General features: G+C 44.1%; 38 protein-coding genes and 2 pseudogenes. 20 read left to right on the top strand and 20 right to left on the bottom strand.

What is annotated here, in order from left to right:
* On the top strand, nt 1-1,503 hold a 1,503-nt coding region (locus AC55NX_RS16915; protein ID WP_496996802.1), incomplete at its 5' end, for a GmrSD restriction endonuclease domain-containing protein.
* A gap of 104 nt (nt 1,504-1,607) precedes the next feature.
* Here the strand turns inward: AC55NX_RS16915 and AC55NX_RS16910 are convergent.
* The 4 genes and pseudogenes from AC55NX_RS16910 to AC55NX_RS16895 all read right to left on the bottom strand — a co-directional run.
* A pseudogene (locus AC55NX_RS16910) lies at nt 1,608-1,795 on the bottom strand (IS3 family transposase); the annotation flags it as partial.
* Between the two features lie 117 nt (nt 1,796-1,912).
* A complete protein-coding gene (locus AC55NX_RS16905) occupies nt 1,913-2,656 on the bottom strand; it encodes a helix-turn-helix domain-containing protein (protein WP_496996801.1) in 744 nt (247 codons plus the stop codon).
* A 135-nt stretch (nt 2,657-2,791) separates the two neighbouring features.
* Nucleotides 2,792-3,253 (bottom strand): carboxymuconolactone decarboxylase family protein, encoded by a 462-nt coding sequence (locus tag AC55NX_RS16900; protein WP_496996800.1) that lies wholly within the window; start codon nt 3,251-3,253, stop codon nt 2,792-2,794.
* 131 nt (nt 3,254-3,384) lie between these two features.
* Nucleotides 3,385-4,197 carry an AraC family transcriptional regulator gene (locus AC55NX_RS16895; protein WP_496996799.1) on the bottom strand — a complete coding sequence of 271 codons (813 nt, stop codon included), beginning with the start codon at nt 4,195-4,197 and terminating at the stop codon, nt 3,385-3,387.
* A gap of 202 nt (nt 4,198-4,399) precedes the next feature.
* Here AC55NX_RS16895 and AC55NX_RS16890 point away from each other — a divergent pair, with 202 nt between their 5' ends.
* The 15 genes and pseudogenes from AC55NX_RS16890 to arsC all read left to right on the top strand — a co-directional run bounded on the left by AC55NX_RS16890 (nt 4,400) and on the right by arsC (nt 17,539).
* Nucleotides 4,400-5,800, top strand: a complete 1,401-nt coding sequence (locus AC55NX_RS16890; protein WP_496996798.1) for an MFS transporter — start codon at nt 4,400-4,402, stop codon at nt 5,798-5,800.
* A 12-nt stretch (nt 5,801-5,812) separates the two neighbouring features.
* Nucleotides 5,813-7,777 (top strand): glycoside hydrolase family 127 protein, encoded by a 1,965-nt coding sequence (locus AC55NX_RS16885; protein ID WP_496996797.1) that lies wholly within the window; start codon nt 5,813-5,815, stop codon nt 7,775-7,777.
* A gap of 74 nt (nt 7,778-7,851) precedes the next feature.
* A pseudogene (locus AC55NX_RS16880) lies at nt 7,852-7,998 on the top strand (IS256 family transposase); the annotation flags it as partial.
* Between the two features lie 390 nt (nt 7,999-8,388).
* On the top strand, nt 8,389-9,009 hold the full coding sequence (locus AC55NX_RS16875; RefSeq protein ID WP_182287359.1) for a DUF2799 domain-containing protein: 621 nt from the start codon (nt 8,389-8,391) through the stop codon (nt 9,007-9,009).
* Nucleotides 9,010-9,397: 388 nt separating this feature from the next.
* A complete protein-coding gene (locus AC55NX_RS16870) occupies nt 9,398-9,595 on the top strand; it encodes a hypothetical protein (RefSeq protein ID WP_496996796.1) in 198 nt (65 codons plus the stop codon).
* 386 nt (nt 9,596-9,981) lie between these two features.
* The gene (locus AC55NX_RS16865) at nt 9,982-10,866 is read left to right on the top strand and encodes a putative adhesin (protein ID WP_496996795.1); all 885 of its coding nucleotides are present in this window, start codon (nt 9,982-9,984) and stop codon (nt 10,864-10,866) included.
* Nucleotides 10,867-11,467: 601 nt separating this feature from the next.
* Nucleotides 11,468-11,668 (top strand): hypothetical protein, encoded by a 201-nt coding sequence (locus AC55NX_RS16860; RefSeq protein WP_496996794.1) that lies wholly within the window; start codon nt 11,468-11,470, stop codon nt 11,666-11,668.
* A gap of 704 nt (nt 11,669-12,372) precedes the next feature.
* A complete protein-coding gene (locus AC55NX_RS16855; protein WP_496996793.1) occupies nt 12,373-12,846 on the top strand; it encodes a hypothetical protein in 474 nt (157 codons plus the stop codon).
* Nucleotides 12,847-13,184: 338 nt separating this feature from the next.
* The gene (locus tag AC55NX_RS16850) at nt 13,185-13,517 is read left to right on the top strand and encodes a metalloregulator ArsR/SmtB family transcription factor (protein WP_496996792.1); all 333 of its coding nucleotides are present in this window, start codon (nt 13,185-13,187) and stop codon (nt 13,515-13,517) included.
* 15 nt (nt 13,518-13,532) lie between these two features.
* Nucleotides 13,533-14,003, top strand: a complete 471-nt coding sequence (locus tag AC55NX_RS16845) for an arsenate reductase ArsC (protein ID WP_496996791.1) — start codon at nt 13,533-13,535, stop codon at nt 14,001-14,003.
* Nucleotides 14,004-14,005: 2 nt separating this feature from the next.
* Nucleotides 14,006-14,722, top strand: a complete 717-nt coding sequence (gene arsH, locus AC55NX_RS16840) for an arsenical resistance protein ArsH (protein WP_496996790.1) — start codon at nt 14,006-14,008, stop codon at nt 14,720-14,722.
* A 10-nt stretch (nt 14,723-14,732) separates the two neighbouring features.
* A complete protein-coding gene (arsB, locus tag AC55NX_RS16835; RefSeq protein ID WP_496996789.1) occupies nt 14,733-15,752 on the top strand; it encodes an ACR3 family arsenite efflux transporter in 1,020 nt (339 codons plus the stop codon).
* A gap of 2 nt (nt 15,753-15,754) precedes the next feature.
* On the top strand, nt 15,755-16,747 hold the full coding sequence (locus tag AC55NX_RS16830; protein WP_496996788.1) for a permease: 993 nt from the start codon (nt 15,755-15,757) through the stop codon (nt 16,745-16,747).
* Nucleotides 16,748-16,755: 8 nt separating this feature from the next.
* Nucleotides 16,756-16,992: a thioredoxin family protein gene (locus AC55NX_RS16825; RefSeq protein WP_496996787.1), complete on the top strand. Its 237-nt coding sequence runs from the start codon at nt 16,756-16,758 to the stop codon at nt 16,990-16,992.
* A gap of 118 nt (nt 16,993-17,110) precedes the next feature.
* On the top strand, nt 17,111-17,539 hold the full coding sequence (gene arsC / locus AC55NX_RS16820; protein WP_496996786.1) for an arsenate reductase (glutaredoxin): 429 nt from the start codon (nt 17,111-17,113) through the stop codon (nt 17,537-17,539).
* Nucleotides 17,540-17,745: 206 nt separating this feature from the next.
* On the opposite strand, the gene galK is transcribed toward arsC, so the two are convergent.
* From galK to AC55NX_RS16770, 10 genes are all read right to left on the bottom strand, one after another.
* Entirely contained in the window at nt 17,746-18,909 is a 1,164-nt protein-coding gene (galK, locus tag AC55NX_RS16815) for a galactokinase (protein ID WP_496996785.1), read from the bottom strand.
* Between the two features lie 156 nt (nt 18,910-19,065).
* The gene (locus tag AC55NX_RS16810; RefSeq protein WP_496996784.1) at nt 19,066-20,133 is read right to left on the bottom strand and encodes a UDP-glucose--hexose-1-phosphate uridylyltransferase; all 1,068 of its coding nucleotides are present in this window, start codon (nt 20,131-20,133) and stop codon (nt 19,066-19,068) included.
* 159 nt (nt 20,134-20,292) lie between these two features.
* Nucleotides 20,293-21,312, bottom strand: a complete 1,020-nt coding sequence (gene galE / locus AC55NX_RS16805) for a UDP-glucose 4-epimerase GalE (protein ID WP_496996783.1) — start codon at nt 21,310-21,312, stop codon at nt 20,293-20,295.
* A gap of 43 nt (nt 21,313-21,355) precedes the next feature.
* Nucleotides 21,356-23,089, bottom strand: coding sequence for a methyl-accepting chemotaxis protein (locus tag AC55NX_RS16800; RefSeq protein WP_496996782.1), 1,734 nt, complete (start codon nt 23,087-23,089; stop codon nt 21,356-21,358).
* A gap of 174 nt (nt 23,090-23,263) precedes the next feature.
* A complete protein-coding gene (locus AC55NX_RS16795; RefSeq protein WP_496996781.1) occupies nt 23,264-24,526 on the bottom strand; it encodes a maltoporin in 1,263 nt (420 codons plus the stop codon).
* 161 nt (nt 24,527-24,687) lie between these two features.
* A complete protein-coding gene (locus AC55NX_RS16790; protein WP_496996780.1) occupies nt 24,688-26,754 on the bottom strand; it encodes a beta-galactosidase in 2,067 nt (688 codons plus the stop codon).
* Nucleotides 26,754-27,986, bottom strand: a complete 1,233-nt coding sequence (locus AC55NX_RS16785) for a glycoside hydrolase family 53 protein (RefSeq protein ID WP_496996779.1) — start codon at nt 27,984-27,986, stop codon at nt 26,754-26,756. The genes AC55NX_RS16790 and AC55NX_RS16785 overlap by 1 nt, the downstream gene beginning before the upstream one ends.
* Before the next feature lie 16 nt (nt 27,987-28,002).
* Nucleotides 28,003-28,845, bottom strand: a complete 843-nt coding sequence (locus AC55NX_RS16780; RefSeq protein ID WP_496996778.1) for a sugar ABC transporter permease — start codon at nt 28,843-28,845, stop codon at nt 28,003-28,005.
* Between the two features lie 21 nt (nt 28,846-28,866).
* Entirely contained in the window at nt 28,867-30,162 is a 1,296-nt protein-coding gene (locus AC55NX_RS16775) for a carbohydrate ABC transporter permease (RefSeq protein WP_496996777.1), read from the bottom strand.
* 123 nt (nt 30,163-30,285) lie between these two features.
* Nucleotides 30,286-31,521, bottom strand: a complete 1,236-nt coding sequence (locus AC55NX_RS16770; protein ID WP_496996776.1) for an extracellular solute-binding protein — start codon at nt 31,519-31,521, stop codon at nt 30,286-30,288.
* Between the two features lie 218 nt (nt 31,522-31,739).
* On the opposite strand from AC55NX_RS16770, the gene AC55NX_RS16765 reads away from it, so the two are divergent.
* From AC55NX_RS16765 to AC55NX_RS16755, 3 genes are all read left to right on the top strand, one after another.
* Complete coding sequence (locus AC55NX_RS16765) at nt 31,740-32,843, top strand: ABC transporter ATP-binding protein (RefSeq protein ID WP_496996775.1); 1,104 nt, start codon at nt 31,740-31,742, stop codon at nt 32,841-32,843.
* Between the two features lie 78 nt (nt 32,844-32,921).
* Nucleotides 32,922-33,926 (top strand): LacI family DNA-binding transcriptional regulator, encoded by a 1,005-nt coding sequence (locus AC55NX_RS16760; protein WP_496996774.1) that lies wholly within the window; start codon nt 32,922-32,924, stop codon nt 33,924-33,926.
* Between the two features lie 253 nt (nt 33,927-34,179).
* Nucleotides 34,180-35,178 carry a glycoside hydrolase family 53 protein gene (locus AC55NX_RS16755; protein ID WP_496996773.1) on the top strand — a complete coding sequence of 333 codons (999 nt, stop codon included), beginning with the start codon at nt 34,180-34,182 and terminating at the stop codon, nt 35,176-35,178.
* Between the two features lie 66 nt (nt 35,179-35,244).
* Here AC55NX_RS16755 and AC55NX_RS16750 read toward each other — a convergent pair whose 3' ends face one another.
* From AC55NX_RS16750 to AC55NX_RS16725, 6 genes are all read right to left on the bottom strand, one after another.
* Nucleotides 35,245-36,270 (bottom strand): LacI family DNA-binding transcriptional regulator, encoded by a 1,026-nt coding sequence (locus tag AC55NX_RS16750; protein ID WP_496996772.1) that lies wholly within the window; start codon nt 36,268-36,270, stop codon nt 35,245-35,247.
* Nucleotides 36,271-36,289: 19 nt separating this feature from the next.
* Nucleotides 36,290-36,928: a dual specificity protein phosphatase family protein gene (locus AC55NX_RS16745; RefSeq protein WP_496996771.1), complete on the bottom strand. Its 639-nt coding sequence runs from the start codon at nt 36,926-36,928 to the stop codon at nt 36,290-36,292.
* 12 nt (nt 36,929-36,940) lie between these two features.
* Complete coding sequence (locus tag AC55NX_RS16740) at nt 36,941-37,750, bottom strand: inositol monophosphatase family protein (protein WP_496996770.1); 810 nt, start codon at nt 37,748-37,750, stop codon at nt 36,941-36,943.
* A 95-nt stretch (nt 37,751-37,845) separates the two neighbouring features.
* Complete coding sequence (locus AC55NX_RS16735; protein WP_496996769.1) at nt 37,846-38,949, bottom strand: ABC transporter substrate-binding protein; 1,104 nt, start codon at nt 38,947-38,949, stop codon at nt 37,846-37,848.
* A 53-nt stretch (nt 38,950-39,002) separates the two neighbouring features.
* On the bottom strand, nt 39,003-40,142 hold the full coding sequence (locus AC55NX_RS16730; RefSeq protein WP_496996768.1) for an ABC transporter ATP-binding protein: 1,140 nt from the start codon (nt 40,140-40,142) through the stop codon (nt 39,003-39,005).
* A 1-nt stretch (nt 40,143) separates the two neighbouring features.
* Nucleotides 40,144-41,973 carry an ABC transporter permease gene (locus AC55NX_RS16725; protein ID WP_496996767.1) on the bottom strand — a complete coding sequence of 610 codons (1,830 nt, stop codon included), beginning with the start codon at nt 41,971-41,973 and terminating at the stop codon, nt 40,144-40,146.
* Nucleotides 41,974-42,164: 191 nt separating this feature from the next.
* Here AC55NX_RS16725 and AC55NX_RS16720 point away from each other — a divergent pair, with 191 nt between their 5' ends.
* Entirely contained in the window at nt 42,165-43,709 is a 1,545-nt protein-coding gene (locus tag AC55NX_RS16720; RefSeq protein ID WP_496996766.1) for a histidine phosphatase family protein, read from the top strand.
* The last annotated feature ends 60 nt before the right edge of the window (nt 43,710-43,769 follow it).

Raw genomic sequence — 43,769 nt, 5'->3', positions numbered from 1 at the left:
ATCCATAAAAAGATATCGATTATTGAAGACTTAGATAATAAACTTATTTATGAGTGTATGCTTTGGGCTTTTGAAATAATGAAAAGCGAAGGAGTCGAGTATATCATTGACGATAATATATTCCCAAGCTTGATTGAACACTATAAAGACAACCTGCACCTATACTCTTTAGATGGTGCTCACTATTATGGCAGCATAGTAAAACGATTTGAAGATACTAGCTCATTTTTTGGTAAAAAATACAACTTTGACTTTGGTATATATATAAAAAAAGATGGCTTTAGCTCTGAGATTAAAGAGATGAAACAAACTGAAGAAGATGGATTAAAACGAATTAATGTTTTAGATAAACTTAGAGTATTAAAGCCGGAACCGTCATCAGAGCCAATTGAGGAAGTAGTATCTGATCTAAACACTAACAAATATATGTTAAGGCCATCTTACCAAAGACAAGAAAGAATTAGTATAGCTAAAGCATCTTCCATTATAGAGAGCATTCTTCTTGGTATTTATCTACCTCCAATATTTATCTATAAAAATAAAGACGGTGTAAAAGAAGTAATTGATGGTCAACAACGCTTACTTTCAATTCTTGCTTTCATGGGCAAACAATACTTAAATGAAAAAGGTCAAGAAGATTACTCAAAAAATAATAACTTCTCTTTGAAAGGATTAAAAATATTGACTGACCTTAATGGTTCTAAATTTAGTGCTCTACCAGAGACTTTATCTGAGAAAATATATGACTTTGATCTAAATATCATTGAAATAGATTATAAACTAAACAACGCGTTTAAACCCGTAGATTTGTTTATCAGACTAAATAACAAACCATATCCTATCAAAGAAAATTCTTTTGAGATGTGGAACTCTACTGTTAGTCTGGATGTTATTCAGAAAATAAAAGATATAACTGAAGCCAACATTGATTGGTTTTATTTGAGAGTTGTAAAAAAAGATCGAGTCAACGACCGTATGGAAAACGAAGAAATGATTACTGTTTTATCGTACCTTGATCATTTGGAATCAACTAACTCACCGATTAAAGGCGTAGAGTTTTATCTTAAGCAAGATAGATTAAATAGTCGGATAACGAACAAATCAGGAATATCAAACTTTTTAAATAGCTTAGATTCTAATCCAGCGAAGAAAAAGGAATTTGTCGACAGCATCAATAATACTAAAACTTTTATAGATAAAATAAATTTATTGCTCGGAGATTCTAACGACAAGCTTTCAGAATTAAATGACATGTTCAATGTTAAAAACATCACTGCTTTTAAACGCTCCCTTCAAGACATATATTTACTTTGGATGGTAATACATAAAATAGATATCAAAACAATAGAAAATTCCAGATTAGAAATAAAAAGTGATTGTGTTGAGTTATTAAAGAGTATGAAGAATACAGAATCCAAGGAAATAAATGAACAATATATGTTACAATTTATAAAACAAGTTGATATTGTCATCGGAAAGTACTCTAAACCAACTAATCGCTAGTTTATATTAGCTAGGCCTGTATATACACAGGCCTAGCTATCGACTTTTTATCTGCTTATAACTCTATGAATTGTGTCTCTACTCGTGTGGTATTCTCTCGGGTTCTACCCCGCTTTCACGGACGGTTTAGTAAAGACATAAACTGACGATCTTGATCCGCTAGTCTACGTCGCATTCTTGGATTATGGAACCGTTCAATATAATCAAAAATATCTGCTCTGGCTTCATCTCTCGTCCGGTATTGCCGTTCCCGTTTCATGACACCGAAGAACCCTTCACAAGCCGCGTTATCTTGGTTTAGAGCTATCTTGGAATAATCAAAAAGCGGAATTCATTCCGCTTTTTGACTTTCATGTCACGAGCTGACACTAGCCCAAATGACTTACCATCTTATCGGGTCGCCGTTCAATTAAAGCCTGTTCGGCTTTTTTCTCTTCCGCACAAACTGTTTGGGCGTCATCCGCGCAATCTGCTTACATTCCCGGGTCATATGGGCCTGATCAGCAAAGCCCTGCTCCAGCGCCAGATCCGACAAAGAGATGTCAGGTTGGGCCCGAAGCTGCTCTAAAGTCTGTTTCACCCGAGTGATACGCTGGTAATGTTTCGGGGTAATCCCCAGCCATTTCTGAAACTGACGCTCTCTCTGACGCTGACTGATCGTCGCTCGCTCTTGGCGGATAATATGACTGACATCTTGAGGATCAAATGCTGCAATCAGATCTTGGCACCAGTGGTATAACACAACCATTCTCGCTGACGGCGAATGCACGGTTTGCAGAGATGCAAATGTCGCGAACGCCAAAGAGGTGAGCGGATGATCCCCCTCGATTCGCAACGGCTGTGCTAAGCGTTGACCCAACAACTGATAACCGACAGCCGGATGAAAGCGCACCCCGGCCATAACCGTACCGGGCGGCAGACAAACCTGATGCGCCAGCGTGCTGACGGGCAGTAACAAAACCCCCGGGCTCTGCCACTCGCCGTCCATCTGCACCTCATTTTGCAAAATGAACGTCACACCGGTTCCGGCATCACTGAGTAATTCCTTACGCACCGTTTGCACCATGTCAGACGCGACGGAAACCGACCAGATTGCCTGAATATGGCCGGCTAACTTTCCCTGAGGTTTAAATATCTCAAAGTCTAAACTCAAACGAATTATCCTATTTAACCACAACTGATTTAACTACGACTCAGAGAAGAGCATCGTATCCATTGATACTCTTTCTTTTTCGTCTTCAGTTAAAGTATAAACAGTCAAGTCCCGATTAGATTAACCCGAGTTCAATTATTTGGGCTGGTATACCCCCACCTGAGGCTTAAATACCTTCACGATTCGATTCCAACTATTGATGGCGTTGATCGCAATCGTCAGGTTGACCATCGCTTTTTCACCAAAGGTGTTCAAGGTAAGCTGATAGGTATCATCATCGACCGGCAGATCGGCCGTCAGTAATTCAGCCCAGCCCAACGCAACTTGTTCTGCATCGCTGTAGAAGTACATGTCTTTCCACGCACTAAGCCCCCATATCCGTTCAGGCCTTTCACCCAGTTTAAGTGCGTCTTTACTGTGCATATCGATACAAAATGCACACTGATTGATTTGTGAAACACGCAACTTTACCAGTTCCCATATGGTCATATTCATGGTGTCAGATTGACGAAATTGCTCATGGAAATACGCTTCCTGAGCATACAAAATGTCGATTGCCTTCGGTGCAATGTCAGTGTAGCTGAGTCGTTTTTGCATGGTCTTTCTCCTTTATTTTTTACATGATAAAAAACGCACTTAGCAATAGATTGAAGATTTTCGACATTTTGCTGAAATTACCCCGAGTTTCATGTCACGAGCGGACACCAGCCCAAAAATTCTTGAAAGATCTATTCCGAATTAACGGACTTGATAGAATTCAGCTTTCGGTATTCAGAAGGCGTTGTCCCCACATATTTTGAAAATACTCGACGAAAATAGCCGACATCCTCATAGCCAACACCTCGGGCAATAAACTGAATAGGATGTGTTGCATCTGTTAACGCTTGTTTAGCTGAATTTATTTTTTGCGACTGAATGGCTTCCGTCAGAGTGATTCCAAACGATTGTCTGTAAACCCTGCCTAAGTAATCGACATTGCACTGTAAGCGTCTGGCGACCCATGACGGAGTAATCGGCTCACGATAAAACTGCTTGATAATTGTTCGGGCACGATACGCTAAACTTATCGGTCTGGACTCTGTTTCACTGGTATTGTTGGTACATACTTTATTAATAATCATCATGAGTAACAGGTTCAGAGAAAGTTTGTCTCCTCCGAGTTCCTGTTCATTCAACAATAGATTAAACAGTGATGTCATTTTCGACGCATCCTCAACACAACCCTCTTTTGGCAAATTGATGAAGCTCTGAGATGCTGAGCGTTTACTATGGCGAGATAAACGGAAATGTACCCAATAAAATTTTAAATCCTCAGGGTACTCTTCTATCCCCATATGTTCACAATGTGGATAAAGTAACAAACACTGCCCGGCTTTAAGTTGATACTGTTGTTCACCTTCTTGAATAGACAATGTGCCACTGTGAACAAACATAAGCTCAAATGAGTCAATAACCCTTCTCGGGTGCGTACCACTCCCGTTAGAGATAAATAATCCGCCATTCTCTATCTCTACCGGTACATCATGATAAATATTTGCCATCGTCAAACTACCCGAATGTCTCCTGAAAGCATCTTATTGAAGGTTCGGTGTCAACAAAAAGATCACTATCACACTTCTGTTTCAAAAGTCGGATCTGTCCTCTTTTTATACAAAAACATCACCTATTGAAGCCATCTATTCATCGCTAAGATAACTACATAACAATAAAGACAACATTTAATTCAATACGGACGAAACAAACATGAATGACACTACGACCCAAGTATTGTCCAATGAAATGGGCAACACTTCTAATAGCGAAAAAATATCCATTAGCGAAAAGTTTGGTTATGGCTTAGGTGATGCCGGAGGCACTATTATCACTGGTCTTATCGGTAACTTTTTAACCTTTTTTTATACCGACATATTTGGCTTAACACCTGCGATAGTCGGTATTTTGTTCATGACTCTACGCATTTTTGATGCAGCGACTGACCCGATCATGGGATTTGTTGCGGATAGGACGCGAAGTAAGTACGGGCGCTTCAGACCTTGGCAAATGTGGATTGCGGTGCCTATCGGGTTAGTCGGAATTCTTACCTTCACCGTTCCGGAAATGAGTTATAACCTCAAGGTTTTGTATGCATTCGTCACGTATATGCTACTGTCACTTTGCTATACCGCGATTAACGTTCCTTACTGTGCACTCATCAACACAATGACGACCGATCACAAAGAAGTGATCTCATGCCAAAGCTGGCGCTTTGTGCTAACTGGCGGTGCCGGTGTACTTGTTTCTGTCGGTCTACCATGGTTCGTCGGTATGTTTGATGCAAATCAACAAGCGATAGGTTATCAATATGGCGTAGGTATTCTATGCGTCATCGCTGTCGCCATGTTTTTGTGGTGTTTTGCAACCGTTCGTGAGCGTACTCCCATTGAAATGCTAGGTAAGATTTCATTCAAAGACCACATTAAGAGTATTAAGCAAAACGACCAGTTAATCCTGATGCTTATCATGTCATTTCTGCTCATCACTATTTTTAATACCCGCGGTGGTGCCTACATATACTTTATCAACTATGTACTGGGCGGAAATTCAGGTTATACCTCAATATTCTTTGCAATGGTAACGGCGGGTTTCGTTATTGGTCCAATTCTAGTTAACTACCTGACCAAAATTATTGACCCTAAAAACCTTTACTTTTATACCAACGTTGTACTCGGTATCTACTCATTAATGATGTACTTCATTCCTGCTAATCATGCGACTCAAACCCTATGGTTGGGTGTGATCTTCTGCTACAGCGTTTTGCTAGGCTTCACTCTACCGCTGCACTTCTCGCTAATGGCATTTGCCGACGACTATGGTCAATGGAAAACAGGCGTTCGCTCATCTGGTCTGAACTTCGCGTTCAACCTGTTCTGCATCAAGTTAGCCTGGGCATCAAGTGCTGTGATCATCAGTGCAGTGTTAGTTTGGGTCGCGTACGAACCGGGTTTAGAAAATCAAACCGAAGCATCAATGTCAGGCATCATGACTTTAGAAAGCTTTATTCCTGCAATCATCCACTTAGCTCTGGCATTCATGATTGCCAAAACAAAATTAAACCATCAGCTAATGACTCGTATTGGCTTAGATCTCAAGAAACAAATCGCTTAAGAGAGAATTTTCATGACTCAAAACAACGAATCACAATATACGCGTGTCAGCATCACGGATACATTTTGGAAAAATTATCAGACTCTGATCAACGATGTTGTTATCCCATACCAGTGGGATGCTCTTAACGACAACATCCCAGATACTGAACCAAGCCACGCGATAGAAAACTTTAAAATTGCGGCTGGAGAACTTGATGGTGAGTTCTACGGCATGGTTTTCCAGGACAGCGACGTAACAAAATGGCTAGAAGCGGTTGCTTATTCTTTGGTAAGTAAGCCAGATCCAGAATTAGAAGCGTTAGCTGATGATGTAATCCAATTAATTGGCCGTGCTCAGTGCGAAAACGGTTATATCAACACTTATTTCAGCGTTAAAGCCCCTGAAGCTAAGTGGAACAATTTGTGTGAATGCCATGAGCTGTATTGTGCAGGCCACTTGATTGAAGCAGCGGTTGCCTACTACCAAACGACAGGCAAAAAAGCGCTGTTAGATATTTCTTGTCGTTTTGCTGACCACATTGATGACGTGTTTGGCAATAAACCCGATCAACTCAAAGGTTACCCTGGTCATCCAGAAGTTGAATTAGCACTAATGCGTTTGTTTGAAGTGACTGAGAATCAACGTTACCTTGAACTGTGTAACTTCTTTGTTGAACAGCGTGGGCAAGCTCCACACTACTACGATGAAGAATACAAACTTCGCGGTGAAACTTCATACTGGCATGTTCATGGTCCGGCCTGGATGATTAAAGACAAAGCATACAGCCAGGCTCATGCACCACTGACTGAACAAAAAGTCGCAGTAGGACACGCTGTACGATTTGTCTACTTACTTGCGGGTGTAGCCCATTTAGCCCGTATAAGCGGTGACCAAGAAAAAATTGCTGTATGTAAAACACTATGGCAAGACATGGTTAATAGGCAAATGTACGTTACCGGAGGTATTGGCTCGCAAAGTGAAGGGGAATCATTCAGTTGCGAATACGATTTACCAAACGATACTGCATACACGGAAACTTGTGCATCCATCGGATTAATAATGTTTGCCAACCGAATGTTGCAACTGGAAACAGACAGTCATTATTCCGATGTCATGGAGCGAGCTCTGTACAACACAGTTCTGGCGGGTATGGCACTGGATGGAAAGCACTTCTTCTACGTAAACCCGTTAGAAGTCCATCCAAACAGTATCCCTCATAATCATATTTACGATCATGTGAAGCCCGTTCGTCAACGCTGGTTTGGTTGTGCTTGTTGTCCACCAAACATTGCGCGTATTTTAGGGTCACTGGGTAACTACATTTATACCGTAAAAGAAAATGAAGTCCTGACGAACCTGTACATTGGCTCAACGTCAACGCTGGCTACACAACATGGTAATTTTACGATTACCCAAAGTGGTGAGTACCCTTGGAAAGACACCATCACGTTAACCATTGATGAAGCACCAAGTCAGGCTCTTTCACTAGGTTTGAGGATTCCGGATTGGTGTAACCAAGCAAGTTTAACCATTAACGGTCACCAATATTCTCTCACTGAAAACGTAAAAAACGGCTATGTGATAGTGAATCAAGAGTGGAAAATGGGTGATAGACTGACACTAACGCTACCGATGGAGACCTTGGTTTTAAGAGGCCATGAGAAACTTCGGCATAGTGCCGGTAAGATTTCGATTCAACGCGGACCGCTGGTTTACTGTATTGAGCAAGCAGACAACGGTGAAGGTCTGCATAATATCCGCTTAGACAGCGATGCTGAATTCACGGTGGTTGAAGGCGAAGGGTTATTTGCCGGAAAAATGTTACTTCAGGCTCCGGCGATTAAAGCGGTCAGACCGGCTGACAACGGAGTGCTGTACCGTTACAACGCACCTAAAACTGAGTGGGTTTCACATCCGTTAACTCTCATTCCGTACTTCACTTGGGCGAACCGTGGTGAAGGTGAAATGCGAGTTTGGATTACTGAAAAAGAATAAGTGGAGAGTGTAAATAAATCTGTGTAAATGCCGTATCATTAAGCCTATATAGCTAAGGATCGGCAAATGGATAAAAACGGAAACGCTTCCCAACGGAAGACTCAGCAAGAAAAATTATCTATCTGGCGATTCAGGATGCCTCCAAAAATATAAGGAATTGGAAGCAAACCCTGAATCGTTTTATAATTGAATTTGAAGGCCGTTTATCGGATTACATGTAACCATCGGCGTTTACACAGAATCTTTTACAGTCTCGCTTTTATTTTTGCGTTGTTCAATATTCCATCAATTCAAAAAATACCAGATGTTCGATAATATATTTCATTGATTCTCTGAGCGCTAAATTTAGCTTGCTTTTCATCGCTGCCATTTTTTACGTGTCGCACAATTTCAATCCCGTTTTTAAAACAGAATGTGAAGATGCCAGTTCCATTATTGACGATTCTGAACTATCCTACCCGCCACACAATCACTTAGATTTCAATAAATTATATAATACCAACCCAAAAGCTTGTTCACAGTTATCAATGGATCGGCAGATCCATCCAATATTGACTGCGTATTGTTTGAGTGAAAACCCAATATTGAGATTAACAATAAAGGAGAAGTCGATGAAACGACTCTTGGTTGTTTTATTTATGGGCACGATTGTTTTATCCGGCTGTGCCACGCTAAGTAAAGAAGAATGTATGACGGCCGATTGGCATCAAATCGGATATGAAGACGGTGCGCAAGGATATCCGGATACTCGGATTGCTTCCCATCGTGAAGCTTGTGCTGAATACGGTATTTCTCCCGATTTTAAGGCTTATCAAGACGGCCATAAAGAAGGTGTCACGCGTTTCTGTACCGCTCGCAATGGATTTGCGCAAGGTAAGCAAGGATACGATTACACCGGTATTTGTCCGCCGTCGTTAGAAGGTGATTTCCTCAAAGGCTATCAAGCCGGTCATGAAATACATTCCGTTTCTTCAACATTAAGTGATTTACGCTATGAACAAAGTAGTAATGAGCGAGAGATTAAAGACCTGCGCTCGAAAATTACCGACAAAACCAATTTAATGCTATCGAATGAAACAACCATTGATAACCGTTACCGATTAAATCAAGAAATCAGCCAGATGCAACAAGACTTGGGCGGATTAGAACAACGCAACAAACAACTGATTGCGGATATCGCCCGGACCCAAGCAAAGTTAAGCGCGCTTGAAAAACAGTCGGTTCATTTCTAAATCGATACTTCTAAATCAATCGGTGGCTGTAGTGATCTGACAGCCACTGTCACTTCAATGCTACCCTGTTAACTCACTCGCAAAACCTCATACTTTTTTCATACTTTTATTTTCCCCAAAACAGATAACCTACTCCCTGCACTGGCAAAATCCGGTGCCGGGCGTAGGAACCCGTCATTACTTTCCGGCATTATAGGTTGCTAACTTTACGTTGGTTTCTTACTATATGCGGCCTCAGCACATCTGAATTATGGTGAGCTGGGCAAGGCAGCTTCGGCTGGCCGTGTTCCGGAGAGAACGGTATTCCTACACCTTGTTCCAGTTCACCACCCGAGCGTAGGAACTCCCGTGGTGATATGTTTTTTCACTAACTCTTCGGAAGATAACTATGTACGAAACCATCCCTTACGATCCCGAGTTTGCCCAAAAAGCCCGCGAATACTTGCGTCAGTTAGAAGAAATGTTTGAAGCCGAACGGCGGCACAACAGTCAAGAGCTGCGCAATGTATTGCTGTATCTGAATAATCTGATTACCACCCATTATGTGCGCTACCATCAAGAGATTGATGGGGAGGATCTGGTGTAACGAGGATCTTGATTGATTTGGGTAATGCCGATTTCGAGCCGCGAATGCGGCTCGTTTTATAAAATAGTTTTAGCAGCTCTTGCCTTGTCATTTCAATAATCACAATTTTTTATGATTTAATTATTTTTCAACAAAATCATAATACACTAAAGTAATTATTTATCTCATAAACACTTAACAATCGAGCTCGCAGTTAAAATAAATAATATATGGAAATATTTTACAACTTTAAATTAAACGTAAAAACCCGATTATATACCATCTGATTTTTTAATAGAAAATCCGAATATTTCATTAATTTAACCAAGTCAAATACGAACCTTACCACTACTATAAATATATCAGTCATCACGATTCATAAAATACAACATTGATGGGGTCAAAGGATGAAAACAGCTTATTGTACAAATGAAAATTGTGTTTTATTTAATAAACCACAATATGTTGAAAAACCAGGAAAATGTAGTGAATGTGAAAAATCGCAATCATTAAAGCCTAAAGGACAAGCAGGAGTCTATAATACGCAAGAGGCTAAAGGTTCAACTTCAACCAATTTTTCTACTGTTAGTGAATTTCAATTAGATAAAACGCCAAGTAATGTATTAAGAATCTATGTGGTTGGACATGGCACTTGGACATCAGGGGATGATAGCATTACAGTCCCTGATAATTATGAAGTTTATTTTCATGTTCCTGATAATCAGTTACATAGTGCTGCCGGTCAACGCCAATGGAATTTTAAACGTGGGAAAGATTCTGTTAATGCTGGTCAACTGACTAAAAATTATAGGCTATGGCCGTTATGGGGAAGTGAAGTACTAATTTTACCCGAGGAAGCATCGCGAAGACTCGACTTATCTACTCTTTCACAAGATACTTATACAATAAATTCAAAATTTCATTTAGAAGCCGGGAAATCTTATGTGTTCTATCTCTCTGGGAATGCAACTTTTGATAACTCAAAGAACGAATTATTTCCACATACAGATGTGCTTTGTAATATGAAACCGGAAGAGCATAATAAACGTTTTTATACAATATCACTATTACAAATAAAAATGTTGATTCATTCTCTAATTAATCAGCGTCCAAAAAAAGTATCGCCAATGAGAAAACAACTTCCTGAAAGTTTAAAAATAGAAATCATTTGGTGTGCATGCCGAGAGCATATATCTCAAGACAATGGTACTTTCATGAATAGCAAAAGAGATTTAGGTGCAAAAATAGAAAAAATAGAACTAGATAGAGGAACTGTACCAATATACATTTAAATAATAAGCAAACATTATATATTTCACGGTAATGTTCAAAGTCAGTGTCATTTCCTTAAGCTGAATCGAAAAGAAAATGACACCGGATCTCTGATGATCAATACGATATGGATATCCAAGCATTTGCCGATACATGACTGGCTATAACATCATGCCGCCAGAGGCTTCTATTCTCTGCCCGGTAACCCAGCCAAACCCGTCGCTGAACATCGCTGCGATGATTTTACCGATATCATCGGCCTCACCCACACGGCCTAACGCCGTAACGGAATAGAGAAAACCCTGTTAACTCACTCGCAAAACCTCATACTTTTTTCATACTTTTATTTTCCCCAAAACAGATAACCTACTCCCTGCACTGGCAAAATCCTGTGCCGGGCGTAGGAACCCGCAAATTTGTTCTTCAGGTATTATAGGTTGCTAACTTTACGTTGGTTTCTTACTATATGCGGCCTCAGCACATCTGAATTATGGTGAGCTGGGCAAGGCAGCTTCGGCTGGTCGTAATCCTGAAGAGCGGCATTCCTACACCTTGTTCCAGTTCACCACCCGAGCGTAGGAACTCCTGTGGTGAAATAACTTTCCACTCTTCAGGAGTCAAATGATGTACGAAACTATCCCTTATAATCCCGAATTTGCCCAAAAAGCCCGCGAATACTTGCGTCAGTTAGAAGAAATGTTTGAAGCCGAACAGCGGCACAACAGTCAAGAGCTGCGCAATGTATTGCTGTATCTGAACAATCTGATTACCACTCATTACGTGCGCTACCATCAAGAGATTGATGGGGAGGATCCGGTGTAACGAGGATCTTGATTGATTTAGGTAATGCCGATTTCGAGCCGCGGATGCGGCTCGTTTTATAATATAGAGATGAATCGATGCTGATTTTAGATTGTTACAACACCTGATAAAACTGGTTTAAATTGTAAAATATTCAGATTAAAAATATTTAAGTACCATTAACAATCCATTTTCCTTCAATGATCATCTATTTTTAATATAAAGATTTTATCATCCCATTTAGGTTATCAATTATTTTAATAATATATCGACAACAAAGTTATGCTTTGACCAATATTTAGACAACAACAGTTTCGATCGCTGTAAACCATATATTAAATGACACGGTTTTACCGTTTTTAAAGGCTCAGATGTGACTGATACGACGGTCAGTTTTAGCCCAATAAATTCAACCCTATTCAGGCTTAATTAATTTGTAACCATCAGATAAATCAGTATTTTTGTGAGAGCAAGAGCACTTTTGACAAAAAAATTATTGTAGAATCTCGATATCGCGCAGCGTTATAAACTCATACTTGCTCTATTTGACAGCATTTGTGGGCAAAATTTATCCACTCTAAAAGACGATTCGCGATGTTCTCTTTATATGGAAATAATAAGCAGATTCGTAAGAACGCAGCGTTATACATTCAGCAATACAACGTCAATATTTCAGTGTCTATTTATAGATAATATTTCAACCATAGTTAAGTTAAGGACGAAAAATGGGGTTTTTCGATAAAGTAAAATCAATTAAGAATTTTATCACGGGAGGAGCTGCGAAAGTTTATTTGGACTCATCCGCAATAGAGTTTGGGGAGCAGTTTGAATTGCGAATTAGAGTTCAGGTTGATGATGCTGATTTAAAAATCGATCGGGTTTATCTGGAAATCGAAGGTACCGAAGAAGTCGAAGTACCGGATACTGATGTCATTTATGAACAAGATGGCGAAGAGCACCGGCGCACAGAAATTGTGCGGGCGTTGTCAACAACAACAGACTTAGAAATCACCGTTGATGACGGGCAGGTTTTAAATGCTAATGAAAAATATGAATGGACCGTCAATGTAGAGCTGCCAAGTAACGCGCTTCCACCATATCGAGGGATGTATTGTCAGCATGTATACCGGGCGCGTGCATCGCTGGATTGTTTTGGGAACGACCCTGATTCTGGCTGGATTGAGCTAGATATCAACTAAAGCGCAGACCACTCAGCAGGACACATTTTGCTGCGTCCTGCTGGCGATAATATCCAATGTTTGGATGAATGGATGGATGAGAATATATACTCATTCATCGCTCATGATTCTCCGCTGTCATACTCATCCATGCTCATCTCCCAAAATCTCATACTTTTTCCATACTTTTCCTTCCCCACAATCAGATAACCTGACGTCTGTACTGACAAAATCAGTTGCCGGGCTTGCCATAAGGTCAGCAAACATTGTGACACTTTGTTTACGGATAGCTTATTGAGTTGACATATGAAAAATCACATATATTATATTTCATATATGTGTTTTAAGAGATGTGAAATATGACGCCATTACAGTTTTTCAAATGCTTGTCTGATGACACCAGACTCAAGTCAATTTTGATTATTCATCACCTCGAAGAAGCTTGCGTATGCGATCTCATGGCAGCACTTGAGCTTGACCAACCGAAAGTTTCACGCCATTTAGCCGAGCTACGCAAATGTAATATTTTGCGAGATGAGCGCCGTGGCAAATGGGTCTATTACCAACTCCATGAGCAACTCCCTGACTGGGCGAAAGCCGTTATCCGTCAAACGGCTGAAAGTAATCACAGCTATTTTGCTGAAGCGTTGTCAAAACTGAAAGCGGCCAAACAACAAGCGTCATGCTGTTAATCAAAAGGAATTCCCATGAAAATTCTGTATATCTGCACCCACAACCGTTGTCGAAGTATCTTATCTGAAGCCATCACCAATCATGTGGCCGGAGAACGGATTATTGCAAAAAGTGCGGGGAGCCAGCCTGCGGGGGTCGTACATCCGCTTTCTGTCCAGTACCTGAAAGAAGCTAATATTTCTGTTGAAGGTTTGCAAAGCCAGTCATGGGATGAGTTTGAAGATTTCCAACCCGATGTGGTTGTGACCGTGTGTGATTCTGCTGCCGGAGAAGCCTGCCCGGTGTGGTTTGGCAATTCTGTTAAAGTCCATTGGGGGCTGGCAGACCCTTCTAAAATCGAAGGCAGTGAAGCAGAGAAAGCCCGAGGGTTCCGCGCCTGTATTGCTGAAATCACAGCGCGGGTTAACCAATTACTCCCAATCGCAGCACAAGACCTCCCCCCTGCCGAACTCAAAGCGGAATTGGCGAAGTTAGGAGCACAGTAGGTATGAGTCAAGATATTACCCTGCCGAATATTGATGAGTCGCGGCTTGATATACCAACATTTGATAAGTGTCAGAGCACACCGGCTGACCATGCGCCGCGCATCCTTTTACTTTACGGCTCTTTACGGAAGCGTTCATTCAGCCGCTTAGTGGTTGAAGAATGTGCCCGCCTCCTCACGCGAATGGGCGCAGACGTGAAAATATTCAACCCCGAAGGCCTGCCACAGACAGATACCGAAGATGAAAGTCACCCCAAGGTGAAAGAACTCCGAGAATTAATGATGTGGTCAGAAGGACAAGTGTGGTGCTCGCCGGAACGTCACGGCGCCATGAGCAGTATATTCAAAAGCCAGATTGACTGGGTACCGCTGAGCATCGGTGCCGTGCGGCCGACGCAGGGGAAAACGTTAGCGGTGATGCAGGTATGCGGGGGTTCACAGTCATTCAATGTGGTGAATCAGTTACGGATTCTTGGCCGCTGGATGCGCATGGTCACTATCCCAAATCAATCCAGTGTGGCGAAAGCCTTTCTTGAGTTTGATGAAAACGACCGGATGAAACCTTCCTCCTATTACAATCGTATTGTTGATGTGATGGAAGAGCTGATGAAATTCACTTTATTGCTACGGAGCAATAAAGACTATTTCGTAGACAGGTATTCTGAACGAGTTGAGTCGGCTGAGCAGTTAAGCCAGCGTGTCAATCAGCGTTCTATTTAAGGGGGAAAATATGGGCTTATTTGAACGCTATTTATCAGTATGGGTGGGGATTGCCATTGTGATTGGTATTCTCCTTGGCAGTGTTGTCCCTGATGCTTTCGCTGTCATCGCCGGTCTCGAATATGCACACGTCAATCTGGTGATTGCCGTACTCATCTGGCTGATGATTTATCCAATGATGGTGCAGATTGACTTTTCTTCATTGAAAGACGTGGGTAAGAAACCCAAAGGTCTCGCCCTCACACTTGTAATTAACTGGTTAATCAAGCCGTTTACCATGGCTTTCCTTGGCTGGTTATTCTTCAAGGGGTTGTTTGCAGACTGGGTTGAACCACAAACGGCAACCGAATATATCGCCGGCATGATCTTACTCGGTGTTGCGCCTTGTACCGCAATGGTGTTTGTCTGGAGTCAACTGACCAAAGGCGATGCGAACTACACACTGGTGCAGGTTTCTATCAACGATATCGTCATGATCTTTGCCTTCGCACCGATTGCAGGAATGCTATTAGGTGTCACCGATATTACCGTGCCGTGGGATACACTATTCCTGTCTGTCATTTTGTATGTGCTGATCCCCCTGATTGCCGGTGCAGTGACCCGTCAAAAGCTGGATAAGGCAGATGACCATTCACAATTGAATCAGTTTTTAGCGACGATGAAACCTTGGTCCGTAATCGGTTTACTGGCTACCGTCGTGTTACTCTTTGGGTTTCAATCTGAGACGATTCTGGCAAAACCGCAAGCGATCGTGCTGATTGCCATTCCTCTGCTTATCCAGACTTACGGCATTTTTGCGATTGCTTACTTTATGGCAAAACAATTGAAGTTACCCCATAACGTCGCAGCTCCCGCCTGCATGATTGGGACATCGAACTTCTTTGAACTGGCTGTTGCCGTCGCGATTTCGTTGTTTGGTCTGCATTCAGGCGCAGCACTGGCCACGGTAGTTGGGGTGTTGGTGGAAGTTCCCGTCATGCTGTCGCTGGTATGGTTTGCGAACCGTACTCGTCATTGGTTCGGAGCGTAAACATGTTTGAAGTGTTCACCCAATTCGCCGACTGGCTGACTTATTCAGTGTTCTCACTATCACCTGCGTCGAAATTGGGTGACGCTGTACATTTTTTTATCGAAGATGTCAGTAAAATCTATGTTCTATTGGTTGTGATGATTTATGTCATCGCCTTACTGCGAGCATCTCTCAATGTTGAGCGTGTCAGAGATTATCTTGCAGGCAAGCACAAAGGTGTAGGATACGTATTAGGATCTGCTTTCGGTGCAATTACACCCTTTTGTTCCTGCTCTAGTATTCCCGTTTTTTTGGGCTTTACATCAGCGGGGATTCCCGTTGGTATCACAATGGCCTTTCTGCTCACTTCGCCACTCATCAATGAAGTCGCAGTTTTACTGCTGATGAGTCTGCTGGGATGGAAGTTCACGTTGGCATACGTTGCGATCGGGATGCTTGTCGGCATTTTGGGGGGCGTATTTCTGGATTTCATCAAGGCCGAACGATGGCTACAAGATTTTGCAGCAAAGGCCCTGAAAAATGCACAAAACAGCACCGTAACCGCAACATCGGCAACACCACAAAAAATGACGTTTTCAGCAAGACATCAGTTTGCCAAAGATGAAGCCGTCGAGATTTTTGGCCGGGTGTGGAAATGGGTGATTATTGGAGTTGGTTTGGGTGCCGCCTTACACGGTTTCATCCCTGACGGCTGGATAGCACAACACCTCGGCGACGGCCAATGGTGGTCCGTCCCTGCGGCTGTGCTCCTTGGCATTCCACTTTATTCTAATGCCACCGGCGTCATTCCGGTAATGGAGAGTTTAGTCGTCAATGGATTACCTATCGGAACTACGTTGGCGTTTTGCATGAGTACCGTTGCGGCCAGTTTCCCTGAATTTATTTTATTGAAACAAGTGATGCAATGGCGATTATTAGTCACCGTCTTTTTGATGTTACTAGTGTCCTTTACTTTGGTCGGATGGCTATTTAACGCTTTATCCATTTATATATGAGGTGAACGATGAAAAATATTAAAGTGCTCGGCAGTGGTTGTGCAAAATGCACAAAAACAGCAGAACAGATTGAGAAAATTGCGGCTGAACTCAATGTAGAAGCCAACGTGACAAAAGAAACCGACCCACAGACGATAATGCAGTACGGCGTCATGAGCACGCCAGCCGTTGTCATTGATGAACAGCTTGTTCATTCGGGCTCGATCCCTCAACCAGCCCAGATAAAAGCGTGGCTGAATAGTTAAGCAACTTAAGATTTGGCGTCTTAGCTCATGTGAATATTGCATTTCGATCGGCCACGGTTGTGATTGTCGAGACGCTTTTGTGATGCCGGATGTTCAATGAGAAAAATAAGGTAAAGTTATGATTGTGATACATCACAACCCTGAATGTGGTACATCGAGAAATGTTTTGCAGATCATTGAGGATGCAGGATATACGCCGGTTATCGTCGAATATTTACAAGACGGGTGGACGCGAAATCAGCTTCTGGGGCTTTTTGCAGCAGCGAACATCACACCGCGGGAAGCGCTGAGAACGAGCAAGTCCCCTGCTAAAGAGCTGGGATTACTCGATGAAAATGTCACAGATGAAACGTTCATCAATGCAATGCTTGAGCACCCGGTTTTAGTTAACCGCCCCATCGTCTGTTCGCCGAAAGGAGTCAAATTATGTCGGCCAAGTGAAGCGGTACTGGATTTACTCGACAACTGGCCGGCGGGCCCGTACTTCAAGGAAGATGGAGAGCAAATTCTGGACGAACAGGGCTGCTTGATATCTGAGCGTAAATAACATCAATACACAAACGGGATACGACATCATCAAAATTGCTTGGTATTTATACCGCCAGTACAGATACCATCAAGTTCTATCCCGTTAGTCTCCTTGGCGAATCCCGTTCATATCGCCATGTTGAGCCAGCGTTTTCACGCTGGCTTTTTCACATTTTTACATTGGCTTTGGATCAGTGTTGTTCAAGACAGTTGCCACCCCCTGTTTCACAGATAGCTTGCAACAAGACCTGCGCCCTCTTTCGCTTTACAAACGTAAATCGATTCCTTGAGGCCGGTTTCTTGTTCATATCGGGCTTCAACCGTCGCTTTGACGCTTTCAACCAATGCCGATGGTATCAGTGCAACGATACAGCCACCAAAACCACCACCGGTCATGCGCACACCGCCTGCATCGCCAATAACCTCTTTTACCATCTCGACTAAAATATCGATTTCTTTGACGGTAATTTCAAAATCATCACGCATTGAAGCATGTGATTCAGCCATTAACTGCCCCATCCGTCGCATATCATTGGCACGCAGCGCTTTTGCGGCTTCCAGCGTCCGTTCATTTTCAGTGATGACGTGACGGGCACGTTTCGCGACCACTTCATCAAGTTCTGAGCGTCGGTCATTCAGTTGCTCAATATTCACGTCGCGCAGGGCTTTGACACCCAAGATACGTGCTGCGGTTTCACATTGCTCGCGACGCGTGTTGTATTCACTGTCCACTAAGCCGCGTTTTTTGTTGGAGTTAATGATCAGCACGGCCATGTCTTCCGGCATCGATACCGCCTCTGTTTCCAGACTACGGCAGTCCAATAACATGGCGTGGTTTTCACGTCCTTGCGCGGAAATCATTTGATCCATAATGCCGCAGTTGCAACCGACAAATTCGTTCTCCGCTTGCTGACCATTTAATGCAATTTCAGCTTGACTGATGTCCAGATTGAATAGCGCTTTAAACGTTTGTCCGATGACTACTTCAAGTGCTGCGGACGAACTTAAACCCGCGCCTTGCGGGACATTACCGCTGACAGCCATATCCACACCACCGAGCGGATAACCGCGGGCAAGCAAGCACTTCACCACGCCCCGAATATAGTTCGCCCACATTTTGTCTGGTTGGAAAGTGATTTCCCGACTGATATCGAACTCATCCACTGCATTGTCATAATCAACGGAGACGACACGAACCCGGTTATCATTGCGCTTTGCCGCGGCAACCACGGTTTGGTAGTTAATCGCACACGGCAAGACAAAACCGTCATTGTAGTCCGTGTGTTCACCAATCAAATTCACACGGCCGGGGGCTTGGATAATGTGGCTTGGTGCATAGCCCAACACGTGTTCAAAATACTTTTTCACATTTTGGATACAATCAGACATAGGGATGCTCTCTTAAAAATAAAAATCAGTGTCGGGATAACGCGTTGCAGCTCACTTTTTAGCAGTACAGTCGCACTATCCCGTTCTTGTTGATCAAGCGGTTATCAACTGAATATGTTATCGACCGAATACATGTTCTCAGCCGAATGTGAAGGCTCACTGCTCTTCTTTGTAGTGCACATCACTCAGATTACGCAGACGCTGCGCCGCTTGTTCTGCGGTGAGATCGCGTTGTGTCTCTGCCAACATTTCGTAACCCACCATGAATTTACGAACCGTCGCACTACGTAGCAGCGGCGGATAGAACACCGCATGTAATTGCCAATGTTCGATACTCTCTTCCTCTGCATCCGCTTCGGTAAAGAACGGCGCATAGTGCCACCCCATGCTGTATGGGAAAGAGCATTGAAATAGGTTGTCGTAACGGCAGGTCAGTTTTTTAATTGCGACGGCGAGATCGTCTCGTTGCGCCTCACTCAGTTCACTCATACGGCAAATATGTGTTTTAGGTAACAGCATGGTTTCAAACGGCCATGCTGCCCAATAAGGCACCAGCGCAAGCCAGTGTTCAGTTTCAACGACAATGCGCGAGCCGTCTTTGAGTTCAGCTTGCACATAATCCACCAACAACTGCCTGCCATGCGCTTGGTAATACGCTTTTTGGTGATGATCTTTGCGTTCGATTTCGTTCGGTAAGAAGCTGTTCGCCCATATTTGCCCATGCGGATGCGGTTGAGAGCAGCCCATACTTTCGCCCTTGTTCTCAAACACTTGCACCCAAACGTAATCTTTACCCAGCGCTTCGATCTGATCATTCCATGTATCAATCACACTGCGGATTTGCTCCACCGCCAGCTCCGGCAAGGTTTTGCTGTGGTCTGGTGAAAAGCAGATCACACGACTCAAACCGCGTACCCCCTGGGTTTTAAACAGTGGATGGTCTGACGCCGGCGCATCGGGTGAATCGACCATGAGTGCGGCAAAATCATTATTGAACACGTATGTGCCTTGGTAATCCGGGTTGACATCGCCAGAGACACGCTTGTTTGTCGGGCAAAGGAAACACGTCTCATCGTAGCTTGATAATTGCTCAATCGCAGGTTGCTCATCTGCGCCACTCCAGGGACGTTTGGCGCGATGGGGTGAAACTAAAATCCATTGACCCGTGAGTGGGTTGTAACGACGGTGTGGGTGATCCACAGGGTTAAATTCGACGTTCGGCATCTTATTTACTCAACTGTTAAAATTTTTTTCTTTGCATTCCCCAATTCAATTGGGAGGCAACCGGACAACAAGGTCATAAGGCAACACGCTTTCCCGTTGCCATGTGCATCAATATTTGATGTCGTTGGCATGAGAAAACGCGGAACACTGCGGCTTCAATTACACCGTGGAATAGCCTTGTGGGTTATTGATTTGCCAGTTCCAGGTATCGGCCGCCATCTCTTCCACGCTGCGTGTTGCTTTCCAACCAAGGTCACGTTCCGCTTTTTCGGTGCTTGCCCAGCATTCGGCGATATCGCCCGGACGACGCGGACATAGCTCGTAAAGCACCGGATGACCGCAAGCCCTACTGAAGGCTTCCACCATTTCAAGCACACTCGATCCTTTGCCTGTCCCGAGGTTATAAATGTGTAATCCTGACTGTTCACCCACGGCTTTGAGCGCTGCAATATGACCGTCGGCTAAATCCATGACATGAATATAGTCACGCACGCCTGTTCCGTCCGGGGTTGGATAATCGTGACCGAATACCGACAGTTTCTCTCGGCGACCAACCGCAACTTGAGCAATAAATGGCATCAGGTTATTGGGGACGCCTTGTGGATCTTCACCCATCATGCCAGAGGGGTGAGCACCGACCGGATTAAAGTAACGCAGCAAAGTGATACTCCAACTCCCTTCGGCAACGAATAAGTCGCTCAGACACTGCTCCACCATGTATTTACTGCGCCCGTAAGGATTCGTGGTAGCACCGGTTGGCGATTCTTCAGTCATCGGCACCATGTCAGGATCGCCATACACAGTTGCAGAAGAACTGAACACCAGACTTTTCACACCCGCTTTACGCATACAACGCGCCAGCACCAGTGAACCATTGACGTTGTTGTCATAATATTCCAACGGTTTCGCAACGGACTCACCGACCGCCTTGAGGCCGGCAAAATGAATCACGGCTTGAATATCGTGGTTGGCGAAGACCGAATCTAAAAAGGCTTCATCGCGAACGTCACCCTGATAAAACAATGGTTGTTTGCCCGTGAGCGCTTCAATTCTGCTTAACACCGCTCTTTTGGCGTTACACAAATTATCGACGATGATTGGTGTCATCCCCGCTTCAATGAGTCGGACACACGTGTGACTACCGATATATCCCATTCCGCCTGTAACCAGAACGTTCATTGTTGATTCTCCATAACTAATTTCAGATTATTTCGTTTTGTATTTAAACTTTGAAAATCGCCACGTCTGTCGTTAATGCTGAGGAAACTCGGCTAATATCACCATGAACACTCGCGATAGCATTTGCACTACGGGTAATTTCATCGCTCAAAGCATTGGACCGTTCAATCTCTGAGTTCAGCTTTTTCATCATTGCGCACTGAGTATCTGACGCTTTAGAAACACATGAATTAATGGTATTTATTTCACCGACAGCCTTCTCAACCAATTGAATTTGTTCAATAACTTCCAATGTACTATTTCGGCTTAACTCACTGCTCTTCCGAACCTGAGACATTTGTCCGACAATTTGATCCGACGAGTTGGAAAACTGAATAAGAAACTGGTCAATTTCAATGGTGCTGCTTCGAGTTTTCGACGCGAGTGCCCGAACTTCTTCAGCAACAACAGCAAACCCCTTGCCTGACTCACCGGCTCGCGCAGCCTCAATAGAAGCATTCAGCGCTAACAAATCCGTTTGATCGGCAATTTTCTGAATTGAACTAAGAATGCTACTGATCCCCTGCGAGACTGTCCCCATAACGCCGATTGATGAAGATATTTTCGCTGTATTCTCATCTAGGGTGATCACGGTATTTTCAGCAACAACGCCTTTATCTGCCGCTTTACTGACCTGATGACTAACCTCTTCAGCAAGTGCCATTGCCTGATGGGTCTGCTGTTGGATATCCAGTGATGACTGTCGAATATCATTGATAGCCTGCGACAAATTTTCACTTTGCTTGTTATAACTAGCGACAGTAGAAACATTTCGTCCAATTTGCACATCAAGCTCTTCTCTGGCTTCATTCAACGCCCGGTTCGAACCAGAAATGTTTTTAAACAAAGCCTGTAAATTGTCTATAAAGCTATTCACTGACTTAGAGATATCACCTATTTCATCTTGGCGATTAAGATTAATTCTTTGGGTTAAATCAGCATCACTACCAGACAAACTTTCTACTAATCTCTTTAATTTTGATAACGGATTTAATTGAACATTAAGGATAATCAAACTAATCACCAACATGATAAATGCACAAAGTGACATATACTTGGTAATATCCTGATTTATATTATCTATAATTTTATTGATATAACCATGGTCAATATACGAGCGTAAATACCAGTTGGAACCAACAACAGTAATCGTATCCACTTGCTTTAACGCTAAATTCAACTTTCCGGTTGAATAAATAGAATTTTCCTGCTCATCCAACAGTTCAAAATAAACACCAGGTACACTATACCGTTCAATCAATTCACCAATTAGCCCTAGATTGATGGTAAAAAAATCTACTACGCCATTCTTCTTTTTCGAAATAATCACTTTTGCCTGACCACTCTCCGAAAAAATTTGTGTTATTTTGATACCATCAACTTGGTCGCGAGCCAAGTTAATATAGTATTGAGACTGAACTTTATCCAAGCTGCCTTTATCACTTAACGCTGTCTTATTAATGAGCTTAACGACTTGTTCATAACCGAGTTTTTGCTTAGTATCACGAATACCAATCACACCGAAATCAAGGCTTTCTATCACCGATATATCGCGTTCAAGCGACTGCCTAATTTCACTGCTAATTAAATTTACATTACTCGCCATACGACCATCGTAATTTTTATTAATATAGTCGCCAATAACAAATTTAACGCTAAAATAAGCAGTAATGATGGTGATTATTAATGACATCCCAAACAATATAATAATCTTATTTTTTAACGACAGAGATTTCATGCATAAGTCCAGATAAAAAGCTCTTGAAAGAGAAATATAGACATATTCGCCATCCCTTCCGGCTAAATATGACTTACCTCAAAAGCAAATGGCAAAAGATTCCCATGTTCCCATGATAGGCCAGAATGAAATCACACTGGCCTAACAATAGGATTAGCTCACAATATCAATCAATTACCACCAAGCTTCGATTTGCACACCATAGTTGAATGTGTTGTTACGCTTGTTGTTGTCAAAAGAATTGCTTTCATTGTCTTTCAAATAAGTCACGAAGAAGCGAATTTCCGGACGAGCAAAGAAAGACTCACCGGCTGAAATCGCATGGGCAAGCGTGAGTTTTGTTCCGCCGGACTTCTCTTCAGCACCTGAATCCTTGGTTTTGTCTTGATCAAAGTAGCCGACTTCTAACATGGTTTTGTTGTATGGCGACCAGATGTAGGTCGGGCGAGCGACAAATGAGACCATTGTTTCCTTATCGAGCCCGTCACCATGATCTTTCACGTTACCGTAAGTGAGGACATGGTTGATCACAACGTTCTCGCTTAAGTTCAAATCACCGGTACTGATCAAACGGAAGCCTTTGGCCTGACTGACATCACCACTCCAGATGTCATACCATCCCCCGCCTTGCGAGATCGCATTTTGTGCCAGCCCTTTATCCATGTACTGGAAGACAAACTTGTTATATCCCAATGAAAAACTCTGACTCAGTTCAGCGGTTAACATCAGACCGTTATCGAAATTTTTAGCCAAATCCTCTTGTTGGTCGGTTGGATTGACGATTGCATAGTCAACACCGAACTCTGTCCACGAGCCTTCCCATGGGCTGAATCCCGCGTAACGTAAATCTAAGAAATAAGTATTGAGATCGCCGTAACTGGTTTTATTACCGCTCCCGTCCCACGTAGCTAGCTCATTATCGGCCCGGATAACTGCGGCTGATATCGCACCGGTATCTAACTTGATATTTTCAACACCCACACCGTAACCAGAAACATTCCAGTATTTGGTATCGATAATGTGAATATCATGACGTTGGTAAAAACGTTTCCCGGCCCAGATAACCGCATCAGGTAAAGTCGGAATATAGCCCTTCGCCTGAATATTTAACTGTTTAATTCCAAAATTGGCGCTATCATCTTTACTATTTTCAGACTCAAGATTCCCGTCCGATGACAATTCAATCATACTCTGAAAATACATTGATCGGCCGTCTTCATTAAATAACTCCTGACCTAAACCAATTTCGGAATATGTATCAAACTCATTCCCCAAACGGCCTAATTTCGTTTTGTTAAACTCATCGCCGCTTTCCGTGCCACCACCATCAGCACTGGCGCCCAAACCGGCACGAACGTAACCATTGAAATCGACCGCTGAAGCGTGAGTGGCAGATAAAGCGCCTAAAATCGCGACTGTCAATATTGCTTTTTTCATCTTGATTTCCTTTTGTATTATTTTTTGCGTTATTGGCCGGGTAAATATCGCCATTGCATTAGTTCAGGCAATACTTACCCGTGAGATGAATTTCATCTCATTTTTAAATCTTGTGGTTTATGACCGCCTAAATTATTAGACGGTGTGGTTATTGGTATTTATTATTTTTTATTCTTGATAACGATGACTTGGTAAGGTTGAATCATCATATTCTCCTGAACTTCATCTCCTGTATTTTCATTGATCCATTTCCCGGGCGGGACTTTCACATCCCGCGGCTCATTCATAAAATTCATCATAAATAAGTAGCAAGACTGTTCATCTTCACGCGTGGTTACGGACACACCGTAAGGTAGATTCTCAATGGGTCGACGAATACCGTGTAAATGAACAAGAGCGGCGTAGAATAATTCGTTAAATTCTGTCTCTGTCCGAGCCGCGATATAGTAAGCACACCCTTTCCCGATTTGGTTCTTGGTGATGACCGGGCAACCGGCAAAGAGATCTTCACGATAATAAGCCAGCGCTTGTGCCGTCTCTAAATGAATATGTTCCATTAAGTGCTTGGCTTTGAATTCACCACTAAAACCGAGACCGGCCTGATCGGTCATGGTGAACAAGACACGTTCATGGTCATAGAGTGAGTCAATCTCTTCAGCCCAAATCCCCAGTGTGCGACGCAGCGGGCTCCCTTCTCCTCCGGGAAAACCGCCCAGAAAGCACAGATCATTCTCATCAACAATGCCACTCCAATACGTTGCGACCAGTGTGCCGCCCTGCTCAACGAACGCTTCCAGCCGCTGTGCGACCCCAGGTTTAATCAGGTACAGCATCGGCGCGACGACGATCTTGTAAGGTGCAAAATCACAGAGCTGCTCGATAATGTCGCAGCTAATCCCCTGCTGCCAAAAACCGCGGTAATGATCGCACACGGTTTGTTCATAGTGCATCCCGTCATTGCGAGGGCCTGAAGCATCATCGATTGCCCAACGGTTTTCCCAGTCAAAAATAATCGCGACGTCGGCCTGCGTACCCGTTCCCGCCACATGATTGATCTGTTGCAGATACTCGCCGACGGCGGTCACTTCCCGCCCGGTACGCGTATTCGCATGACCAACATGATCAATCACTGCGCCATGAAACTTCTCCACAGAACCGCGGCTTTTGCGCCACTGGAAGTACTGCACAGAATCAGAGCCATGTGCCACCGCCTGTAAAGAAGAAAGCAGATGTACCCCGTCTTTTTTGAGTTTCGTGATGGGCTGCCAGTTAGTTTGACTGGGGGTCGATTCCATCAGCAAAAACGGCTGTTTTTTCAGCGTGCGCATCAAATCATGGTACATCCCGGTATAGCACGCGAGCGCAACTTCATCGCTGTCACGGTGCCAAAGGGGATAACTGTCCCAAGACACAACGTCAATTGACTTCACCAACTCCCAATAGTTGTAGTCGTAAAAGTACTCCATCAAATTTGCTGTTGTCGGCAGATCGGGATTGATCGATTTCAGCGGTGCAATTTCATGCGCACAGAAGTTCGCGACGCGATCCGTACAGAAACGTTTCCAATCCAGCTTCAGTGCGTGAATAGAGTTCTCTCCAATCGGAGATGGTGATTCAATTTGTTCCCAACTGGTATAAGTGTGGCTCCAGAAAGTGCTCCACCACAGCTTATTCAGATTATCCAGACAACCGTATTTGTTTTTCAGCCATACACGAAACTCTGTCTGGCAGTAATGACAGTGACAATCGCCACCATATTCATTGGAGACGTGCCAGCCGATCACTGCTGGATGCCGGCTGTAGCGTTCCGCCAGTTTGGTGTTGATGATCGTCACCTTCTCGCGGTAATTCGGCGAGCTGTAACAATGGTTATGCCGTTCGCCGTGTAGTTGTTTCACCCGTGCGCTGTTAACTCGCAGGACATCCGGATATCGTGCAGACAACCACGCCGGGCGAGCACCGCTTGGCGTCGCCAGAAACACCGAAATCCCATTATCTGCCAGGTTATCAAGGACGTTATCCAGCCATTCAAACTGAAACTGGCCTTCAACAGGTTCAAGCGTCGACCAGCTGAATATCCCGACAGACATCACGTTACATTGTGTCTGCTTCATCAGTTCAATGTCTTTGACTAAAATATCCGGTCTGTCTAACCATTGCTCAGGGTTGTAATCTGCCCCGTGAAGCAAGCCTTTTATCTTGGGAATGATGTGTTTTTTATAATTCATTATTGACCTTTAAATACTTTCAATGACGGTAAGGCATTGCCTTTAAAATCAAACAGCGCTTGGTTTTCCCATGAGTTACCCATGTCCCCTTTGTCGCCGTTATAGTGCATGCCGGCTTTCGTTGACCAAGTGGCACCATCGATCGGTAACCATGCCGGCTCCCAGTAATAGATCCCCAAGCCTTGTTGATCGGGCAGTTGATTCAGCAGTGTCATGATGTCCGCCAGATATTGCGCCTGACCAGCAACTGAAACGCTGTATCCCTCAATCGGGCCGGCCCCGGCATAACTGTTACTGAGTGAGTCACCATTTTTCGTGGTAAACGGGAAAGCCGTTTCCACCAAGACGATTGGCTTATGATAACGACGGATCACATCGTTCATATTGGCTTTGACTTTATCGATCGGGCCATGCCACCACGGGTAGTAAGACATCCCAATCACATCAAAATCGACACCGCGTTTGGTGATTTCATCAAACCACCAGCGAAACAGACCGTTGTCACCCGCTTCAGCAAGGTGCAACATGATTTTGATATCTTTACCACTGTCATTGTCATGCACCGCCCGAATACCGGCTTTTAAGAGACGTGACAGACGATCGAACTCCTTGCCATCTTGCCCCCAACTCTTACCATCCGGCCACAGCATCCCGCCGTTCAGTTCGTTACCGACCTGCACCATATCCGGAACAACACCGGCAGCTTTGAGTGCTTTCATCACGTGTGCGGTGTAGTCGTAGACTTTCAGGGTGAGGTTCTCAAATGTCAGTTGCTGCCACGCTTTTGGTTTTTGTTGTTTCTTCGGATCGGCCCAAAAATCGCTGTAATGGATATCAAGCAGGAATGACATGCCGTTTTGTTGTGCGCGCTGACCAAGCGCAATGGCACGCGCTAACGTACTATTACCGCCACCAAACACTTCACCACTGGCCGACATCGGGTCGACCCACAAACGAGCGCGGATAGAATTCACCCCATTCTCTTTTAATATTTTGACCAGATCTTTTTCATGACCATTTTGGTAATATTTTCCGCCTAGCTTTTCTATTTCCGGCAACATGGAAATATCCATCCCCCGGATAAAATCGGTTCTGAGTTGTGGCGAGGTGATAACCACCTCATCCGAGTCGGTATTTATATCTGCACTACGATGATTCGATGAATGGACGGATTGACAGCCAGCCAGAGCCACTGCCGCACTCATCAGTGCAACCTTAAATTTTCGATTCATATCTTTCTCTCTCGTATTAGCCTTTGGTACTGCCGGCGGTTAAGCCAGATACAAAGTATTTTTGTAGTGATAGATAAAGCAGCGCGACAGGTATTGAAATCAGCACGGCACCTGCTGCATATGTGGTATAACTTGCCCCCATTTTTTCTACGACCAAATTATATAAACCAATAGGCAAGGTATAATTTTCCGGCGTTCTTAAAATCGTTGTCGCGAGAATAAAATCGCCCAGTGGCCCCGTGAAGGAGAATAATGCGACGACGGCAATAATCGGTTTTGAAATCGGCAATATAATTTCCAGAAAGATACGAATATGACTGGCACCATCCATTTTGGCCGATTCATCAAGATCTCTCGGTATCGCGTCCAGATAGCCTTTCATTAAATAAGTGTTCATCGGGATCATCCCTCCCACATAAACCAGCACTAATGCAAGGTGGCTATTAATCAGGCCCAACATCTGTGCCAGAACAAATATCGCAATTAAGGCTGAGAATTGCGGGATCATCTGCAACAGCAGAAACAACATCAGACCATTTTTTCTGCCCTTAAACCGAAAGCGCGAAAATGCGTATGACGTACATGACACACAGATCAGTGTGAGTACCATGGTCAGAAAGCTAATTTTCAAACTATTCCAGAACCAAGTCAGGTAGGCGACTTTGTCATTGGCAAACAAAGTTGCATAGTGACTCAGCGTTGGGTTATCCGGGAAAATAGACTCCCCCATGATACTGTTGCCCGGATAGAATGACGCGCCAACCGTCCACACCAATGGGTAAATGATGATCACCGATACCAACAGGATCAGGCCGTAACTCAATGTCAGTCGAATGCGATTACTACGTTTAATACTCATGGTTTTATACTCATCATATGATTATCTCGCCTCTTCTTTGAATGACTTGGTCATCCGGAATTGCCAAAGCGCAATGCCCACCACGAAAATCGACAGTAACAAGGTGATTGCAGAGGCAACCCCGTATTGCGATGAGGACATCGTCAATTTGTAAATCCATGACACTAAGATATCTGTGCCGCCCGCGTTACTGCCAATGACCGCAGGACCACCATTGTTAAACAGATAAATAATGTTGAAATTGTTGAAGTTAAACGTGTATTGCGTAATTAAAATCGGTGCAATGGAGTACAGCACCAGCGGTAAGGTAATCGTCCTTAACTGTTGGAATTTACTTGCCCCATCCATCGTCGCCGCTTCATACAGATCACCCGGGATCGCCTGCAACACCCCGGTTGTCATGGCAAATACAAACGGGAAACCGAGCCAGGTTTGAATCATGATCAGCGCGACCTTGGTCCAGAACGGGTCTGTCAGCCAAGCTTTCGGTTCAATCCCAAAGCAGTCGAGAATCACGTTGTTGATCACCCCAAAGCTGTCGTTAAACATCCCGGTAAAAATCAGGATGGTGACAAAACCGGGTACCGCCCAGGGCAGAATAAAGATGGTCCGGATCAATGGCTTAAATTTCAGGTCTTTCTGGTTGACCAGAATCGCCAACAGCACGCCGACAGTACATTGCAATGTCGATGCAACTAACGTCCAGACGACCGTCCACTGCAATACATCGATAAACGTGTTTCGCCATAAGTTAATTTGGAAAATGTTAAAGAAGTTCTTTAACCCAACCCAGTCAACCAGTTTTGCCGGTGGTGAGTTGTATAAGTTGTAGTTGGTAAAGCCAATGGCGAAACCAAAGATAATCGGAAACACCACCACAAACACCAAGAGGATAAAACCGGGACTGATCATCAGATAAGGAAAACCGGCATTGATCACATTGCGGTACTGAACGCGTAATGAATTCAGCGGGCGCCCCTCATCAAACAATTGGCCGTTTTTGTACGCATCATGAATACTCAATACATAAACCGCTAAACCAAATACAACCACAAGCGAGGCGATAATCCCTTTTGCGAGCAGGAAAACCGAGTTGTCTTCAGGCAGGTTTTCGCCCAGTGTGACAAGCCCCCACATTCCGTGAGAAATAAAATCACTGGTTACGGCATAAAAACTCGTGAGCAAGATAAAAAACATCATGCCTTTTACAAACTGTCGGTTATAGAACTGGCCAAAGCCAGGTATGAACGCCAGTAAGGAGGCCGTCAATCGGTGGGATCGATAGCGTCCCGAGTCATGCTTAAAATGTTCACTCATGTCAGGTATCACTTACAAACTCCGTTTCGAAAAACATCTGGAGAAAATTTCTGGCATCTGTCAGCTCAAATCAAAAACAGGTATTAGAGTCAACAACTGCTTTTGCCAGAAAATATCCTTAAATTATTGGCCCATCATGGCGTGGTTCGCTTCGATTTGCATATGGATGCTTTCTACCGCAGAGTCGAGTGCACTTTTCGCATCTTGTTTATTGGTCGCGATCAATTGCAGTGCGCTGTTCGCAGGCCCCCATACTTCATTCATTTCCGGAATGGAAGGCATCGAGGTCGCGTGCATAGATTGTCTCGCAACAGCATTTGCACCCGGGTTATTTTTGATCACCGGATCGTTCACCAGTTTTTTCACTGCCGGTACTTCACCTGTCAGCTCAAAGCGGTGCTTGGCATTATCATAATTGTTAATGAATGTAATAAACTCTTGCGCTAATGGTTTGTTTTTCGAGAACGTGGAAATGCTATAACTCTTCACCCCCATAAATGATCCCATAGGCTTACCGGATGGTAATTTTGGCAGAGGTGCGACACCGTAGTTGATTCCCGCTTCTTTATATGGCTGTAGTGCCCAAGGACCAGTTTGAACAATCGCGGCTTTGCCCGACGTAAATAGTGAATCAATCGCATTCAGGCCGTTATTACCAATAATACCGGTTGGAAATACTTCAGACGTGTAGAACTTTTGAATAAATTTCGCGCCTTCTATCGCCCCGGGAGTGTTGAGTAATATTTTATCAGGGTCGTAAGAGCCGTCGGCTTTTTTACCGAAAACGTCGCCACCCATACCATTTAAAATGCCATAGGTGTAATAAAGCTCATCCCATTTTGCCAGCAAACCGTATTTATTTTCTTTACGGAACTTCTTCGATAATTCAAATATTTCATCCAACGTTTCTGGTAGTTCAGAAATAAGATCTTTGTTGTAAACCATAAATACGGTTTCAACCGATTTGGGTAAGCCGTAGAGGACGCCATTGTAAGTCAGTGCATCAATCGATGATTGACTAAATGTGTCGATAACCGCTTTATCAACCTGAACCGGTGCAAGTAAACCTTGGATAACCGCCCCGCCGATCTGATCATGGGGAATTAAGACCACGTCAGGACCGGTGCCCGCCGGGCCGTCCATACGCAGAGATTCAATCTGACCGCCGTATGGCATTTCAATGACTTTCACGTTTACATCGTGCTGTTTTTCAAATGCTGCAACCGCTTCTTCATTACCAAAAGACTTTTGAATGTCTTCCCAGACTAACAAGGATTGTTGCGCCAACACCATTGGCGAACAAAGCAGAGCGGTCACTGCGAGCGCAGCTATTTTTTTACTAAATTTATTATTATTCATAAAATTTCACGCCTTCGTTTTTGGTAAAAAATAAAATTTATGGTGCAAATATGCTCTCTTGTGTTATTTTTTCCATACAAGCAATTCATTCGCGTGATATAAATCACTTTAACAAGTGGTTATTGTGATAAAACGAGCAATTAAAAATAAAATTTACTAAATAAAAGACGAATTAGATCACACACTTTTTATTTATTATCATTAATGAGGAACTTAAAATGTCTTCGATTCAATTATCCAATGTCGTAAAACGTTTTGACGATACCCAAACCATTCACAACGTAAACTTGTCGATAGAAGAAGGTGAATTTGTCGTATTTGTCGGTCCTTCAGGCTGTGGCAAATCAACGCTGTTGCGTATGATTGCCGGTCTGGAAGAGATCAGTGATGGGGCCATCTCGATTGCAGGAAATGTCGTCAACGACACTCCCCCGTCAGAACGAGGCGTCGCCATGGTATTCCAATCATATGCGCTCTACCCGCATATGACGGTTGCTGAAAACATGGGGTACTCGCTAAAAGTCAATAAAGTGCCAAAAGAGCAACTTGATAAAAAAGTGCGCTTGGTCAGCAAAGCACTGCAGTTGGAACAACTGCTCGATCGTAAGCCCGCCCAACTTTCAGGGGGGCAGCGTCAGCGCGTTGCTATCGGCCGGGCAATCGTCAGAGATCCGCAAGTCTTTTTGTTTGATGAGCCGCTATCAAACCTTGATGCAGAACTACGGGTAGACATGCGCCTGCATATTGCAAAATTACACCAAGAGCTCAAGTCAACCATGATTTACGTTACGCACGATCAAGTCGAAGCCATGACGCTTGCTGATAAAATCGTCGTGCTTCGTGATGGAAAAGTTGAGCAAGTGGGTTCACCTATGGATCTGTACCATCACCCGATTAACAGATTTGTTGCCGGATTTATCGGCTCGCCTAAAATGAACTTTCTTCCTTGTACCGTTGAAAGCTGGGATGAAAGCAGCTTAACCGTAAGTCTCAATGTTGGCCGTTCAATCACCTTACCGATAAGAACAGCGCAAATTGAAACCGGTAAAGAGCTCACATTAGGGATCAGGCCTGAACATCTCACGACAAGTCCGGATATCATCACGCTGGCATTCCAGTGTGAAGTAGTCGAGAGACTGGGTGGCATGACGTACATCTTTGGCCAATGTGGCGGTGTGGATGACTTCAAGTACCTTCACCATGGGGATACACAAATACAGCCGGGTAAGTCAATTTCGTTATTTACATCACCTTCCCATTTACACATTTTTGAACCCGATGGAAACGTTATTCAATTTAATTCTGTACAATCAACGCATTAACGCCTTCGTGCCAAAGTGCATTCAGAATACGCTTTGGCATCATCGGATCGTTCGATAAAAATAATATAGGGTAATCTTTTGGCTACACTTAAAGACATTGCACAAAGAGCTAATATTTCTACTTCCACTATTTCGCGCTTTCTTAACGAAGACCCGACTTTATCTGTCAGTGAAGATAAGAAACGAGCTATTTTGGAGGCCGTAGAGTCACTGGGTTATCAATCCCCTAAACGGAGTAAAAAACAGTTTGTTCATCATGAAGTCACCAAAACCAATGAGCCGTCTGACACACAAGTTGTGATGTTGAACTTTTTAACCCCCACACAGGAAATCGACGATCCGTATTTCACGTCTATTCGTGCCGGTATTCAAAACCGTTGTTTAGAAAAAGGCATCGATTTAAAAACACTCCATTTGGATCAAATCGATGCCAATCTAAAAGTGATTGAAAATGCCCCGACCCTGATCGCGGTCGGACATTTCTCCAAACAGGTTGTCGAAACTTTGTATCAGGCGAACCAAAATATTATTTTTGTTGATTCTAACCCCTTGGGCAGCAAAACAGATGCTGTCTTAATTGACCGGTTAGCGTTATCCAATGAAGTCATGCAGCATGTGTTAAATAACCGCTGTAAACGCCCTGCTTTTATCGGCAATAATGAGGAACGCTTGCATGTCTTTCGTAAAGTAACCAAAGAACACGGCTTGTATCACGAGGCATTATGTAAAGTCAGTAAAGAATATTGCATCGAATCCGGATATCAAGCGATGAAAGAAATGCTACAGCTCGATGAACTTCCCGATGTGGTTTACGCGGCAACAGATATGGTCGCCGTCGGGGTTTATCGCGCGATTTATGAGTGTGGGTTAACCATTCCCGGAGACATACAAGTCATCGGAACCAATGATATTTCGTCAGCCCGACACATGAGTCCAAGTCTGACAACAATGAGACTATTTCCATTTGAAATGGGAGAAGTCGCCATCGATATGTTCATTGAAAAAATGGCGGGCAGAAAGTATAAAAAAACAGTTTTATTTGGTCATGAATTTATATGGCGGGACAGTTTTAAAATTAAATAAATTCGCGCCGGTTTTTATTCACAATGACACTATCGCAATCGCATTGATCCCATCATTTTTTCACAAGGATCATCGTCACAATTATATAAGTAAATTTACTTATATAATTTACCCACAATCACAACCCTATAAAACACTTGATTAAAATCATCCCGAATACATTAATACATCACATCAATATTAAAATCAGTTGCTATTATATTTTTACGTCATTAAAGCGACGATAACGTGAATAAATAACAACGGTGAAACGATGAACAAAACCCTAAAAATACTTGCTATCTTCAGCTCATTAGCCACATCGAGCTATTCTCATGCGTTGATTAAAGGCGCGGATATTAGCTGGATCACTCAGATGGAAGACAGTGGTTACGAGTTCTACAACGATTGGGGCTATCGACAAGATGTCCTTTCAATATTACGCGACCATGGCATGAACGCAGTCCGTTTACGGGTTTGGGTTAACCCCAGCGATGGGTATTACAATTCACTTGAAGATGTGATCACCAAAGCCAAATGGGCGAAGGCCGCCAATATGGACGTGATGATTGATTTCCACTATAGCGATACGTGGGCAGATCCGGGCAATCAATGGAAACCTGCTGCATGGGCGCAACTCAGCTTTGATGATTTAATGGCGAAAGTCTGGTCTTACACCCGCGACTCACTCAATACCTTAAAAGCTGCCGGCATTACGCCGAAATGGATTCAGATCGGTAATGAAACCAATAACGGCATGCTATGGAATGACGGGATGGCGTCAAGCAACATGCGTAACTATGCATGGTTGTTTAATAGCGGACGCAACGCTGCGAAAGAAGTTTTCCCCAATGCAAAAGTCATTGTTCATTTGGCGAATTGCCATGACAGCGATAATTTTCGCTGGATATTTGACGGATTACAGTCCAATAGTGCCTGGTGGGATGTGATTGGTGCATCGTCTTATCCCAAGAATGCGACCGGCCTGACTTGGCAAGAAGCAAACCGCCGATGTCTGAATAACCTGAATGACATGGTCAATCGCTATGGTACTGAAGTGATGATCACGGAAATCGGTGTGCCTTGGGATGATCCTGAATCGAAAACGATTGTTGCAGACATGATCCAAAAAGTACGTCAGGTCAATCAGGGCAAAGGGATTGGGATTTTCTACTGGGAGCCACAGGCCTACAGTTGGCAAGGCTATACCTTGGGCGCATGGAATCCAGATACGCGCCGCCCGACAGAGGCTCTGGATGCTTTCCTTGAATAACTCACAGCAGATGATTTGCCAAGCCCCTCAAAATGATGAGGGGCATCATCAAAAGTTCAGTATCCGTTAACATGAGGGCGTTAAACGCACTGATTGACGCCAGATTAAAGGTGCAGTAAACAGTAACTTCTCTGCACTTTGTTCAGCGCCTTCGGTTTTTTCCAACCGTTCAATGATGGCATTGGTCATTTCATCTAAAGGTTGGCCGAAGGTGGTCAGTTGATAACTTAACCAGCCCGCTTGTTCAATATTGTCAAAACCGATAACACAAAGATCTTCCGGTATGTTTAGTTTAAACTCCTGTCGGGCTGCATCCATAAAGCCACATGCAATTAAATCCGTTACACAGAACACACCATCAGGACGCTGGCGCGAAGGAAGAATTTGTCGTGCGGTTTCAACACCGGTTTGATAACTTGTCGGGCCGCAGCGGTAGACGGTACATTCGATATTACTCTCATCAGCTGCAGCGAAGAAAAGTTGTTCTCTTTTCAATAAACTTGGTGACTGGATTGTGGAAGAAATAACGGCAAGCCTTTGGCATCCGGCTTGTTTCAACATGTACAAGGCATCGTACATGGTATTGGAATAATCCAGAGAGATATGATCGGCACCGTCGAATTGTCCTTCACGGTTGACCAGAATGACGTGTTGACCGCTATTCACACAAGTTTCGACCAAAGACGCCTGCGGTGTTCCTGATAATACGATAGTCGCTGAAGCCCGATAATTCAGCGTTTGCCGTAAGGCTGCATCGGCATCAGCTTCAACACCTGAAGTATTAATCACCATCACAGCACGACTTGCTTGCTGCAGTTTTAGGGTTAGGGCATCCAGTAAACGAGCCTGATAAGGCGCATTTAAGTTGGCGCCGAGCAGGCAAACCGGTCGGCTACGTTCATTGGAGAGTCCCCGCGCCAGATGATTGACATGATAATTGAGAGTTTTCGCGGCTTCTAACACCTTATGCCGGGTATATTCCGATACACTGGCTCCCGGGGTAAAAGTGCGCGAAACCGCTGAGCGTGAAACGCCGGCTAAACGTGCAACTTCTGCTGCACTTGCTACAATTTTTTGTTTCGAATTACTCATAAATTTACTTTTGAATGACTCACAAAGTTGAATTCAACCGATCTTGACCAAAGCCAGCCTGACGTAAAAGATGTTCCATCTTAATCGCTCTGTGTGCAAGTTCGATGAGCATCGGTTTGGGTGTTTCGAACCATTCGTCCGGATGCAATTGACGTTTATCGCGAATATGAGCAATCGCTGAGTCTAATGTCGGGTATTTTTCTGGCCATTCTAAATGGAGAAAAATTGCGACAACGGTGACTGAGCGGCTTCGACCGCCACGGCAGTGAACCAGAATATTCCCTTTTTCTCTCACTTTGTATGATGGTTTTTCCGGTATCCGTTGGCTTAAACATGAACGCATTAAGTGATATCCCGCTAGCAGCATAGATTCGGGATTCCCCGGACCGTCGATCAAACCGATTTTATAATATCGAATTGGCCCCCAGCCAAATTGAGACAGAGATTCTGTATGTTGAGGATCAAGCTGATCCACCCAGTCTATGTCCAGATTGACCGCACAGTTGAGGACAGTAGTAATATTGTGTTTGCGCAGCAGTTCGATGTCTGCAGCTCCGGTCGAGCCTCCGATATAAATATCGACATCCCATGCAGGAATATGGCTCTCGATCAGGCTAATCGGCGGGCGAGTATAATGAGGAAGGTTTGTGATCATCATGATTTCCCGATTTTAATTGCTAACTAGAGGTTTGATTTCGATCTGAGTGGCTTCAGATAACGCCGGGGCGATGTGAGGAGCAGCGGCAAGGACTGCCCCTCCGTGACCGATATCGGCGTGGTTTTTAGGGAAACGACAAGTCATGCCCCCCGCCTCTTCAACCATCAATAGTCCGGCAAGACAATCCCACGCATTCATATGGAGTTCGGCATAGCCATCCGTGCGACCTTCGGCAACCCAGGCTAAGGCTAATGCACCGGAAGCGCCGCGTCGGATATTGACACCGGACTCAAGCAGCGCTGTATAGACATCCAGATAACGTTGCAGCGTCACTCGGTTTGACCAGCCCAGCTCACATGAGGTGGCTTGTAATTCGGATGTTGTTGCCACGCGCAATGGCATACCATTTTTCTCCACATACACACCTTTCCGTGCAAGATAAAGCTCATCGGTGGCTGGATTAAATATCCCCCCCAACAAAGTCACGCCATCTTTTACGAATGCGAGTACCACACAAAAGTGCTCAATACCACGGGCAAAGTTGGCCGTACCGTCAATCGGATCAATAATCCAAAGCTGGGAATTGTCTACCTGCCCGCCAACTTCCTCACCTAAAATATCGTCAGCCGGAAAAGCCGCTTTTAGTTTGTGACGGATATACTGTTCAACCACAGTATCGGATTCGGTTAAAAAATCCTGAGCACCTTTCAGGGTATATTCCCCCGGGCGACGAGATTTGAAATGTGAAAGCGCAAGCGCCCCGGCTTGCTGTAATGTTTCTTTCAGAGTTGTTTCTCTGGCGTCTAATTCTAATGGGTTCAAAAAATTCTGTCCGGTTAAACTGCGCAGGATTTCTGCGCAGCAAGTGAGTTGGTCGTTCTGTATCTAGGTTCTCTATAAACTGGGGGCGGTGTCAATTAGCGTTGGTAATTGAGGCTCCACAGATCCATCCAGTCCTGACGTTTTTGCCAGTCTGAATTTAAGCTCGTCATCTTATACATCATCAATTGATCGCGGTATTGTTGAATACCGGATGCTTCTTCTGCCGGTAAAGCCACTTTCTGGTTAGCAGAGATTTTGCCATCAATACCTTGCAATTTGATGCCTTCAGCCGTCATCAGATAATGAATAAATAGTTTAGAGGCGTTCGGGCTATTCGTTTTCGTGGTGATCACACCCGGAGACGGATAAAGCACACCGATAAATGGCTTCAGTCCGGCACAAATGCCCAGTTTCATCCCGTTTTTATTTTCACGGAATTTAGCGGTACTGATCAGTCCGACAAAGCTGTCTTTGACATCAGGAGCGCCGATTGCCTGCGCGGCATCACCGTCTGATTTGGTGAGTAACGGGCCGTTCCGGGCCAGACGCTTGACAAATTCTGCCGTTGCGGAGCCTTCATCCGTTTTGAGGGGATGACCATAAAGATCCTGATACGCTTTGGCCATTTGATCATCATAGTGGGTCGCCATTTGATTAAAAGTATCCGCATAAAGTGGCTTAATCAGCGGATCCTGCATTGCGATTTTATGATGCCATTTCGGCTCAGTCAGTTGCCAGATGTTGGTGAGCGGGCAAGTTTGGTATTGTGCGGTGTTATAGGCCCAAACATTGGATGCAAGCACAACCGTCAATGGATTCTGATAATCTGTGGCGATATCTTGTTTCATATCATCAGGTACCCAACTGAAGACATAGCCCTTATCTAAGAGCTGAACTTGGGCCGCCGGTGCATCTTCGATGAGTGCGACATCCGCTTTAACATTATTGGCCTGAGCTTCGCGGCCGATGATCTCGATAATATTCGGTGCTTTCGCTTTGATCCCGACCGCCTCAACGCCGTATTTGGCAGTGAAATCTTTTGCTTGCTGAACAATTTTACCGGTCGGCGCATACACCGTAATCGCTTCTTCTTGTTGCGCAGCAGCAACTAATGCATCCAAATCAAATGATTCATTGGCGTGTGTCGCGAATGATAGGCCTGCAGTCACAATCGACAGCGCAAGCAAGTTATATTTCATCTTCATCTCCGTTTCCTTCATGGGAATTGTCAATCAATGTGTTTCAGGTTGAGTTAAGCTAAATGAGCACAAACATTTGTGACGTCAGGCCAGATAGGATTGATGCTTAATGGTAAAAGTTCTACCCGCTCGCCATGCGGTGTAAAAAAGTGCAGCGCTTCATTGGGCAGTTCACAATAGAGAATGTCCCCAGCTTGATAGGTCGGTCGTAACTGGGTTGAATGAAATAGTCGGTCTTGCCCGCTCACCAGTTCAATCACCCAACTGCCGCCTGTCGGCATGATGGATTCAACCACCATTTCAGTACTATTCATCACTGAATTTTTGTGTAATACCAGCGCTTCCGGACGAATACCACAGTGTGCGACTTTGTCGATATCGGTATAACGGCGAGCAATTTCACGTTTGATGTCACTTTTGCTATTGGCGCCATCGGCAAAATCGATCATGTTCAGTTTCGGTGTCCCGATAAATTCAGCAACAAAACGGTTGGCGGGTGTGGCATAGATATCGTCCGGTGTGCCAACCTGCTGTAGTTCTCCGTTACTCATCACGGCAATGGTGGTTGCCAGTGTCATTGCTTCCCATTGATCGTGGCTGACAAATACAATCGTTGTCCCGAAGGTTTGATGAATTCGACGGAGTTCCGCACGCATTTCCAGACGCAGTGCAGCATCTAAGTTCGACAATGGTTCATCAAGCAGAAGAACGCCGGGATTCACTACCAGCATGCGAGCCAGCGCGACGCGCTGTTGCTGCCCACCGGATAGCTGCGAAGGGTAACGCTTGGCATAACCGGCAATTCTCAGCTTTTCCATCACATCCTGACAGCGTTGTAGTCGTTCATCTTTGGCGACTTTTTGCAGTTTTAGACCGAATGCAACATTCTCTTCTACCGTCATATGGGGCCATAAGGCGTAGCTCTGAAAGACTAACCCGATGCCGCGTTTCTCCGGTGGAACAAAGCAGCCATGTTCGACGGAATCCATCAGTTGATCATTAATTGAAATAGAGCCGCCGGTTGTGTGCTCTATCCCAGCGATCATCCGTAAGATAGTGGTCTTTCCACAACCAGAAGGGCCGAGCAAACACATGAATTCACCTTCTTTGACGGTTAAATCCAACCCTTTTACCGCTGCGCTTTTGGCTCCCGGATAGGTTTTCTGTAATTGAGATAAAGTGATGGTTGGCATATTAACTCTCCAATCCTTGTGCCAGTCCGGTGCCTGAAATACGTTGAATGAGTACCGTGCCTCCCCAGGCAACCAGCGCAATCATCAGTACCACAGCATTCGCGGCCTGGTCATAGTTATAGTCAATCAGACGTAGTGAATAGGTCGTTAAGACGTCGGTCGCGGGAATCGCGAGAATAATAAACAGACTGACCCCTTTAATTCCGGAAATAAAAGGTAATAAGATTCCCGTTGCCAAAGGTGCAGCCTGAATCGGTACGATAATGCGAATTAAGCGGGTCAACCAGTTCGCTCCGGCGATACGGGCGGCTTCTTCGGGCTCTTTGCCTAGTTGTGTCATCGCAGCGATGCCGGAACGACTGGCGAATGGCATTTGTTCTGCAATCAGCGCAATAATCAGTAAAACCGGTAAGCCATAAAGTGCAGGAATTGGCCCGTGTGAAACGGCAAACAGAGAAAGAAACGCAGCGGCAAAGGCAATACCGGGTACTAAGTACGGCATAAAAGTGACTTGTTTGAGAAACTGTCCTACCCAAGGAATCGTACAGCGTATAACCGCATAACCGACCAATAGTCCTAACACACCTGAAATGAGTGAGGCACTTCCCACGATCATGACGGTATTCCAGGCGGCATCCCAGAACTCCCGCGTAAGCAGAATGCCACTATGCAGGGCTAAGGTATCGAGGTTTTCACCAATCCAATAGTCAAAGGTAAAATTCTCCGGATTAAAGCGCCCCGGCAGAATCATAATCGTAGAGAGGAATAAAGTAATCAGCGGGATTGCGACCCCAATCATCACAAACAGGCTTGCCAGTCCGGTTGCCGGTAAACGCATAACCCCGAGTCGGTTGGTTCGTTCCATTTGCCCTTTCACACCAACGGTAATAAAGCGGCGGGCTTCTTTCATCATGCGCATATCAATTATCAGTGTGACGATACCAATCAACATGATCACCAGCGCCACCACAGCGGCCACGCCACTTTGCCGGGAATCTAAAGCACGATACAGGCTGGTCGACAGCGTATTAAAATTGACTGGCAAACCAAGGATATAAGGAATCGCAAACTCACCAATACAATCGGCGAAAATCAGTAATGCCGCAGAAAGCAGAGCAGGACGAATCAAAGGTAAGATAATTTGTAGAGAAATCGTCTTACGCTCAGCACCCAGAATGCGCGCGCAATCCTCTAATTGAGAGTCAAAGCGGCGCAGTGCATTACCGACAATCAAAATAACCAGCGGCACATAGTGAATTACCAGAATCACGACCATGGGGAAAAAGCCATAGGCGATCCAGTCCGGCATAGTGATGCCCATGGCTTCGAGCCATCCTGGCTGACCACCAATGGTGCGATTTTTGAAAATGGTTGTCCACGCCAAGGCGAAAGTCCATGAAGGCAACATAAATGGCACAATCAAGGCAGTCGCAAACCATTTCCTGCCGAACATATCGGTACGGTTAACCAACCACGCCAGTGTCACACCCAATAACAAAGCGAAAAATACGGTTAGTGCGGCCACACTGATTGTGTGCTGCAGCGGTTGCCACAATAAGAGTTGTGACATGCGAGAAGTCAGTACCCGACTCAGGTAATAACTTGTCGTTGCACCTTCTGTTTGATGGGTACGCATTTCGTCGCCGGACTGAACAATGAATGCGTCAGTTGCAATCGACAGCACCGGAGCAACAATTAAATAAGCGAAAAACATCAATAGCAATAACGCTAACAGGTTCGCCGGTTCTTGCTTGGCAACCGCAAAACGATGTTTTACCTTGTGTAATGCACTTGTTTGCATCCGCGCAGAACAAGTTGGTAATCCAAACACAACGCTCTCCTTTTGATGTGTTGATGCTGATTACCTTAGAAGAGTCAGATGACAGAAATATGAATATATTGCACGTACGTGCAGAACATTCAAATAAGAAATAAAGCTGTAATAAAGTCTGTTTAATGTTCTGACCAACCTTTAACATGCTCAATAGAGCAACAATTTCACTTTGACATTAAGGAAGATTGATGACTCGTTATACTCTTATTGCATCCGCGATTTATGCAGGGTTGTTAAGTAGCATGAGTGGTAGCATTCATGCACAACAACCATCAGATACATATCAATACAGCAGCAAAACGACCTACTCGGCTCAGCAAGATTTGACCGGCTATGAACCTGCACCATCTGACTATCATGTTGTTTTTACACAGTTAGTTGAGCGACATGGCGCACGTACTTTATCCAGCCCTAAGTACGATATACTGACGAAGCAAGTCTGGGATTTGGCAAAAAAACGTGGCCAGTTAACAAAATTAGGTGAAAAAATTGGCCCGATTATCGATCAAATAATCACCGCAAATGAAAAATTGGGTTATGGATTATTAACCAAAATCGGTGAAGAAGAACCAGCCGGAATTGCATCACGTATGGCCCGGCGTCTGTCTTCTATTATGACGAATGATGATAAAAACCCTGTTTGCATCCAGGTGCAAACCTCTGGTAAAGAGCGAGCAAATCAAACTGCGTATTACTTTATGCAGTCGCTGGCAAACGATGTCGCCTACATAGCAAATGACGCGACACACTGCTATCAAACACAAACGCAGCCTGATCAAATCGATAAGCAACTGGTGAATAAGTTTGAGCTTTATTTCCATAAAACCAACCCGAAAAAAAACGATCAATATCGCGAGTATGCGGATAACTATAAAGCCTACAAAAAGTTTAAAGATTCAGAAAAGTTAGAAGCCGTCTTTGATGCCATTCAAAAGCTGCCACAAACGAAGTTACTTGCCCGTCAGATGTTAGAGCGGATTTATACAAAAGAGTTTGTCGACTTTCTGGAAAATGGGGTTTCGGATAATAAAAAATGCGACATCGCTGCGGACAATTGTTTTAAAACCAATACCAGAAAACCTGATGAAATCGAAGACGACTGGAAGTATGTGCACAATGAAGTCGATGCGGCTTCGATGCTTTACAGCATGTTTAGTATCGCACCTGGCATGATACGTGAGGCGCAAGCTCAGGGCGGAGAATGGAATCTAAAACAGTTTATTACTGCCGAAGAGTCGGCATGGTTTTCTTATCAGTCTGATGCAGAAGACTTTTATGAAAAAGGCCCGAGTTTTTCCGATGGGAATGGCGTGACATATAACATCGCGAAACCATTGCTAAAAGATATGTTCAATGAAATGGATGCGGTGGCAAATAATAGTCAAACCACGAAACATGTAGCGAAAGTTCGCTTTGCCCATGCAGAAGAGATCATACCTCTCGCAGCGTTACTTCATGTTAAAGGTAGTACTCAATCTGCCGATCCCGCTGTTCTTTACACTCAAGAAAATAATGAATGGCGTGGTGGTTGGGTAACGCCATATTCTGCAAATATACAGTGGGATGTTTATAAGAATAATACAGAAGGCAGCGCAATACTGGTCAAAATGCTTTACAACGAAAAAGAAATTGGCTTTAAAGCAGATTGTAAAGTATTTCCGGGAACACAGTATTTTTACAGTCTAACTGAACTTAAACGCTGTTATAAAAAAGAATTAACCACCACTGATTAATTGGTAATTTATCACAAATTAAAAGTTATATATTAACAGTATCAATTTAAAATAATTCAA

This window comes from Vibrio rubrogenes (assembly GCF_059641415.1).
Note: the sequence above shows the minus strand (reverse complement) of the source record. Positions and strands in the feature narration are given on the sequence as shown.

What these genes read in the sequence shown, in the direction of transcription:
- AC55NX_RS16900 (WP_496996800.1), bottom strand. Translation starts at nt 3,253, where the DNA reads ATGCAAAAACGACTCAGCTACACTGACATTGCACCGAAGGCAATCGAC.
- AC55NX_RS16895 (WP_496996799.1), bottom strand. Translation starts at nt 4,197, where the DNA reads ATGGCAAATATTTATCATGATGTACCGGTAGAGATAGAGAATGGCGGA.
- AC55NX_RS16890 (WP_496996798.1), top strand. Translation starts at nt 4,400, where the DNA reads ATGAATGACACTACGACCCAAGTATTGTCCAATGAAATGGGCAACACT.
- AC55NX_RS16885 (WP_496996797.1), top strand. Translation starts at nt 5,813, where the DNA reads ATGACTCAAAACAACGAATCACAATATACGCGTGTCAGCATCACGGAT.
- AC55NX_RS16875 (WP_182287359.1), top strand. Translation starts at nt 8,389, where the DNA reads ATGAAACGACTCTTGGTTGTTTTATTTATGGGCACGATTGTTTTATCC.
- AC55NX_RS16870 (WP_496996796.1), top strand. Translation starts at nt 9,398, where the DNA reads ATGTACGAAACCATCCCTTACGATCCCGAGTTTGCCCAAAAAGCCCGC.
- AC55NX_RS16865 (WP_496996795.1), top strand. Translation starts at nt 9,982, where the DNA reads ATGAAAACAGCTTATTGTACAAATGAAAATTGTGTTTTATTTAATAAA.
- AC55NX_RS16860 (WP_496996794.1), top strand. Translation starts at nt 11,468, where the DNA reads ATGATGTACGAAACTATCCCTTATAATCCCGAATTTGCCCAAAAAGCC.
- AC55NX_RS16855 (WP_496996793.1), top strand. Translation starts at nt 12,373, where the DNA reads ATGGGGTTTTTCGATAAAGTAAAATCAATTAAGAATTTTATCACGGGA.
- AC55NX_RS16850 (WP_496996792.1), top strand. Translation starts at nt 13,185, where the DNA reads ATGACGCCATTACAGTTTTTCAAATGCTTGTCTGATGACACCAGACTC.
- AC55NX_RS16845 (WP_496996791.1), top strand. Translation starts at nt 13,533, where the DNA reads ATGAAAATTCTGTATATCTGCACCCACAACCGTTGTCGAAGTATCTTA.
- arsH (WP_496996790.1), top strand. Translation starts at nt 14,006, where the DNA reads ATGAGTCAAGATATTACCCTGCCGAATATTGATGAGTCGCGGCTTGAT.
- arsB (WP_496996789.1), top strand. Translation starts at nt 14,733, where the DNA reads ATGGGCTTATTTGAACGCTATTTATCAGTATGGGTGGGGATTGCCATT.
- AC55NX_RS16830 (WP_496996788.1), top strand. Translation starts at nt 15,755, where the DNA reads ATGTTTGAAGTGTTCACCCAATTCGCCGACTGGCTGACTTATTCAGTG.
- AC55NX_RS16825 (WP_496996787.1), top strand. Translation starts at nt 16,756, where the DNA reads ATGAAAAATATTAAAGTGCTCGGCAGTGGTTGTGCAAAATGCACAAAA.
- arsC (WP_496996786.1), top strand. Translation starts at nt 17,111, where the DNA reads ATGATTGTGATACATCACAACCCTGAATGTGGTACATCGAGAAATGTT.
- galK (WP_496996785.1), bottom strand. Translation starts at nt 18,909, where the DNA reads ATGTCTGATTGTATCCAAAATGTGAAAAAGTATTTTGAACACGTGTTG.
- AC55NX_RS16810 (WP_496996784.1), bottom strand. Translation starts at nt 20,133, where the DNA reads ATGCCGAACGTCGAATTTAACCCTGTGGATCACCCACACCGTCGTTAC.
- galE (WP_496996783.1), bottom strand. Translation starts at nt 21,312, where the DNA reads ATGAACGTTCTGGTTACAGGCGGAATGGGATATATCGGTAGTCACACG.
- AC55NX_RS16800 (WP_496996782.1), bottom strand. Translation starts at nt 23,089, where the DNA reads ATGAAATCTCTGTCGTTAAAAAATAAGATTATTATATTGTTTGGGATG.
- AC55NX_RS16795 (WP_496996781.1), bottom strand. Translation starts at nt 24,526, where the DNA reads ATGAAAAAAGCAATATTGACAGTCGCGATTTTAGGCGCTTTATCTGCC.
- AC55NX_RS16790 (WP_496996780.1), bottom strand. Translation starts at nt 26,754, where the DNA reads ATGAATTATAAAAAACACATCATTCCCAAGATAAAAGGCTTGCTTCAC.
- AC55NX_RS16785 (WP_496996779.1), bottom strand. Translation starts at nt 27,986, where the DNA reads ATGAATCGAAAATTTAAGGTTGCACTGATGAGTGCGGCAGTGGCTCTG.
- AC55NX_RS16780 (WP_496996778.1), bottom strand. Translation starts at nt 28,845, where the DNA reads ATGAGTATTAAACGTAGTAATCGCATTCGACTGACATTGAGTTACGGC.
- AC55NX_RS16775 (WP_496996777.1), bottom strand. Translation starts at nt 30,162, where the DNA reads ATGAGTGAACATTTTAAGCATGACTCGGGACGCTATCGATCCCACCGA.
- AC55NX_RS16770 (WP_496996776.1), bottom strand. Translation starts at nt 31,521, where the DNA reads ATGAATAATAATAAATTTAGTAAAAAAATAGCTGCGCTCGCAGTGACC.
- AC55NX_RS16765 (WP_496996775.1), top strand. Translation starts at nt 31,740, where the DNA reads ATGTCTTCGATTCAATTATCCAATGTCGTAAAACGTTTTGACGATACC.
- AC55NX_RS16755 (WP_496996773.1), top strand. Translation starts at nt 34,180, where the DNA reads ATGAACAAAACCCTAAAAATACTTGCTATCTTCAGCTCATTAGCCACA.
- AC55NX_RS16750 (WP_496996772.1), bottom strand. Translation starts at nt 36,270, where the DNA reads ATGAGTAATTCGAAACAAAAAATTGTAGCAAGTGCAGCAGAAGTTGCA.
- AC55NX_RS16745 (WP_496996771.1), bottom strand. Translation starts at nt 36,928, where the DNA reads ATGATGATCACAAACCTTCCTCATTATACTCGCCCGCCGATTAGCCTG.
- AC55NX_RS16735 (WP_496996769.1), bottom strand. Translation starts at nt 38,949, where the DNA reads ATGAAATATAACTTGCTTGCGCTGTCGATTGTGACTGCAGGCCTATCA.
- AC55NX_RS16730 (WP_496996768.1), bottom strand. Translation starts at nt 40,142, where the DNA reads ATGCCAACCATCACTTTATCTCAATTACAGAAAACCTATCCGGGAGCC.
- AC55NX_RS16720 (WP_496996766.1), top strand. Translation starts at nt 42,165, where the DNA reads ATGACTCGTTATACTCTTATTGCATCCGCGATTTATGCAGGGTTGTTA.